Source organism: Bacillus mycoides, from assembly GCF_001757995.1.
GTDB classification, from domain to species: Bacteria; Bacillota; Bacilli; order Bacillales; family Bacillaceae_G; genus Bacillus_A; species Bacillus_A mycoides_B.
Genome location: NZ_LXLV01000057.1, coordinates 57,672 through 115,342, shown reverse-complemented (window position 1 = coordinate 115,342; position 57,671 = coordinate 57,672). Strand labels below are relative to the sequence as shown.

General features: G+C 35.2%; 58 protein-coding genes and 2 pseudogenes (2 of these 60 cut by a window edge). 44 read left to right on the top strand and 16 right to left on the bottom strand.

Features of this window, described 5'->3' with window-relative positions; genetic code table 11:
* From BWGOE10_RS17685 to BWGOE10_RS17675, 3 genes are all read left to right on the top strand, one after another.
* Positions 1–338, top strand: partial view of a peptide ABC transporter substrate-binding protein gene (locus tag BWGOE10_RS17685; RefSeq protein ID WP_070144349.1) — the final stretch only. 1,378 nt of this gene lie to the left of the window's left edge; only the last 338 of its 1,716 coding nucleotides appear in the window; its start codon lies beyond the left edge, outside the window; the stop codon is at positions 336–338.
* 416 nt (positions 339–754) lie between these two features.
* Positions 755–2,449 carry a peptide ABC transporter substrate-binding protein gene (locus BWGOE10_RS17680; protein ID WP_070144348.1) on the top strand — a complete coding sequence of 565 codons (1,695 nt, stop codon included), beginning with the start codon at positions 755–757 and terminating at the stop codon, positions 2,447–2,449.
* Between the two features lie 83 nt (positions 2,450–2,532).
* A complete protein-coding gene (locus BWGOE10_RS17675) occupies positions 2,533–3,252 on the top strand; it encodes a class I SAM-dependent methyltransferase (protein WP_070144347.1) in 720 nt (239 codons plus the stop codon).
* Between the two features lie 40 nt (positions 3,253–3,292).
* Here BWGOE10_RS17675 and BWGOE10_RS17670 read toward each other — a convergent pair whose 3' ends face one another.
* Complete coding sequence (locus BWGOE10_RS17670; RefSeq protein ID WP_070144346.1) at positions 3,293–3,673, bottom strand: hypothetical protein; 381 nt, start codon at positions 3,671–3,673, stop codon at positions 3,293–3,295.
* 137 nt (positions 3,674–3,810) lie between these two features.
* On the opposite strand from BWGOE10_RS17670, the gene BWGOE10_RS17665 reads away from it, so the two are divergent.
* The 9 genes from BWGOE10_RS17665 to BWGOE10_RS17625 all read left to right on the top strand — a co-directional run bounded on the left by BWGOE10_RS17665 (position 3,811) and on the right by BWGOE10_RS17625 (position 15,918).
* Positions 3,811–4,146, top strand: coding sequence for a hypothetical protein (locus BWGOE10_RS17665; protein WP_070144345.1), 336 nt, complete (start codon positions 3,811–3,813; stop codon positions 4,144–4,146).
* A gap of 274 nt (positions 4,147–4,420) precedes the next feature.
* The gene (locus BWGOE10_RS17660; protein WP_070144344.1) at positions 4,421–6,517 is read left to right on the top strand and encodes a vWA domain-containing protein; all 2,097 of its coding nucleotides are present in this window, start codon (positions 4,421–4,423) and stop codon (positions 6,515–6,517) included.
* Positions 6,518–6,597: 80 nt separating this feature from the next.
* On the top strand, positions 6,598–9,960 hold the full coding sequence (locus BWGOE10_RS17655; RefSeq protein WP_070144343.1) for a tubulin-like doman-containing protein: 3,363 nt from the start codon (positions 6,598–6,600) through the stop codon (positions 9,958–9,960).
* A 57-nt stretch (positions 9,961–10,017) separates the two neighbouring features.
* Positions 10,018–10,158, top strand: a complete 141-nt coding sequence (locus tag BWGOE10_RS17650; RefSeq protein WP_002111095.1) for a phosphonate ABC transporter permease — start codon at positions 10,018–10,020, stop codon at positions 10,156–10,158.
* 507 nt (positions 10,159–10,665) lie between these two features.
* A complete protein-coding gene (locus BWGOE10_RS17645) occupies positions 10,666–12,042 on the top strand; it encodes an APC family permease (protein WP_016105811.1) in 1,377 nt (458 codons plus the stop codon).
* Between the two features lie 118 nt (positions 12,043–12,160).
* The gene (locus BWGOE10_RS17640; RefSeq protein ID WP_070144342.1) at positions 12,161–12,409 is read left to right on the top strand and encodes a DUF1294 domain-containing protein; all 249 of its coding nucleotides are present in this window, start codon (positions 12,161–12,163) and stop codon (positions 12,407–12,409) included.
* 105 nt (positions 12,410–12,514) lie between these two features.
* Positions 12,515–13,456 (top strand): EamA family transporter RarD, encoded by a 942-nt coding sequence (rarD, locus tag BWGOE10_RS17635; protein ID WP_070144341.1) that lies wholly within the window; start codon positions 12,515–12,517, stop codon positions 13,454–13,456.
* Positions 13,457–13,536: 80 nt separating this feature from the next.
* Positions 13,537–13,962, top strand: coding sequence for a divergent PAP2 family protein (locus BWGOE10_RS17630; protein ID WP_070144340.1), 426 nt, complete (start codon positions 13,537–13,539; stop codon positions 13,960–13,962).
* A 102-nt stretch (positions 13,963–14,064) separates the two neighbouring features.
* Positions 14,065–15,918, top strand: coding sequence for a prenyltransferase/squalene oxidase repeat-containing protein (locus tag BWGOE10_RS17625; protein WP_070144339.1), 1,854 nt, complete (start codon positions 14,065–14,067; stop codon positions 15,916–15,918).
* A 74-nt stretch (positions 15,919–15,992) separates the two neighbouring features.
* Here the strand turns inward: BWGOE10_RS17625 and BWGOE10_RS17620 are convergent, their stop codons facing one another.
* The gene (locus tag BWGOE10_RS17620; protein WP_070144338.1) at positions 15,993–16,142 is read right to left on the bottom strand and encodes a YfhD family protein; all 150 of its coding nucleotides are present in this window, start codon (positions 16,140–16,142) and stop codon (positions 15,993–15,995) included.
* Positions 16,143–16,428: 286 nt separating this feature from the next.
* On the opposite strand from BWGOE10_RS17620, the gene fabG reads away from it, so the two are divergent.
* A complete protein-coding gene (gene fabG / locus BWGOE10_RS17615) occupies positions 16,429–17,169 on the top strand; it encodes a 3-oxoacyl-ACP reductase FabG (protein WP_070144337.1) in 741 nt (246 codons plus the stop codon).
* A gap of 50 nt (positions 17,170–17,219) precedes the next feature.
* Here fabG and dhaS read toward each other — a convergent pair whose 3' ends face one another.
* On the bottom strand, positions 17,220–18,704 hold the full coding sequence (dhaS, locus tag BWGOE10_RS17610; RefSeq protein ID WP_070144336.1) for an aldehyde dehydrogenase DhaS: 1,485 nt from the start codon (positions 18,702–18,704) through the stop codon (positions 17,220–17,222).
* A gap of 272 nt (positions 18,705–18,976) precedes the next feature.
* Here dhaS and BWGOE10_RS17605 point away from each other — a divergent pair, with 272 nt between their 5' ends.
* The 7 genes from BWGOE10_RS17605 to BWGOE10_RS17575 all read left to right on the top strand — a co-directional run bounded on the left by BWGOE10_RS17605 (position 18,977) and on the right by BWGOE10_RS17575 (position 26,508).
* Positions 18,977–19,255 carry a YhdT family protein gene (locus tag BWGOE10_RS17605; RefSeq protein WP_070144335.1) on the top strand — a complete coding sequence of 93 codons (279 nt, stop codon included), beginning with the start codon at positions 18,977–18,979 and terminating at the stop codon, positions 19,253–19,255.
* A gap of 3 nt (positions 19,256–19,258) precedes the next feature.
* On the top strand, positions 19,259–20,692 hold the full coding sequence (gene panF, locus BWGOE10_RS17600; RefSeq protein ID WP_070144334.1) for a sodium/pantothenate symporter: 1,434 nt from the start codon (positions 19,259–19,261) through the stop codon (positions 20,690–20,692).
* 122 nt (positions 20,693–20,814) lie between these two features.
* Positions 20,815–21,747, top strand: a complete 933-nt coding sequence (locus BWGOE10_RS17595; protein ID WP_070144333.1) for a nucleoside hydrolase — start codon at positions 20,815–20,817, stop codon at positions 21,745–21,747.
* Positions 21,748–21,864: 117 nt separating this feature from the next.
* Positions 21,865–22,974, top strand: a complete 1,110-nt coding sequence (locus tag BWGOE10_RS17590; RefSeq protein ID WP_070144332.1) for a serine hydrolase — start codon at positions 21,865–21,867, stop codon at positions 22,972–22,974.
* 101 nt (positions 22,975–23,075) lie between these two features.
* Entirely contained in the window at positions 23,076–24,584 is a 1,509-nt protein-coding gene (gene argH / locus BWGOE10_RS17585) for an argininosuccinate lyase (RefSeq protein WP_070144331.1), read from the top strand.
* 60 nt (positions 24,585–24,644) lie between these two features.
* On the top strand, positions 24,645–25,481 hold the full coding sequence (locus BWGOE10_RS17580; protein ID WP_070144330.1) for a GNAT family N-acetyltransferase: 837 nt from the start codon (positions 24,645–24,647) through the stop codon (positions 25,479–25,481).
* Between the two features lie 229 nt (positions 25,482–25,710).
* Positions 25,711–26,508, top strand: coding sequence for a creatininase family protein (locus tag BWGOE10_RS17575; RefSeq protein ID WP_236735990.1), 798 nt, complete (start codon positions 25,711–25,713; stop codon positions 26,506–26,508).
* Between the two features lie 113 nt (positions 26,509–26,621).
* Here the strand turns inward: BWGOE10_RS17575 and BWGOE10_RS17570 are convergent, their stop codons facing one another.
* On the bottom strand, positions 26,622–27,371 hold the full coding sequence (locus BWGOE10_RS17570) for a (S)-benzoin forming benzil reductase (protein ID WP_070144329.1): 750 nt from the start codon (positions 27,369–27,371) through the stop codon (positions 26,622–26,624).
* Positions 27,372–27,612: 241 nt separating this feature from the next.
* On the opposite strand from BWGOE10_RS17570, the gene BWGOE10_RS17565 reads away from it, so the two are divergent.
* The 9 genes from BWGOE10_RS17565 to BWGOE10_RS17530 all read left to right on the top strand — a co-directional run bounded on the left by BWGOE10_RS17565 (position 27,613) and on the right by BWGOE10_RS17530 (position 32,751).
* A complete protein-coding gene (locus BWGOE10_RS17565) occupies positions 27,613–27,954 on the top strand; it encodes an ASCH domain-containing protein (protein ID WP_070144328.1) in 342 nt (113 codons plus the stop codon).
* A complete protein-coding gene (locus tag BWGOE10_RS17560) occupies positions 27,951–28,346 on the top strand; it encodes an NUDIX hydrolase (protein ID WP_070144327.1) in 396 nt (131 codons plus the stop codon). The genes BWGOE10_RS17565 and BWGOE10_RS17560 overlap by 4 nt, the downstream gene beginning before the upstream one ends.
* An 86-nt stretch (positions 28,347–28,432) precedes the next feature.
* A complete protein-coding gene (locus BWGOE10_RS17555) occupies positions 28,433–29,053 on the top strand; it encodes an acetate uptake transporter (protein WP_000070943.1) in 621 nt (206 codons plus the stop codon).
* A gap of 144 nt (positions 29,054–29,197) precedes the next feature.
* Positions 29,198–29,641 carry a flavodoxin gene (locus tag BWGOE10_RS17550; protein ID WP_001062757.1) on the top strand — a complete coding sequence of 148 codons (444 nt, stop codon included), beginning with the start codon at positions 29,198–29,200 and terminating at the stop codon, positions 29,639–29,641.
* Positions 29,642–29,657: 16 nt separating this feature from the next.
* Entirely contained in the window at positions 29,658–30,557 is a 900-nt protein-coding gene (locus tag BWGOE10_RS17545) for a WD40/YVTN/BNR-like repeat-containing protein (protein ID WP_070144326.1), read from the top strand.
* Positions 30,558–30,775: 218 nt separating this feature from the next.
* Positions 30,776–30,976: a cold shock-like protein CspB gene (cspB, locus tag BWGOE10_RS17540; protein ID WP_001179147.1), complete on the top strand. Its 201-nt coding sequence runs from the start codon at positions 30,776–30,778 to the stop codon at positions 30,974–30,976.
* A 193-nt stretch (positions 30,977–31,169) separates the two neighbouring features.
* Entirely contained in the window at positions 31,170–32,015 is an 846-nt protein-coding gene (locus BWGOE10_RS17535; protein ID WP_070144325.1) for an exonuclease, read from the top strand.
* A gap of 195 nt (positions 32,016–32,210) precedes the next feature.
* A complete protein-coding gene (locus BWGOE10_RS32940; protein WP_098786585.1) occupies positions 32,211–32,372 on the top strand; it encodes a hypothetical protein in 162 nt (53 codons plus the stop codon).
* Positions 32,373–32,403: 31 nt separating this feature from the next.
* On the top strand, positions 32,404–32,751 hold the full coding sequence (locus BWGOE10_RS17530) for a hypothetical protein (protein WP_070144324.1): 348 nt from the start codon (positions 32,404–32,406) through the stop codon (positions 32,749–32,751).
* 464 nt (positions 32,752–33,215) lie between these two features.
* On the opposite strand, the gene BWGOE10_RS17525 is transcribed toward BWGOE10_RS17530, so the two are convergent.
* Together BWGOE10_RS17525 and BWGOE10_RS17520 are read right to left on the bottom strand one after the other, a co-directional pair.
* Positions 33,216–34,307, bottom strand: a complete 1,092-nt coding sequence (locus BWGOE10_RS17525) for a DUF3900 domain-containing protein (protein WP_070144323.1) — start codon at positions 34,305–34,307, stop codon at positions 33,216–33,218.
* 115 nt (positions 34,308–34,422) lie between these two features.
* Positions 34,423–34,752, bottom strand: coding sequence for a hypothetical protein (locus tag BWGOE10_RS17520; RefSeq protein ID WP_070144322.1), 330 nt, complete (start codon positions 34,750–34,752; stop codon positions 34,423–34,425).
* 435 nt (positions 34,753–35,187) lie between these two features.
* Between BWGOE10_RS17520 and BWGOE10_RS17515 the strand changes: the two genes are divergently transcribed.
* Entirely contained in the window at positions 35,188–36,099 is a 912-nt protein-coding gene (locus BWGOE10_RS17515) for a VanW family protein (RefSeq protein ID WP_070144321.1), read from the top strand.
* Between the two features lie 218 nt (positions 36,100–36,317).
* The gene (locus BWGOE10_RS17510; protein WP_070144320.1) at positions 36,318–37,226 is read left to right on the top strand and encodes a VOC family protein; all 909 of its coding nucleotides are present in this window, start codon (positions 36,318–36,320) and stop codon (positions 37,224–37,226) included.
* A gap of 47 nt (positions 37,227–37,273) precedes the next feature.
* Here BWGOE10_RS17510 and BWGOE10_RS17505 read toward each other — a convergent pair whose 3' ends face one another.
* Positions 37,274–37,792 (bottom strand): GNAT family N-acetyltransferase, encoded by a 519-nt coding sequence (locus tag BWGOE10_RS17505; RefSeq protein ID WP_070144319.1) that lies wholly within the window; start codon positions 37,790–37,792, stop codon positions 37,274–37,276.
* A gap of 313 nt (positions 37,793–38,105) precedes the next feature.
* Here BWGOE10_RS17505 and BWGOE10_RS17500 point away from each other — a divergent pair.
* Both BWGOE10_RS17500 and colA read left to right on the top strand, forming a co-directional pair.
* Positions 38,106–38,783 (top strand): annotated as a pseudogene (locus BWGOE10_RS17500) (MgtC/SapB family protein).
* A gap of 223 nt (positions 38,784–39,006) precedes the next feature.
* Complete coding sequence (gene colA, locus BWGOE10_RS17495; protein ID WP_070144318.1) at positions 39,007–41,901, top strand: collagenase ColA; 2,895 nt, start codon at positions 39,007–39,009, stop codon at positions 41,899–41,901.
* Between the two features lie 33 nt (positions 41,902–41,934).
* Here the strand turns inward: colA and BWGOE10_RS17490 are convergent, their stop codons facing one another.
* A complete protein-coding gene (locus tag BWGOE10_RS17490; RefSeq protein ID WP_070144317.1) occupies positions 41,935–42,438 on the bottom strand; it encodes a GNAT family N-acetyltransferase in 504 nt (167 codons plus the stop codon).
* 255 nt (positions 42,439–42,693) lie between these two features.
* Here BWGOE10_RS17490 and BWGOE10_RS17485 point away from each other — a divergent pair, with 255 nt between their 5' ends.
* The 6 genes from BWGOE10_RS17485 (at position 42,694) to BWGOE10_RS17460 (ending at position 47,281) form a co-directional block, all read left to right on the top strand.
* Complete coding sequence (locus tag BWGOE10_RS17485; RefSeq protein WP_002033617.1) at positions 42,694–43,092, top strand: DUF2871 family protein; 399 nt, start codon at positions 42,694–42,696, stop codon at positions 43,090–43,092.
* 137 nt (positions 43,093–43,229) lie between these two features.
* Positions 43,230–44,621, top strand: coding sequence for an FAD-binding oxidoreductase (locus BWGOE10_RS17480; RefSeq protein ID WP_070144316.1), 1,392 nt, complete (start codon positions 43,230–43,232; stop codon positions 44,619–44,621).
* Between the two features lie 4 nt (positions 44,622–44,625).
* Positions 44,626–45,594: a bile acid:sodium symporter family protein gene (locus BWGOE10_RS17475; RefSeq protein WP_070144315.1), complete on the top strand. Its 969-nt coding sequence runs from the start codon at positions 44,626–44,628 to the stop codon at positions 45,592–45,594.
* A gap of 38 nt (positions 45,595–45,632) precedes the next feature.
* Complete coding sequence (locus BWGOE10_RS17470) at positions 45,633–45,980, top strand: DUF4260 domain-containing protein (RefSeq protein WP_070144314.1); 348 nt, start codon at positions 45,633–45,635, stop codon at positions 45,978–45,980.
* Positions 45,981–46,013: 33 nt separating this feature from the next.
* Positions 46,014–46,541: a GrpB family protein gene (locus BWGOE10_RS17465; protein ID WP_070144313.1), complete on the top strand. Its 528-nt coding sequence runs from the start codon at positions 46,014–46,016 to the stop codon at positions 46,539–46,541.
* Positions 46,542–46,675: 134 nt separating this feature from the next.
* Positions 46,676–47,281, top strand: a complete 606-nt coding sequence (locus BWGOE10_RS17460) for an FMN-binding negative transcriptional regulator (protein WP_070144312.1) — start codon at positions 46,676–46,678, stop codon at positions 47,279–47,281.
* 215 nt (positions 47,282–47,496) lie between these two features.
* On the opposite strand, the gene BWGOE10_RS33725 is transcribed toward BWGOE10_RS17460, so the two are convergent.
* From BWGOE10_RS33725 to BWGOE10_RS17440, 5 genes are all read right to left on the bottom strand, one after another.
* The gene (locus BWGOE10_RS33725; protein ID WP_257209080.1) at positions 47,497–47,631 is read right to left on the bottom strand and encodes a hypothetical protein; all 135 of its coding nucleotides are present in this window, start codon (positions 47,629–47,631) and stop codon (positions 47,497–47,499) included.
* Positions 47,628–48,740 (bottom strand): Rap family tetratricopeptide repeat protein, encoded by a 1,113-nt coding sequence (locus BWGOE10_RS17455; protein WP_070144311.1) that lies wholly within the window; start codon positions 48,738–48,740, stop codon positions 47,628–47,630. The genes BWGOE10_RS33725 and BWGOE10_RS17455 overlap by 4 nt, the downstream gene beginning before the upstream one ends.
* Before the next feature lie 304 nt (positions 48,741–49,044).
* Positions 49,045–50,511 carry a protein adenylyltransferase SelO gene (locus BWGOE10_RS17450; protein WP_070144310.1) on the bottom strand — a complete coding sequence of 489 codons (1,467 nt, stop codon included), beginning with the start codon at positions 50,509–50,511 and terminating at the stop codon, positions 49,045–49,047.
* Positions 50,512–50,702: 191 nt separating this feature from the next.
* A complete protein-coding gene (locus tag BWGOE10_RS17445; RefSeq protein ID WP_070144309.1) occupies positions 50,703–51,701 on the bottom strand; it encodes an NADP-dependent oxidoreductase in 999 nt (332 codons plus the stop codon).
* An 18-nt stretch (positions 51,702–51,719) separates the two neighbouring features.
* A complete protein-coding gene (locus BWGOE10_RS17440; protein ID WP_000571875.1) occupies positions 51,720–52,064 on the bottom strand; it encodes an ArsR/SmtB family transcription factor in 345 nt (114 codons plus the stop codon).
* Between the two features lie 480 nt (positions 52,065–52,544).
* Here BWGOE10_RS17440 and BWGOE10_RS17435 point away from each other — a divergent pair, with 480 nt between their 5' ends.
* The 5 genes and pseudogenes from BWGOE10_RS17435 to BWGOE10_RS30335 all read left to right on the top strand — a co-directional run.
* Positions 52,545–54,164, top strand: a complete 1,620-nt coding sequence (locus BWGOE10_RS17435; RefSeq protein WP_070144308.1) for an FAD-dependent oxidoreductase — start codon at positions 52,545–52,547, stop codon at positions 54,162–54,164.
* Positions 54,165–54,577: 413 nt separating this feature from the next.
* On the top strand, positions 54,578–55,231 hold the full coding sequence (locus BWGOE10_RS17430; RefSeq protein WP_070144307.1) for a hypothetical protein: 654 nt from the start codon (positions 54,578–54,580) through the stop codon (positions 55,229–55,231).
* Complete coding sequence (locus tag BWGOE10_RS17425; RefSeq protein WP_070144356.1) at positions 55,218–55,997, top strand: hypothetical protein; 780 nt, start codon at positions 55,218–55,220, stop codon at positions 55,995–55,997. The genes BWGOE10_RS17430 and BWGOE10_RS17425 overlap by 14 nt, the downstream gene beginning before the upstream one ends.
* A 24-nt stretch (positions 55,998–56,021) precedes the next feature.
* Positions 56,022–56,111: a DUF4176 domain-containing protein gene (locus BWGOE10_RS32675; RefSeq protein ID WP_142345503.1), complete on the top strand. Its 90-nt coding sequence runs from the start codon at positions 56,022–56,024 to the stop codon at positions 56,109–56,111.
* A pseudogene (locus tag BWGOE10_RS30335) lies at positions 56,095–56,178 on the top strand (glycerophosphoryl diester phosphodiesterase); the annotation flags it as partial. The gene BWGOE10_RS32675 and the pseudogene BWGOE10_RS30335, both read left to right, overlap by 17 nt.
* 63 nt (positions 56,179–56,241) lie before the next feature.
* Here BWGOE10_RS30335 and BWGOE10_RS17420 read toward each other — a convergent pair.
* From BWGOE10_RS17420 to BWGOE10_RS17410, 3 genes are all read right to left on the bottom strand, one after another.
* Entirely contained in the window at positions 56,242–56,919 is a 678-nt protein-coding gene (locus BWGOE10_RS17420) for a YdcF family protein (protein WP_070144306.1), read from the bottom strand.
* A 93-nt stretch (positions 56,920–57,012) separates the two neighbouring features.
* Positions 57,013–57,522: a DUF3916 domain-containing protein gene (locus BWGOE10_RS17415; RefSeq protein ID WP_070144305.1), complete on the bottom strand. Its 510-nt coding sequence runs from the start codon at positions 57,520–57,522 to the stop codon at positions 57,013–57,015.
* A protein-coding gene (locus BWGOE10_RS17410; RefSeq protein WP_070144304.1) for a LysR family transcriptional regulator crosses the window boundary here: on the bottom strand, positions 57,515–57,671 show its final stretch. It continues 695 nt past the right edge of the window; only the last 157 of its 852 coding nucleotides appear in the window; its start codon lies beyond the right edge, outside the window — the gene reads right to left on this strand; its stop codon occupies positions 57,515–57,517. Before BWGOE10_RS17410 ends, BWGOE10_RS17415 begins: the two co-directional genes overlap by 8 nt.

Genomic DNA, 57,671 nt, shown 5'->3' with positions numbered 1-57,671 from the left:
TTGCAGGTTGGAGCCCAGATTATTCGGATCCAATGACATTTATTGATATGTTTGACTCGAAGAGCCCATATAACCAAATGGGTTATTCAAACCCGAAATACGATGAAATGGTTAAAAAAGCAGGTAATGAATTACTGTCTGATCCGAAGAAACGTTGGGAAACGTTAGGAAAAGCAGAGAAATTATTCCTTGAAGAAGATGCAGGATTAGTTCCTTTATATCAAACAGGAAGAGCGTACGTAATGAAGCCAAATGTAAAAGGAATCGTTAAACATAACATTAGTCCAGAATATAGCTTTAAGTGGGCGTATGTAACTGAGGATGGCGGAAAGAAATAACATGCAGCATTTCAAAAGCGGCCAATATGCTTTTGAAATGCTTTTTTTGTATGGATAGGAGAATAAGGGGCATGGGAATTTTGAGGTCACTTTTAAAATTCTACTGTAGGAATAGTAGAAGGGATTCAATAAGATAGTTAGAGATTTCATTTTTATAAGAAAAATATAGAACTTAGCAATAGAGGAGAATAAGAGGGGATATGTTTACATATAGTAGACGGGGGATAATTCATATAGTAGTTAAAACCACAAGTTACTATAATAAAAAAATAAATATTTAGAAAATTTACAAAAATACTTTACAAAACCGAAAAAAATAGTAGAATATTAATTAATAAGAATTTTCTGATAACGAAAGTTAATAGAGAATCTCTAAATGTTAATATCGTACATATAATTGGGGAGGGTACAAAAAAATGAAGAGAAAAAAGATGACAAAATTAACAGCGGTTGTAGCACCAGTTCTAGTAATGAGTATGGCATTAACAGCTTGCTCTGGATCAGGGGATAAAGATAAGGCAAGCACAACGCCGAAAAGTGGCGAAAAAGAAGGCGGAAAATTAGCTGCAAAGCAAGTACTTAATTTAACAGAGAGCCAAGAGATTCCATCTATGGATTCAGCAAAAGCGACAGACCAAGTATCGTTTCTTGCTTTAAACAACGTAATGGAAGGTTTATATCGACTTGATAAAGATAATAAAGCAACACCAGGGGTTGCTGAATCATATAAAAAGAGTGATGATGGTAAAAAGTATACATTTACATTAAATAAAAATGCAAAATGGTCAAATGGAGACCCTGTAACAGCGAAAGATTTCGTGTTTGCTTGGAAACGTGCGGTAGATAAAAATACAGCAGCGGAATATGCATACATTATGTTTGATTTAAAGAACGCAAAAGCAATTAATGATGGGAAAGCACCACTTGATACGTTAGGTGTAAAAGCTGTAGATGACTACACATTAGAGGTAGAATTAGAAAATCCAGTTCCTTACTTTGTAGAATTAACTTCATTCGGAACATTCTATCCGTTAAATGAAAAATTCGTAAAAGAAAAAGGAGAAAAATACGGTTTAGAATCAGATACAACGTTATACAACGGACCATTTACATTAACAGACTGGAAACATGAAGAAGGTTGGAAATTAAAGAAAAATGCACAATACTGGGATAATAAAACAGTTAAGTTAGATGAAATCAACTTTAACGTAGTAAAAGATAGCGGTACACGTGTCAACTTATATGAAAGTGGACAAATCGATCGAGCAGCACTTGCATCTGAAATGGTTGACAAATATAAATCAAATCCAGACTTCTTTACACAAAAAACACCGTCAACATTCTTCTTACGTTTAAACCAAAAACGTGTTGGTCAAGATACAGTGTTAAAGAGCAAAGATTTACGTTTAGCGATTGCGATGGCGTATGATAAAAAAGGCTTAACGAACGTTATTTTAAATGACGGATCTACACCTGCAGATTACTTAGTACCAAAAGAATTTGCGAAGAGTCCAGATGGAAAAGACTTCCGTAAAGATAACGGAGATATTTTAAAAACAGATGTGAAAAAAGCAAAAGAGCATTGGGAAAAAGCGAAAAAAGAGCTTGGAAAAGAACAAGTAACTGTAGAGCTATTAAACTATGATAGCGATAATGCGAAAAAAGTAGGGGAGTTCTTAAAAGGAGAACTTGAGAAAAACTTACCAGGCTTAACAGTGAATTTGAAAAACCAGCCGTTTAAACAAAAATTAAAATTAGAATCAGATCTAGATTATGATTTATCTTACGCTGGTTGGGGACCTGACTACTTAGATCCAATGACATTCATTGATATGTTCGTTACAAATGGACCTCATAATCAAACTGGATATTCAAATCCTAAGTATGATGAAATTGTAGAAAAAGGTAAAGGCGAGCTATTAACGAAAACGAAAGAGCGTTGGGATAGCTTACTGAAAGCTGAGAAAATGTTACTTGAAGATGCTGTAATTGCACCATTATATCAACGTGGTGATGCTCTTGTTCAAAGAGCGAAAGTAAAAGGTATTATTCACCATCCAGTTGGTGGGGATTACAGCTACAAGTGGGCATATATTTCTGAAGATAAGTAAGAGAGAGGGCGCGCGATGCGCCCTTTTTTTTTATGCACTTTTCTCTCTTCCTGGAATATATAAAATAAAAAAGGGAGAATTCCATGAAACGAAACACATACATCGATTTTCTAGCTTATTACGGAATAGGGAGTGCTCATCCTGGTGGTTTTACGTTAACAAAGCAATTATTATCTCAATTGCCACTTAGACATGGAGCTAGTGTCCTTGAGATAGGTTGCGGCACGGGGAAAACTGCGGCGTATATGACAAAAGAATTGGGTTATAAAGTGACAGCGGTTGAAAAGAATGAAATTATGATTCAAAAAGCGAAAGATAGATGGTTGTTTGATGGTTTAAATATACAATTGATTCAAGGAGATGTAGAAGGATTACCGTGTTTAAATGATTCATTTGAGCTTGTACTTGGAGAATCTATACTCGCTTTTACAAATAAAGAAAAGGTTATCTCGGAGTGTTATCGTGTATTACAGCGGGATGGAAAGCTTGTTGTCATTGAAATGATTACCGAAAAACATATTGAGAAGATAGAGGAAGAAAAGATTGGACAGTTATATGGCATGAAAGAATTATTAACTGAGAATGAGTGGATTCATTTATTTCAAAAAGCAAACTTTAAAAGAATTACAATTGCGGGCGGCGGTACAATTGCAGAAACAGTTGCAGGACATATGGAAGAGCCGGAGTGGAATGTATCACCGTTTGTTCCAGAAGAATTGTATGAGGCGTGGGTACAACACGAACAAGTACTGCTTATGTATCAACATATTTTAGGGCATCGGATTTTTATATGTGAAAAATAGAGAAAAAGAGTTGGCTAAAGATAGTCAACTCTTTACTATGTTAGATGAAAAATAATGCAGCCAAAGTAATTCCAAAAATAAAACCAAATCCGAGTTCAACGCCCCAGCCGCCACAACTATTGCACCCACGACCACCGCACCCACAGCCACTAAATCCACCACTGAATCCACCACCGCATCCAAATCCACAGTTATCACATCTGCTAATACCACCGCAAATATCACATCCGCCGTTTGAATATGCGTCATGGTATCCGAATCCTGTATCAAAAGATGAGCGCTGTTGCATTGGTTCAATCCAAACAGAATCGTTTGTTACATCGATTATTTTGCCTAAGTGAATGCGACCATCACGATCTTCAATTCGAACAACTTTACCGAAATAACGTTGGCATGTATCATAACATCTTTTTCTATGCATGTTCTTTCCTCCTTCCGTATTACCGTAATACGATATGTAAGCAGGACAAGTGCGGCTTGTACGAATGACCTATCTATCATAATTGTTATACGAAAGGGGAAATATATGAATAGGATACATAATGAGGAGGAAGAGAAATGAAATCTACAGACCAATTTCAGACGTACGAAGTTCCTTGGGAAGAATTTATTGAAGCATTGCGGGGGGAAATAAAGAAACAAGTAGGGGCGGATATTATTGATACGGTCGTATGTAATTTGAAAGATGGTTTTGAAGTGTATACATATGTGCAAGGAGATTTGGATTTTGAATATAAGGAGGCGCTTGAAAGAAAATATGGAAGCGATGCGAAGATACCTAACTTACTAACTGTTATGCTGTTAGCTAGTATTTACAATACAAGTGAAGAGAATATACGTTTACATGCAGATCAAAAGGAAAATCCGATTGTTGAAGTGTATGTGAAGAAATAAAGAGTGCGCTAATTATAGCGCGCTCTTTATTTTTTGTATTGAAAAGAAAATCAAACTTTAATGGTGGAATTTATAGCGGGAAAAGTATGAAAGCTATGCGTTATTTCAGATATATAATAAGGAAAAAACTCGAAATAAAATATGGGAGTAGTTCATTTTTGTTTACATAATGTAATTGTTGTGAACTGTTGTCCTAAAATACAAGTCATATATCTTGTTTCCTCTCATAAATTTAAACATAGGAATTTGTCTACAAAGGTGGCGAAGCCTCATCATGAAAATTCGAATTTGTGCCACGTTCATTTTGTTTCTATTTATATGTTTACCTTTTTCAGTTTTGGCAAAAGGAGAGGAGGCAAAGGAAAGGGTCGTTTCACTTGTATATGATGATTCGGGCAGCATGAGAAATAACGATCGCTGGAAGTATGCTAATTACGCCTTGCAAAGTTTAGTTGCGCTATTAGATGAGAAAGATAAATTTTCTTACGTTCCAATGAGTAAGCCAAATGATCCGTTAAACATTTCGTTAACAAAGGATCAAAGGCAAACAGAAATTGATGGAATCGGCGCGTGGAAAACATATTTAAATACGCCATTTAGCGCAGTAGAAACGGCGATGCAATCTATAAAAAAGGAAGCAGATATAGATGGGAAACGTGAATTTTGGCTTATTGTATTAACTGACGGGGCATTTAATGATTTGGAGAAAGATAAGGTTGGCGGAAAAGAGCAAATTACACAGAAGTTAGCACAGTTTAAGAAAGAAATGGATTCTAAAAAGATCTCGTTACACCCAGTCTTAATCACGATGGAAGAGGATTTAGGGCAGCAAGAAAAAGAGCAGTTAAATACGTTTAAAGAGATTTGGAAAAAAGAAATGAATGGAGTTGTCATGCCGTCTAGCGGTGAGGATGGTATTGTACAAAGTGTGAATCAAGTGGCAGCATTAGTTGCTAATCGTGATCCATTTTCTTCTGTTGAATCGATTGTTAAAACGAAAATAATAGGAAAAAAAGTAGAGATTACAACACCGTTTCCATTAAAGCGTATGACACTTGTACGACAATCACCTTCTTTGTCTAATTATAAAGTTATGCAACTTTCCAAACCGTTACAATTGCAGTCTTCTTTTTCCATACATGCACCAGGAGAAGCTAAATTATTCGGAAATATAGTGCATGTAAGTACAGCGAATCAGGAAGTGATTAAGCCAGGGACATATACGATAGAAGTGGATCAGGACATTGAGAAAGAGGGATTACAAGTACTTGTTGAACCAGCGCTTAATTATACTGTTTCTACGTATGACAAAGATGATAAAGACAGAAAAAATGTTGAGAAAATGTATGAAGATGTGACAGCTGTTATTGAAGCGAAACCTACTGAATTACCAATTCAAACTTCTTATTTTGAAGCAGAAGTAGAAATAGACGGAAAGCAGTATCCGATGAAGTGGGATGATAAAAGACATGTGTTTTATTACGAGACAAAAGTTGGTAAAGAGTTAGTACGCGGGAAAGTCCATATGAATATAAAGGGATTTTATAGACAGACGAAAGAATTCAAGATTGAACCAGCTGAAAAACCAAAATTATCACTTCAAGTTGTTACGAAAGATTATGAAGAAAAGGTAACAAATTTAGAAAATAGTAAACCATTTATTTTACAGCCGCAGTTAGATGGTAAACCGATGACAGAAGAGGCTGTAAAGAAACTATTAAAATCTACTGGTGTCACATCGAATCAATCGATCAACTACGAATTAAAACAGCATGGTAGTCAAGTTTATGTTTATCCTCGACCTTATTACTCCGACACATTCAATTTTACAGATACCGGCACCGTAGAGGCTACCATCACGATCAATGATTCAAAATTACAAGAAGTAAAGAAAAAGATTGTACTTCACATTGAAAATGCGCCGTTTTTTGAGAAGTATGCGCTCATTTTTAAATTTGTAATTCCTATCACTTTATTACTTTTAATAGTAGGAATTATTATTTTAGGATGGATTGTTCGTCCGAGATTTCATCGGAAAGCATTACTATATTACGAATGGGATCAAGAAGTAGCGAAAGATTGGCTTTATCAATCTGAACCAGAGTTACTTAAAAATAAATGGTGGAAGCACTATTTTGGCATTCCATTCCGAGCAGAAAGAAAGACGGTGCAATCTGTAACATTAATAGCGAAAAAAGGATCGAAATCTATATTTGTAGCGAAAGAATCGCAAGTAGTTGGGATGATTATTGATGGAATGTTTATTACAGAGGAAGAAGTGGGAATGGAGCATAAGACATTGTATCCAAATGAAATTTTATTAATTGATAGAGGATATGGTAAGGAGATTTACCGGTATGAATGTGAATAGTAGATAGGGATAAGGGAGACGGAGGCAGAGTGGCCTCTTTATCCTTTTTTCAAACAAGCACGAATAGGAAGGTGGTTCACATGACATTACAAGTTCCAACGATATTAATTGGATTAGGTGGAATCGGTAGTACTGTCACACATCAAATATATGAAAAATTACCAGAAGAGCGTCGTAAAAAGGTAGCGATGCATGTATTTGATACAGATGTGAATACATTGAGTAAATTTGATCATATTCGGAAGTTTAAGACGCAAACGAGTTCGAGTAAAACGCCGAGAGAGTATATTGCGGGAGATCCAACGATTCCGGAGTGGTTCCCAATGGATCCGACTATACTGGATAAACCGTTAACAGAAGGAGCCGGACAGTTACGCGTCATTTCACGTTTAGCGTTACGTGCTGCGATGAAAGAAGATAAACTGACATCGTTTTGGCAAGAAATCGAGAAGATTTTTCCGGTTACAAGTGATCAGACGGAATATGGTGTGCGTGTCATTATTGTAACGTCGCTAGCTGGCGGAACAGGCTCAGGGATGTTTTTACAAATCGCATTATATTTGCGTGAGATGCTTCGGAAGAAATTGCAGCATCATAACATTTTAATTCGCGGTGCGTTTTTAATGCCAGATGTTTTAGTTAAGACGAGAACGGTTAGTGCAAAAGAGTTTGAAACTGTGCAAGCGAATGGTTATGCATCGTTAAAAGAGTTGCACGCTATTACGCTCGGATCGACGGGTGAATTATCAAAACGAGGCGGCGTAACGATTGAATTAGAATATCGTCCTGATCAAGTGGATGAAGATGGAAGGACAAATCATACGATAAAGCAGCATCATTTACCGTACAATTATTGTTTCTTATATGATTATGAAAATTTACATGGGCACCATTTGCACAATTTATCGGATTATATGGAGCAAATGGCAAATACGATTTATTTACAGTTATTTAGTCCAATGTCTGCAAATCATTTTGCCCAAGAAGATAATCAAATTCAGCAATTGGCAGAATCGAGTGGGAAAGGGAGATATTGCGGAGCAGGAACGGCGAAGCTCATTTATCCGTATGAGCACGTTTTGAAATACTGTGCTTTAAAATGGGCGGTGCAAGGTTTAGATGAATCGTGGCTTCATTTAGATCAACTGTTTCAAGAGAAGAAGCAAAGATACGATCAAGATGTAAAACGCGGTATGCAGCGTGAAAAGCCCGAGCGCGGGAAAAGTTATTTAGAAGATTTAGAGCATCTTGCTACTCGTCCAGAGCAGGCCCATATTTTTTATAGACAAATGTTCAATGAGACGCGCGAAGGAGCAGAGGGCGGTAAGGTCGGTGTCGCGAAATCTAAGTTGTTTTTAGAGGCTGTCGAAAGCTATGTACACCGTACAGTGCAAAAAGATGAAGAATTAAACCGCCTGCAACATGAGTGTAAAATATCGGCTGCTAAACTGAAAATGATGGAACAAATGAAAGGTGAAGTAGCGAGAGTTGATCATGCGGTTCGTTTATATGCTTATGCGATTCCGAGCCGTGTACATGAGCATGTGACTACTCTTTTATATGACATGATCGAATCAGATCGTTTTACACCGAGTGGCTCAGAAGGACAGTCTTATCAATTAAATACATGGTTTTTAAAGAAAACGGATCCTGTCCATCCAGTCGCAGCACGCTTTATGCTGTATGAAATTCGAAAGCAGTTAGTAGAGAAGATGAATCGACTACATGAAAATAATGAACAAAAGCGTAATTTAATTCAAAACTACGATAAGAAATTTAATGTGAGTAATATTGATGGAACGGTAACGGCGGTTCGCCGCGTTGAAATTGCCCAGCAACAAGGTTGGGTCGGAAAAATGTTTTATAATCAGCAACGTTTGTTCAAAAAAGAATTTGAAGATATCGTAACGCAATATGTCCACAAATTAAGTGAGTATCGTAAAGAAATGTTGTTAGAACTCGTGTATCAATCGCTATACCAAGCAGTTGATAAAATGATTCAATATTGGGAAAGATTCTTTGATAATTTATACGAAACACGTGAAAATTTATTGTTTGAAATCCAAAAGCGAAGCAAGGAATTTGAGGGGAAAACGAACCCGACGAATGTATACGTATTAGCTGAAGAGAAATTGCAAGAAAAGATTTGGCAAGATATGCAGCAACATTTAAATTTAGGTGTATTACCGAAAGATATATCGTCCGAAATTTATATGAGCTTGTACGGGGAATATTGTCGTGATGCGAAAGCCGAAGAAATTCAGTCGAAAAAGGTGGAAGACTTCTATCGTGAACATATATTGAGTTATTGTTATGACGAACTTCAAGTACGCTATCGTGACAAACTAGAGCTTAATATCGTTGAAGCATTGCGAAAAGAAGCAGATTTCAAGAAACGTGATCGTGATGAATACGTTCGCGAAAAAATTGAAGATCTTTTCCATTTAGCAAGTCCGTTCGTTCCGAAAGTTTCTCATCATAGAGAATTACAATATTGGGGCGTACATCCATCTTTAAAACAAGAATTGCAAGAAGAGTTATTGCAAGAAATGTTTAAAGAAAAAGATACGGTAAACGAGGCGTTTTCACCATTTGAAGTGATTTGTTATCGTGCTCATTACGGATTATCGCTACAAGATTTTCCTAAGCTTTCATCTGGGCATATTGCAAATGGCTTTATGAACGATAAAGGTGACTACTTTCAATCGTATTATCGCCGCGTGAACAAATTAAATAGTAAAAAATCCAGTTTGACGCCGCATTTAGATAAATATTGGCACTTACCAGCCTTTATGCCAGACTTGAATGCAACACAAACGAAGTTAGATTACGATAAATGTAATCGTGCTCTTCTATACGCGTATATGTATCGCTGGATTAGCTTAGTTGCTGTTGATGGGCAATTCGTGTATCAATATAACGGTGTCGGCCGTAGCTTTTTAATCCAGTCGATGGGGAAAAATATTTCAAGCGAAAGTTATAAGTTGCACAGAGCATTGCTTCATAATCCGTTTATTTATGAAAATATCTTGTCCAGGTTTGAAGAAGAGCAAGAAAAGGCAATGATACAAGGTGGACATTTATATACACATGCATTTGTATTAGGTGCTCAAGATATTAGATGGCTTCGTAAAGAGCATGTCCATAATATTTTAGATATGATTTTAATGTATGATCGTGAGGCAAAATATGACCCGACGTTAGAAGAAACATCCGATGATTTGTTAAGGCTATTCCTGGATGAAATTGAGCTGTATTTCCAAAACTATTACGGAACAGGTGCAGATATGGTTGCAAAGAAAGAGAAAGAGATGTTTATGAAACAATTGTGGGATCGTTCGTATGCGAAAGGGTATGTGGATCCAAATAGTGCGCCTTATAAAAAATGGCAAAATGTATTACATGTTCCCGATGAAGAAGAAGTGCCAAAAACGAATGTATAATGAGTGAAAAGGGAATCCTTAAGAATGGCAATACAACTTTAGAAATGAGGGATTCCGATGCCGTTTTTAGGAAGTGTATATCAAATATTTGGATTATATCCAGAAATTTATCATGCGATGATTTCAGCAGAGCTGCAAGAAGAAGCTCAAAAGGAACATATCGATAATAATAGTACAGAAATTGAAGCGGAAGAATAAAGCGCAGATGAACATCTGCGCTTTTTTTATTGTCTTAGGTGAAAATACTGTTTGCAATTTGTAGGGAAGTTAATCGGTCTAAAAAGATGAGTAATTATTTCTATATAACGAATCGGCTGGTTTTATCTTGTTTGTATATGGGGATTTCATTGAGTCCGATGTATAAAAATGAATTCCGAAATAATACAAAATGTATTGAAATGGGAATTAACAGTGTTTTCAAGTGGTATCGTATATTTTGGAATACTATTTTATTTATAATTATTCGATGTGGGTGAATTAATTATATTGTTGAGAATATAATTAATCGTGTGATAAATTCAATCAATCTTCTAAAAACATGCTTGTTAACAAGCGTATTTTTAGAAGATTGATTTTTCTGATTTTTAGGCATGTAATTTGTGGAGTTTATATAGGGAGTGAAAGTAAAGTATGAATATTATTAATGTGTAATAGCAACAGTAATAAAGATTGTAAGGGATAATTTTGAAAAAGAGGTTTCTACGAATGAGTTTATTTATAAAGAAAGCAATGAATGAAGAAAAGAAAAACGTGTTACAGCAAACTTTAGGAGCAATTGATTTAACGCTTTTAGGAATTGGAGCAATTATTGGTACAGGCATTTTCGTATTAACAGGTATTGTAGCAGCGAAACATGCTGGTCCAGCAATTGTATTATCTTTCATGTTAGCTGCAATTGTATGTGCTTGTGTAGCCTTTTGTTATGCTGAATTTGCATCTACAGTCCCGGTCTCGGGAAGTGTGTATTCGTATACGTATATGACATTAGGTGAGATTTTTGCTTTTATAGTTGGCTGGTGTGTTATGTTAGAGTACTTATTAGCTACTTCTGCGGTGGCGGCGGGATGGTCAGCCTATTTTCAGTCATTGCTACTAGGGTTTAATATTCATATTCCGGCAATCGTTGCTTCTGCACCAGGGATGGGGAATGGCGGGATTATCGACTTGCCAGCTGTTATTATTATTTTAGTTGTTACATTTTTACTAAGTCGTGGTGTGAAAGAAAGTGCACGTATAAATAATATAATGGTTATTATTAAACTGGCTGTTATTTTAGTATTTATTATTGTAGGAGCAAACTATGTAAAGCCAGAGAATTGGCAGCCGTTTCTTCCTTTTGGATACCATGGTGTTATTGGAGGAGCTGCTACTGTATTTTTTGCCTTTTTAGGTTTCGATGCAGTTGCAACAGCAGCAGAGGAAGTGAAACGCCCCCAACGTAACGTTCCAATTGGATTACTTGTCTCTTTATGCATTTGTACAATTCTTTATGTTGGTGTTTCATTCGTGTTAACAGGAATGGTTCCATTTACAGATTTGAATGTAGCTGATCCAGTTGCATATGCACTGCGTATTGTAGGAGAGGATAGAATTGCTGGTCTATTATCAGTTGGAGCGATAGCTGGTTTAACAACAGTTCTGTTAGTTGCTATGTTCGCATTTGTTCGAGTATCATACTCGATGAGCCGAGATGGATTATTACCAAAAAGATTTTCGAGCGTTCATAAACGTTATCAAACACCATTTTTTAATACATGGATTACGGGTATTCTTGCGGCTGTATTAGCAGGTTTATTGGACTTGAATTTGTTGGCAAATTTAGTGAATGTGGGAACGATAACAGCTTTTATATTTGTATCTATAGCTGTCATTGTATTAAGGAAGACACATCCTAATTTGAAAAGACCGTTCCGTGCTCCGTTAGTTCCATTCTTACCTATACTTGCGATAGTAAGTTGTTTATATTTAGCATTAAATCTTTCTAAAACCACTTTAATCAGTTTTGCAATTTGGGTTATTGTAGGTATTTTTATCTATTTTATATACGCGAAAAAACATAGTAAGATTAGAAATAGAGTATAAGGTATTACAATGATGGCTGTAGGTTAAAAAGTTTTATTTTTTTCCTATAGCCATTTTTATTTGTGCGCACCTTGTTTTCGTGTTAACATAAAGCGAATTTTTTAAGGGAGAGAAAGAGATGAAATGGATTTATTTTATTATTATCAACGTTATAGCATTTAGTATGATCGGGCTTGATAAGCGAAAAGCAAAGAAAAAGCAGTGGAGAACGCCAGAAAGTACGTTGTTTTTATCAGCTGCAGCTGGAGGAGCGGTTGGAGCTTGGATTGGTATGTATATGTTTCATCATAAGACACATAAAAGTAAATTTGTCTTTGGTATTCCGGCGCTCGTTATTATAACAGTAGGAGTGTTTTTATACATATAACGGATTTGCAAGAGGAATGTCGAAAGAAATGCAGATTGAATATTGGTAAAGTAAGCATGTGAGACTTTATAATGAAGAAAAAAAGAGAAGAGGAGAAAAAGAAAGATGGGGAGTCAGGCGGCACAACAAAAGCAGGGGATTATATATGCGGCGGGTGCGTATACGATGTGGGGAGTCCTTCCGATTTATTGGAAATGGGTGGAGGAAGTACCGGCAGATGAAATATTAGCGCATCGCATCGTTTGGGCATTTGTTTTTATGTTGTTAGTTTTAGGAGTAACGAAGAGGTTTCGTCAGTTTGGTGGGGAGTTAGTGACCCTTTTTAAACGACCTAAATTATTAATGTCATTAACAATTGCTTCGGTACTTATTAGTGGAAACTGGTTTGTATACATATGGGCCGTAAATCATAACCATGTAATCGAAGCAAGTCTTGGGTATTATATTAATCCACTTATAAGTATTTTACTTGGTACAGTTGTTTTAAAAGAGAAGCTTAATTTTTGGCAATATGTTGCGGTTGGTTTAGCTGGATTAGGTGTTGTTATTTTAACGGTACGTTTCGGATCAATTCCATGGGTTTCTCTTTCACTTGCTTTTTCATTTGGATTATATGGATTAACGAAAAAATTATTAAATTACGACGCAACAATTGGGCTTACGATGGAAACGATGTTAGTGACGCCATTTGCACTTATATATTTGTTTATGACAGGAGTGCATGGTTTCGGTTCGTTCGGTTCTATTTCGGCAATATCAACGTTTCTTTTAATAGGGGCGGGTATTGTTACAGCATTACCACTCTTTTATTTTGCTAAAGGAGCACAACTTATTCCGCTCTATATGATAGGATTTTTACAATACATCGCGCCAACTATTAGTTTAATTTTAGGTGTGTTCGTTTTTGGTGAACATTTCACATCTACTCATATGATTGCGTTTTTCTGTATATGGATTGCTTTATTTGTCTTTTCAATGGCGAAAACAAAGTTTCTACTACAGAAGCAACCAAAATTTATTAAAAATAAATCAGCAAAAGTATCATAATGCGTAGTATTTTCTACGCATTTTTCTTTATACTTATATTATATAGAAATTCCATTATAGTCAGTGAGGAGCTGAAAAACATGGAAACAATTTTACATAATGATCCACTTATGGCAGCTGTAATTTCTTGGTTTTTAGCACAGTTAACGAAAGTCGTTTTTAAATTAATAAAAACAGGTGAGTTTGATTTTGCTAAGTTTTTTGCTTCAGGTGGAATGCCAAGTTCGCATGCTTCGACTGTTACTGCACTTGCTACAGGTGTCGGAGTGGTGGAAGGTGTGGAGAGTCCAATATTTGCGGTTGCCGCTATTTTTGCCATTATTGTTATGTACGATGCTTCAGGAGTAAGGCTTGCGGTAAGTAAGCAAGCGAAAATATTGAATGATTTTTTTCATGGTAGACAAACAGAATATAAAAAGTTAAATGAGCTCGTTGGACATACACCGTATCAAGTTGTTGTTGGTGCACTATTAGGGATTGTTGTCGGGGTTGGGTATTGTTTGTAAGCAGAATGTGTGTAATACACGTTCTGCTTTTCTTTGCTTTCATACATATTTAGCTAAGTTTTCGAATATCGTATACGGACTTAGAAAGGGTGGGTGAGCGGTGTGCTACTATATGACAAAGTGCGTGAGGAGATAGAGCGGAGAACGACTGCACTTCAAACGATGCAAAGGCAAGACGGAACGTGGGAATTTTGTTTTGAAGGAGCTTTGCTAACTGATTGTCATATGATTTTTTTACTCAAATTATTAGGGTGCAATGACGAAATAGAACCGTTTGTGAAGAGGTTAGCATCTCTTCAAACAAATGAAGGGACTTGGAAATTATATGAAGATGAAAGGGGAGGGAATTTATCCGCCACGATTCAAGCATATGCTGCTTTACTTGCTTCGGAAAAATATTCGAAAGAAGATATGAATATGAGGCGAGCTGAAATGTTTATTAAGGAACACGGGGGAGTTTCTCGTGCTCATTTTATGACGAAATTTTTATTAGCGATTCATGGAGAATATGAATTTCCTGCGCTTTTTCACTTTCCAACGCCAATCTTATTTTTACAAGATGACTCCCCCCTCAGTATATTTGGGCTAAGCAGCTCAGCGCGTATACATTTAATTCCGATGATGATTTGTATGAATAAGAGATTCCGTGTAGAGAAAAAGTTATTGCCAAATTTAAATCATATTGCAGGCGAAGGTGGGCAATGGTTTCGAGAGGAGCGGTCTCCGCTGTTTCAATCGTTTTTAGGTGATGTGAAAAAGGTAATATCTTATCCATTATCGTTACATCATAAAGGATACGAAGAAGTAGAGCGCTTTATGAAGGAGCGTATAGATGAAAATGGAACATTATATAGTTACGCGAGTGCTACGTTTTATATGATTTATGCTTTGCTTGCATTAGGGCACTCTATTCAGTCTTCAATTATTGAGAAAGCTGTGACAGGATTAAAATCTTATATATGGAAAATGGACAGAGGAAGTCATTTGCAAAATTCTCCTTCTACCGTATGGGATACCGCTTTACTTAGCTATTCATTGCAAGAAGCTAAAGTTACAAATGGAAATAAGGTGATTCAAAGGGCGACAGAGTATTTATTGCAAAAACAACAAACTAAAAAGGTAGATTGGAGCGTACATGCATCATCACTTGTAGCTGGCGGTTGGGGATTTTCAGATGTTAATACGACAATCCCTGATATAGACGATACTACAGCTGCCCTTAGAGCGTTAGCGCGAAGTAGAGGGAATGATAGAGTAGCTGATGCGTGGGGAAGAGGCGTGGAATGGGTAAAAGGATTGCAAAACAATGATGGAGGCTGGGGAGCTTTTGAAAGAGGGGTAACGAACCAGTTGCTAGCGAATTTGCCGATTGAAAATGCGAGTGATATGATAACCGATCCGTCCACACCAGATATTACAGGTAGGGTGTTAGAATTATTCGGAACGTATGCACCGAATGAATTGCCTGAAGAGCAAAAAAAGAAAGCTATCAAATGGTTAATGGATGTACAGGAACAGAATGGATCATGGTATGGAAAATGGGGGATATGTTATATATATGGTACATGGGCAACGATGACAGGCTTACGTGCATTAGGAGTGCCTTCTACTCATCCATCGTTAAAAAAAGCAGCTTCATGGCTCGAACATTTGCAGCATGAAGACGGAGGGTGGGGAGAATCTTGTCAAAGTAGTGTAGAGAAAAAATTTATTTCGTTACCTTTTAGTACACCGTCACAAACAGCGTGGGCACTTGATGCACTCATTTCTTACTACGATCAAGAAACACCGATTATTCGAAAAGGAATTTCATATTTGCTTGCGCAGTCTACTATGAATGAAAAATATCCTACTGGTACAGGGTTACCAGGTGGTTTTTATATTCGCTACCATAGTTATGGGCATATATATCCGTTACTTGCTTTAGGGCACTACGTAAAGAAATATAGAAAATAAACCGAGAGATACTCTCGGTTTATTTTGATGGGTAGTAGGTCCCTGTTGAAAAGAATAAGGCACGTTGTAGTGCCTTATTTTTCTGTTGATTGGCGTTTTTGACGTGCATCAGCGGCATTTGCACGTGCGTTTGCTTCTAAGTCATTGTGGTCAGCGAGTTCGCGAGCGAACTCAACATCAATGCCATCGGCAGCTTTGTTTCGATCTAGATTCTTTTTTTTCATTCGACACAATCTCCTTGTGTTTTATCCCGCATAAACGGTTAGTAAAACTCCCACCTCAAAATTCAGATGGAACAAAGAAGCTAGGTGGGAGATTAACTGCCCGTAAATGCCCGATTGGTGAGGGCTAATAATCAGTGGGGGATGAACAAAATCCCCACTGATTAAAGTTTCACTTTATGCGGCGTTGCAAAGTTAGTTTGACACAAATAGACTTTTTTATACAAAGAGGATTTGGAAAGCAAAGAGCCGAAATATACAATATAACTAATAGAAATGGGGGATAGGGATGGACTTGTTGAATGGGAAAACAGCTGTTGTAACGGGTGCTGCGCAGGGGATTGGAAAAGAAATCGCACGAGTTTTTGCAAAACTAGGGGCTAAAGTATTAATTAGTGATGTAAATGAAGAGAAGCTACAAGAAACGACACGTGAATTATCAGATGAAGGGCATGATGTGAGCTTATATCCATGTGATGTGAGTAATCAAAATGAAGCGAAGTCATTAATTGAATATGCGGTGCAAAAATTTGGTACATTACATATTTTAGTGAATAACGCTGGGATTACAAAAGATGCAATGTTACATAAGATGGAGAAGTCTGCTTGGGAACAAGTATTACATGTGAACTTAACTGGCGTTTTTTATTGTATGCAGCCAGCACTTCTTTATATGAGACAACAACAGTATGGACGGATTATTAATATTTCTTCTATTAGTAGGGAAGGAAATATTGGACAAGCAAATTATGCGGCTACAAAAGCAGGGGTTGTAGGCTTAACAAAAACAGCAGCGAAAGAGGTTGGCAGTTTTGGTATTACGTGTAATGCGATTTGTCCAGGATTTATGGATACTGATATGACAAAAACAATACCGGATAAAGTAAAAGAGAAAATGGTTGGAGCGATTCCAGTTGGAAGAATCGGAACACCGGAAGATATTGCAAACGCAGCTGCCTTTTTAGCATCAGAGTATGCGTCTTACATTACAGGAGAGGTATTAAATGTGAGTGGTGGGTTGCAAGTGTAAATGAATACATAATGAAAAGAACCTGACCGAGTAAGTCAGGTTCTTTCTCGTTAATTTAAGTTAATCCAAACGCTCTTCACTTCTGTATAGTTGTTCAGCGCGTAAGATCCCATTTCGCGGCCAAGGCCAGATTGTTTAAATCCTCCAAATGGAGATGCTGCATCAAAGACGTTATAACAGTTTACCCATACTGTACCTGCACGTACTTTGCTTGCAATATAATGTGCAGTTTTTACGTTTTCTGTCCATACACCAGCCGCTAAGCCGAATTGTGATTTATTCGCACGATCAATTACTTCATCAATATCGTTAAACGGTAATGCGGAAATAACTGGACCGAAAATTTCTTCTTTAGCGATTGTCATCTCATCATTTACATCAGCGAATATTGTAGGAGAAACGAAGTAACCTTGGTCGAATGGTTTGTTTCCTCCGCAAAGTACTTCAGCACCTTCTGCAATCCCTTTTTCAATATAACCCATTACACGTTTTTGTTGTTCTTCAGAAACGAGAGGTCCAATTGTAGTTTCTGGATTTAGACCAGCGCCTTGATTTAATTTTTTTGAATATAGAACGAGATCAGCCATGACATTATCGTACATTTTCTTCGGAATAAATAAGCGTGACCCAGCACAGCACACTTGTCCTTGGTTAAACATAACACCAGAAAGCGCAGCTGGAATCGCTCGAGATAAGTCAGCGTCTGGTAAAATAATGTTTGGTGATTTACCACCAAGTTCTAATGTAACGCGTTTTAATGATTCAGATGCTTGTCTCATAATTTGTTTGCCGACTGGAGTAGAACCTGTAAATGCAATTTTATCAACGAGTGGATGATTAACGAGAGCTTGTCCAGCTGTTTCACCGAATCCAGGAACGATATTAACAACGCCTTTCGGGAATCCAGCTTCTTCAATTAATTCAGCTAAGTATAGAGCGGATAGTGGAGTTTGTTCTGCAGGTTTTAAAACGATTGTACATCCTGTTGCAAGGGCTGCCCCCATTTTCCACATTGCCATAAGAAGTGGGAAGTTCCATGGGATAATTTGACCGACAACACCAACAGCTTCATGGCGTGTATAGTTAAAATATTCACCAGAAACAGGGATTGTTTGTCCAACGATTTTTGTAGCCCAGCCAGCATAATAGCGCATATGTTCAATTGCAAGAGGAACGTCTGCTGCTAAAGTTTCGCGGATTGGTTTTCCGTTATCTAAAGTTTCGAGCTGTGCCAGTTCTTCTTTATGCTCTTCCATTAAATCAGCAAGCTTGTACATAAGGCGGCTTCGTTCAGCAGTGCTCATGCGTGACCAAGGACCTTCATCGAAAGCCATTCGAGCAGCTACAACAGCTTTATGAATGTCTTCGCGACCAGCTTCAGCAACGATAGCGAGTGTTTCACCAGTTGCTGGGTTAGGAGTTTTAAATGTTTTTCCGGAAGCGCTTTCAATGAACGATCCATTCACATATAGTTTCTTTGTGCCTTGAAGAAATTTCTCTACCTTTTCATGAAGATTTACAGCTAGTTGACTCATTGTATAACCCCCTTGAAAATATAATTTAAACGCAGTACGAGACGGCGTTTATTCCGAAATCAAGGATGTGGGAACTAGATGAAAAGCCTCTACTTAAAATCATAAATAATAAATAGTGAAAATTCAAATTTCATTTTCATTACAATTGTAAAAAATATGTAATGAAACATTGTATTCTATATAATTACAAAAAATCCTGCGCGTTTTTGTTTTCTAGTAGGAAAAACTAGAAGAACAATGGTACAATTATACATCGTGAGAGGAGGGAGAAAATGAAGAATTATCATGATGATCCGCGCTTTCGAGTTGCCCATAGAGAAGCGTTAATTGGTATTGGATTAGCTATTATTAATTTTATAATATGGTATGGATTTGCTTATGGGCTTGGAAGTAAGGATCCGAGTGAATATACATATGTATTAGGTTTTCCAGCATGGTTTTTTTATAGCTGTATCGTTGGATTTATCCTAATGGTTATTTTGCTTATTTTAGTTGTTCGTTTTTTATTTCAAGATATTCCACTCGATGAGGAAGAAAAAAGTGAGGAATGATAGATGAATTGGTATGTAATAATCCCAATGATAATTTCTTTTATCGTTGTGTTTTTAATTGGTGTATATGCATCAAGACGTGTACAAGCAACCGCTAGTAATAAATTTTTACAAGAATATTTTCTTGGTGGGCGTGAACTTGGTGGCTTATTATTAGCTATGACGATGATTGCTACGTACGGTAGTGCAAGTAGCTTTATCGGCGGGCCTGGTATTGCTTACAATATGGGTCTTGGATGGGTGCTGTTATCAGCGATTCAAGTTGTAACAGGATATATCGTTTTAACGGTTATCGGTAAAAAGTTTGCTATTATCGCTAGGAAGATGGAAGCAATTACGCTTATTGATTATTTAAAGGGTAGATACAATAATAAAGCGGTAGTTGTTCTTTCTGCGTTATGTATTATAATCTTTTTGTTCTCAGCAACAGTAGCCCAGTGGGTTGGCGGCGGACGATTAATTGAATCGCTAACAGGACTTTCCTACACAACGGCACTATTTTTATTTACATTTTCTGTACTTGTGTATGTGTTAATTGGTGGATTTCGTGCAGTCGCTTTATCAGATACGTTATTAGGAATCATTATGTTAGTCGGAACAACAATCATTTTAATTGCTACTGTCATTGCTGGTGGCGGAGTTGAAAAGATTATGCAGGAACTTATTCAAATTAATCCGAATTTAATAACACCGTTCGGAGCGGATGGTAGTTTAACGAAATCATATGTCACATCATTTTGGATTTTAATTGGAATTGGTGTCGTTGGATTACCGCAAATTAGTGTGCGTGCTATGTCTTATAAGAATTCAAAAGCGATGCACCAAGCATTAATCATTGGAACGGTTGTCGTCGGCACAATTATGATTGGTATGCATTTGACAGGTGTGTTTGCAAGAGTAGTCCTTCCAGGCATAACGGTACCAGATAAAGTAATGCCGCTACTCGCGATGGAAGTGTTGCCACCTTGGTTAGCTGGCGTGTTCTTAGCGGCACCTATGGCAGCGATAATGTCTACTGTGAACTCATTATTATTACTTGTAAGTTCGTCAATTATTAAAGATATATATGTAAACTACATAAATAAAGATGCAGCGGCTAGTACGATAAAAAAAGGAAGTCTGTGGATTACTGGTATCGTAGGATTGCTTGTATATGCTGCAGCTATTAAGCCACCAGACTTTTTAATCTGGTTAAATTTATTTTCTTTCGGTGGTTTAGAAGCGGCGTTCATTTGGCCGATTGTGTTAGGGCTATATTGGAGAAAAGGAAATGCAACTGGAGCACTCGCTTCCATTTTAGTTGGGGTAGGCTCATATATGTGTATTCATCTTTTCTATCCAAACCCGTTCGGTATACATACAGTTGTCTTCCCGATCTGCTTTGCATTTATTGCTTACATCATTGGCAGTATGGTTACTATGAAGAAAAACGTCTAGATAAGATGGAGAACGCAGTCCGTATAGGGCTGCGTTTTTTCGTATGAATTTGTTCATTTTTATTCTGTATACCTTTGGCTATTCATAAATTAATAACAATTGAGGGGATGGAGTTGAGGTCGATGAAAAAAGTATTATTTTTGGGAGACCCAGGAATTGATGACTCTTTAGCCATTATGTATGGAATCATGCATCCTGATATTGATATTGTCGGTGTTGTAACAGGGTACGGGAATGTAACGCAAGAAAAAGCAACGAGTAATGCGGCGTATTTATTGCAAATGGCAGGACGGGAAGATATACCTGTTATTAATGGTGCGAAAATTCCTTTGTCTGGGGATTTTGTGACGTTTTATCCGGAGATTCATGGCACAGATGGCTTAGGACCTATTAAGCCTCCAAAAGCTTTTTCACCAAATATAAAACCTTTTTGTGCATTTTTCGATATTCTTGAGAAGTATAAAGGAGAATTGATTATTGTTGATGCAGGAAGGTCAACGACACTAGCGACAGCTTTTATTTTAGAAAAGCCGATGATGAAGTATGTGAAAGAATACTATATAATGGGCGGTGCTTTCTTAATGCCAGGTAATGTGACACCAGTCGCAGAGGCGAATTTTCATGGCGATCCCATTGCGTCACAATTAGTTATGCAAAATGCCAAGAATGTGACATTAGTGCCACTTAACGTTACGTCTGAGGCTATTATTACACCAGAGATGGTGAAATATATTACAAAACATTCTAAAACGAGTTTTAATAAATTAATTGAACCGATTTTTACGTATTATTATAAAGCGTATAAAAAATTAAATCCGAAAATAAAAGGGAGCCCAGTACACGATGTAGTAACGATGATGGTAGCGGCAAATCCAGGTCTTTTAGATTACGTGTATCGCCGTGTTGATGTCGATACGGTTGGAGTTGCAAAAGGAGAAAGTATCGCTGATTTTCGCCCGCAACCTGATGCGAAAGCATTGAAAAATTGGGTGAGAATTGGTTGGTCATTACATTATAAAAAGTTTCTTGAAGATTTCGTGAAAATTATGACGTAGACATAATAGGAACATACAAGTTAAAATAATGGAGATGATTATTTAAATAATCATCTCCATTATTTTGTTTTTAAGAGATAAAGAGAGAAGAGTTACACAATAGGAGAGGAATTTTACTTGAAAAAAACTATAGTATGCGCAGTGAGTGTGGGTATTTTCGTTTTGCTAATATCGGGTAATTTTTTAGTGAAAAAAGTTTGGAGTTCAAATAATGATGATGCGCAGTATATAGCATCTTTTATTGAAGAACATAAAGATGAAAAAAATAGCGCGCTTTTAGTAAAGAGAAATGATAAAGTTGTGTATTCTGTAAACCCAGATGTTGTAGTGCCAGTTGCTAGTACGATGAAGTTAATAGTGGCGCTTGAATATACGAAACAAGTTACAGAAGGAAAAATTGACCCGTCTAGTTTCGTTTCAATTAATGATGTGAATCGTTATTATGTGCCGAATACAGATGGTGGTGCACAAGACAGATGGCAAAGTTATTTGCAAAAAAAAGAAAAAATAACTGAAGGAGCAGTCTCTTTAGAGGAAGTTGCAAAAGGTATGGTTAAGTTCAGTTCAAATGCGAATACTGAGTACTTAATGGAGGTGTTAGGATTAGATAACATTAATCGTAATTTACAAAGTTTATCGCTTCCTGCACATCAACCGCTATTTCCGATCGTTTCATCTTTATACATTCCGGGATATTTGCATAAAGAACTACATGTTCCAAAATATAAAATAGAGAAAAAGTTAAAAGAAATGTCTCAAGAGCAATATCGTCAATATGCGATGATTATTCATGAACGCTTAAAAAAGAAGGGCCCATTATTACAGAAGGAAATTCCTCTTTATTTGGAGGAACGTTACGACAAAATTTGGTCGGATAGATTGCCGGCTGCTTCTGCAAACGATTATATGGTATTGCTTCAAAAGGCAAATCATAAAGGTGGCTTGACAGAAGCAGAAGAAAAAGTGTGGGCGGATATCGTTGAAACGGATATGAGTGCCAAGAAATATCGTAAAACATTCAGACACGCGGGGCAAAAGAATGGTTATACACCATGGACAGTTACAAAAGCGGTTTATGCAATGGATAAACGCGGGAACTGTACAGAAATTGTATTTTTAGCAAATAATTTAAATGAAGATGACAGTGCTGAAATACGTAAACATTTAGCAAATTTACATTTCCAAGTATTGCAAAGTGATAAGTATGATGCGACTTTTATTAAATAAACTCGGTGCTATGAGCGTCGAGTTTATTTTTACGTACAAGCACTTTTTTGCCATCCCTGGGTATGATGGGTAGTAATACTTAGGTGAGAGGGGAAAAGGTGATGAAACAGAGTAAAGAAGAGTTTATAAAGAGTGAAGGCGCTGATTTCCCTGGGAAAACATATGTGGATTGTGTATTACAGCACGTATTTAATTTTCAGCGTAATTATTTATTGAAAGATATGTTTCAAGTGCATAGGGCACATATTATTATGTTAACTGAAGAAAAGTTAATGAAAAGAGAAGAAGCGAAAGTTATATTAACAGCACTTAAAAAGATAGGGGCAATTCCAAAGGAGCAGTTGCTATATACAGAGCAACATGAAGATCTTTTTTTCTTAGTTGAACATTTACTTTCTCAAGAAGCAAAGTGTGAATTTGTAAGTAATATGCATATCGGTAGAAGTAGAAATGATATGGGTGTAACGATGTATCGCATGAGTTTACGACAATTTGTATTGCGGTTAATGGAACATCATTTATTGCTGCAAGAAAGTATGCTGGAGCTTGCCGGTGAACATATGGAAACAATTATGCCCGCGTATACACATACACAACCGGCGCAGCCGACAACATTTGGTCATTATGTTTTGGCAATTTACGATACGATGCAACGAGATTTAGAAAGAATGAAAAAAGCGTATCATCTTGTAAACCATTCTCCAATGGGGGCAGCTGCCCTTTCTACAACAAGCTTCCCGATCAAGCGAGAGCGAGTGGCACAGTTGCTTGGATTTACAAATGTAATTGAGAACTCATATGATGCTGTTGCTGGAGCGGATTATTTATTAGAAGTTAGCTCGTTACTAATGATTATTATGACGAACACGAGTAGGTGGATTCATGATTTTTTACTATTAGCGACGAAAGAATATGATGGGATTACTGTAGCGAAGCCATATGTGCAAATAAGTAGTATTATGCCACAAAAACGAAATCCTGTTTCAATAGAACATGCCCGTGCTATTACGAGTAGTGCTTTAGGGGAAGCATTTACTGTATTTCAAATGATTCATAATACACCATTTGGCGATATTGTCGATACGGAGGATGACTTGCAGCCGTATTTATATAAAGGAATTGAAAAGGCGATTCGTGTTTTTTGTATTATGAACGCAGTTATTCGAACGATGAAAGTAGAAAAGGAAACGTTAAAAAGTCGTTCTTACAAACATGCGATTACGATTACAGATTTCGCAGATATTTTAACAAAAAACTATGAAATACCATTTCGGCATGCACATCATGCAGCAAGTGCAATTGCGAATATGTCATTGGAGCAGAAAAAGGAGTTACATGAATTAAATTTTAAAGACATAAATGTATACTTACAAGAAAATTTGAAAGTAAATTTATTAGAAGAAGAGTGGAAAGAAATTATATCACCAGAAGCTTTTATTCAAAAAAGAAATGTATATGGTGGACCGAGTAAAAAAGAGATGGAGCGTATGATTAATAAACGTAAAGAATCGTTTCGAAAAGAAGAAGAGCTATTTGAGAAGGAAAAGAAGAGAGTTTTGCATGCTGAAAATGATTTGAACACATTAGTTTCAAATATTATTGAATCGTAAAAGAAGGATTTAATGAATTAATCGCCAATACTTAATTAAAATATAAATCGAGGGAAGAGATTGTCGATGATTCAATTGCATGTATATGAAGAAATTCTTCGCTTTAAAGAAGATGTTACACCATTTTTAGAAAAGAACGAGCAGGAAAATAATTTGCTATTAGGTGTATTACAAGTTGTTCAAGAACCGATATTTATGGCAGTAGCGAAACAAGGAGAAGAAGTTACGGTTGTATTTCTTCAAACTGTGGAGAAACAAATGATTGTTGCTACGTCTGAAATTGCGGAAGAGGATATAGCGGAACTTGCAAAGGAGTTAACAAAAGTATATCCAGATATTCCTGGTTTCATTGGTAATAAGAAAGTCATACAGAAGTTAGCTGAAGAAATTGCGATATTAGAACGGAAAAAAACTACACTTGGAATGGAACAAGGTGTATATGAATTAAAACGAGTAAAGAAGAAGTGGAGCGGAGATGGAATTTTTCGTGCAGTAAATAGTGATGAGCTGCCATTAATAGAACAGTGGATATATCAATTTTGTGAAGATGTGAAGCTTCCTACTACGAAAGAAGAAGCAAAACAAACTGCATATACACTAATAACTACTAACCGTCTATTTGGTCTGGAGGTGGGCGGAAAACTAGTCTCTGTAGCTGCAAAAACGAGACCGACTACAAATAATATAACAGTCAATTTCGTTTATACGCCGAAAGAAGAACGAAAAAAAGGATATGCATCTATTTGTGTAGCCGCACTTAGTCAACGTATGTTAGATGAAGGTTACAAAACAACGACATTATATACCGATCTAGCAAATCCGACATCGAATAAAATATATCAAGAAATTGGTTATGAGAAGATTATGGAGTCGGTACTTATATTTTTAGAGGAATAGAATAAAATGATTTATTTTTAATTGAATATATGAATAAAAAAGATAGTAAGGATTGATTATCCCTACTATCTTTTTTATCTAATCGAATAAGTAATAAAGAGATAATTCGTATTATTATCAGAATATTAGTTTTTTTGTCTGGTGATGGAGGTTAACATAAAAAGTGTTGCTGTTTTTCTTAATTAACTAACCTCGGTAGTTAGGTTGAATGAGGAGAGTATGTTGATTTTTGAATAATACATATGCAAATAAGGATTTATGGAGGTATGCATCTACAATTTCAAGTTATAAAAATAGTACAAGGGAATTAGTAGAGAGCGGAACGGATACAGCTATAATTTCGGTTGGTGCAACAGAACAATTTGGTCCATATTTACCGATGCACTTAGACACATTGATAGCAGAGAAGTGTGCAGAATCATTTGGAAAAGTATTAAATGCGTACGTTTTACCAACTATACCGTTTAATACATCAGAAGAACATGCGAACTGTAAAGGAACAATAACTGTAAGCCCTAATATTTTAACTGCAATGTTAGAGGAGATAGTAGTTAATCTAACAAGGCAAGGTTTTAAGAAATTTGTACTATGTAATGGTCATGGTGGTGCATATTGGGAAGCGGTATTTGTTAAATATATGAATTATAAACATCAAGATATTTTGCTAATTACTACACATCGCAATATGGCATGGGAAGAATCACTGATAGAAGCCGGATTGGAACACTTGAATGAGGTGCATGGAGGATTATTATCTGTATGTACAGCAATGTGGTTATGCCCAGATTTAGTGAAGCTTGAGTCTATGGGTTCAGCTGTTCCGAAAGAAAATAGAAAATTTGCAGACTATATTTTCTGGGATAAGCTAACAAAAGATGGGTGCTGGGGTGAGTTTGAAAATAATGTTTATACACCGAATCAACTCGCTGAAATTGGAGAAAGATTTTGGACTACTTTTATCTCAAAAAGAGCAAAAAATTTACAGTCGACACTTCAGGGAGCGTATCATTTGAAAATGGATAGATAAGAGAAGTAGCTGAACATAGTGAAATGAAGAATCCCGTATTGCTTAGTAGTTATACGGGATTTCAAAGTCAATGCTTATTTAAGAGTATATATATTTATAAAATACAGCTCCTATTATTCATCAATTCGAATGACCTCACCTTGCGGAAATTCCTCAGTTTCTAGTAAGTTACGAATAGCTTTCGCCACATATTCAGGTGACAGTAGCTTTCCTTCTTCTTTTAATGTGATGAAGCGGTCTAAGTTTGTAAAGTCTTCTTTATTTGTTTCCCGAATTTGCGCTTGCATATTTGTATCAACAACACCTGGTGCAAAAGCAACGATTTTTATAGGATATTCTTTTTCTGCTTCTTCAGTAGCTACGCACTGTGTAAACATATTTACACCGGCTTTTGTCGTACAGTAAGCTCCCCAACCAAAGTAAGGATTTTTTCCTGCGCCAGATGAAATATTTATAACGCGTTTATCTACTTTCCAGTTTTTCGTATGTTTCATGAAAGTGGAAGTAAGGATCATTGGTGCGATTAAATTAATTTGAACGTTCGTAATCAATAGTTCACTTTCTGCTTTTTCAATGGATTTCATTGGAGCAACCGTGCCCGCATTATTAATTAAATGAATAGATGAAACAGTATCTTCTTCAATAGATGAAAAAATTTCGTTAAAGTGAGTTTCTAAATTATGTACATCTTGAAGATCTACGGAATGAAAAATACAATTGCTATTTTTTTGCTCTGCGAGTTTTGTAAGTTCTGTATTCTCTCTCCTAGAAATAGAGATGATGCTCGTATTTTCTTCTAACAATTGTGCGGCGATTGCCTCACCTAAACCTTGTGAAGTTCCTGTTACGATAACGTAGCGCATAGTTTTATAAACTCCTCTCGTATGTGCGGAATTTTGTTGGATGACGTACATTGTATAGTTTGTCTATATTGTATAGTATAGAGCACTTTTTACGTAAATGAAATGAGGTGATTGTGTGCCTTTTATCGGCGGAAGGAAGATGAATATTTCTGCATGAGCTAAAAATGTACAAGTTCTTTTTGAATGAAGCGAATCTTACAATAACTGCTTCATGTTAAACTAATGGAAGGGAGTGAAAAATATGAGACATCAAATGGGACTATATAATGAACCGTTTCAATCTATTAATTCGGGCAAAAAAGTATTTGAAGTTAGATTGTATGATAAAAAGCGTCAACAAATAAAACAAGGTGATGAGATTGTATTTACTAATCTTGTTACGGAAGAAATAATTGCTGTAAAGGTAACAGAAATCAGGCGATATGAGAGCTTTAAAAAAATGTATGAACATATTGATAAGAAATTATTTGATCGTGAAGAACTTAGTATAGAAGAAATGTTAGAAAACACATACGAAATATATACGAAAGAACAAGAAAAAGAATGGGGAACAGTTGCGATTGGTGTTGAGGTAATAAAGTGAGAAGAAATCGCGGTGCAGCTATTATTGTACAGGACGGTAAAATCGCTCTTATAAAACGTATTCGAGAAGGTGAGATGTATTTTGTTTTCCCAGGCGGGGGAATTGAAGAAGGAGAAACACCTGAAGAAGCAACGAAGCGAGAGGTTTATGAAGAATTAGGGGTACATATACAAGTGGAGCATCTGATAGCAAAGGTGGAGTATAAAGGTACGGAGTATTATTATAATGCCCATATTATAGGTGGAGTTTTCGGAAGTGGTAAAGGCGAGGAGTTCGAGCTGAAAGATAGAGGGAGTTATATTCCAATATGGACGCCGATAAATGAGTTACCAAACTTAAATGTAAAACCTTATGATGTGGCCAAATGTATATTCGATTATTATGGAATATAAGGTCTGACAACATACAAAAAAAACCATTGACATAGCCTTCTGATTTAAGTATTGTATTCGAGTATGTTTATAATCAGGAGGTTTATATGAGCAATCAAACTACTACACATCATGTGAAAATGACAACAGCAGATCCATCTGGAATCGGTCTATTTGGATTAGCGATGGTAACACTTGTAGCATCGTCTCAAAAGTTAGGCTTAACAGATGGCGTTTCACTTGTATTACCATGGGCAATCTTTTTAGGAGGATTTGCACAAATCTTTGCATGCATCCACGATGCAAAGCACAACAATACGTTCGGTACAACAGCATTTGGTGCGTACGGCCTATTTTGGTTAGGTGTTGGAATGACTTGGTTAATTCAACTTGGAGTATTTGGCGAAAAATTAGCCCAAACTGCAGATTCAAAACAGCTGGGTGTAGCCTTTATCGGATACTTGATTTTCACGATCTTTATGACAATTGGTGCAATGGAAACACATAAAGTATTATTTATGATTTTTGTCCTTATTGATTTCTTATTTATCGGTCTTTCATTAAGTACTTTAGGTGTTATGCCGCACGCAATGCATAATTTAGCAGCGTATTCTGAACTATGTATTTCATTATTATCTTTCTATGGTTCAGCAGCAGCCGTGTTAAATACACACTTCGGAAAAGTTGTATTACCAGTTGGAAAACCATTTGGTATTTTTAAAAAGTAATAAAGAAGAACGGATGATTGTATAGTCATCTGTTCTTTTTTTTTTATGGAATTAAATAAAATAGCAAAAAATATAATTGAAACTGATTCTCATTATTAATATAATGAGAATGAGAATCATTTATTGTAAGAGGGGGATACCAAAGTGGCGAAAATTTTAATAGCGTATGCAAGTATGTCAGGCAATACAGAGAGTATTGCTGATTTAATTAAAGTAAGTTTAGATGCCTTTGATCATGAAGTAGTATTACAAGAGATGGAAGGTATGGATGCTGAAGAATTATTAGCTTATGATGGAATCATTTTAGGATCTTATACGTGGGGTGATGGTGAATTACCATTTGAAGCGGAAGATTTCCATGATGAGTTAGAAAATATAGATTTAACGGGTAAAAAAGTGGCTGTTTTTGGATCAGGTGATACGGCGTATGAACTGTTTTGTGAAGCAGTAACGATATTTGAAGAACGTCTTGTAAAATGCGGGGCAGAACTTGTACAAGAAGGATTGAAAATTGAATTAGCTCCAGAAGATAAAGAAGACGTTGAAAAATGCAGTGATTTTGCAATTGCTTTTGCCGAGAAGTTCTAAGAATGGGAGTGTCAACGTGGAAACAATGTTAAGTGCAACTGCTATTACAAAGTTAAGAGATGGAAAGCTTTTGTTAGCTACTACATATAATGGTTTATTCATTGAAAAAGATGGAGAATGGAAACAGATTTTAACTGGATTCCAAAAACGAATTCGAGATTTACATAGTGAAGATAACGTAGTTTACGGAGTAGGAGACGAAGGAGTTTTTATTCGTAGTATGAATGGTGGAGAAACGTGGACGATCCAGCGCTTTCCAACGAAAGCAACGAGCTGGAATGTATGTAGTAATGAAAATGGAACAGTAATTGCTCATGGAGATAAAACACTGTATCATTCTAATAATTTTGGTTCCACATGGGAGACTATTCAGCCATTTCTTAATTACGGTAGCGAGGCACCATCTATTCGATCATTATTTTTATATAAACATTACTTATTTATCGGTACGAAAATACATACTAAATATGGTGGTGTTTGGCTTTTTGATTTAGAGACACGTAAATTAAAAAGGATTAAAATAGCGATGAACCAGATGATTTCTGCGTTGACTATACATAATTCCTATTTAGTAGCGGCAAGTGGATCGTGCAGGGGAATTAGCGGGAATATTTCTTTTTGTAAAATAGATGAGAGTATTGAGAATGAAAAAATATGTTGGCATACATGTCAAAGTGAACAAAAAGCTAGTAGCTATTTAGATTTAAGTGTAGATCAACATGTGTTATATACAACGTCAACGCAAAATAAGGCGGGGATTAGCAATGTTTGCCGTGTGCTTCTTGAAGAAGGAATTGTTACAGTATGTGATTCGGTTAAAGGGCATGGTTGGCGTATTGTTAATGAAAAAGAAGGCTATGTTGTAGCTGGATCAGGTGAATTAAAAGCGATGCAGTGGAAGAAAAAAGCTGTATAGCTTAAAAAAAACTTTACTTTTATTATATTGATATGATATAGTTACTTTAAACCATTTTACTTTTAATAATATAGAGATTTAAATGAGCTGTAACTTCCGAGGAGGATAGCAATGTTAAATCTCCTCTGGGGTTGCAGTTTTTTAATATATGAAGTATTATTGTAAAGTGGTTGAAAATGAATATGTACATATAGGTACATTGTAGGAGGATTTTTTAAATGCAAAACGGTAAAGTAAAATGGTTTAACGCAGAAAAAGGTTTCGGTTTCATCGAGGTTGAAGGCGGAGAAGACGTATTCGTTCATTTCTCAGCTATCCAAGGCGACGGATTCAAATCTTTAGAAGAAGGTCAAGAAGTTACTTTCGAAGTAGAACAAGGTAACCGTGGACCTCAAGCTACAAACGTAAACAAGAAGTAATTATGAAAAAAAAGAAGGGCTTGCCCTTCTTTTTTTTTTGCGTTCTTATTGAATATCCTCCAATGTACATATGATAATAAGACTGAATTTTTGTTTTTTTTACACGAGGTATTTCATGCATAAAGTGCATTAATAAATAAATACTGAAAATAAAGTATTTGTGTGAAAAGGAATTTAGAAAGAGGTAAATAAATTGAAAAACGCTACACATTTCATTGTGTTTGATATTGAAAGGAATTTTAGACCGTATAAATCGGAAGATCCGTCAGAAATAGTTGATATTGGAGCTGTAAAAATAGATGTGAGTACAATGAAGATTATTGGAGAATTTTCAGAGTTAGTAAAACCAAGTGCCCCATTAACTCGTCATACAACAAAATTAACTGGAATTACAAAGAAAGATTTAATTGGTGTAGAGAAGTTCCCTCAAATTATAGAGAAATTTATTAAGTTTATCGGAGAAGATTCTATATTTATTTCATGGGGAAAAGAAGATTATCGTTTTCTATCTCACGATTGTACATTACATGGTGTAGAATGCCCATGCATGGAAAAAGAGAGCAGATTTGATGTGCAAAAATTTGTTTTCCAAGCGTATGAAGAATTATTTGAGCATACACCAAGTTTACAATTTGCAGTGGAGCAGCTTGATTTAACATGGGAAGGTAGGCAACATCGTGCTTTCGCAGATGCTGAGAATACAGCGAATATATTTCTTAAAGCATATAGTGAGAGAGATATTAATAAGCGATACAAGAGACATGGTGAGCTTGAACTTGTAAAGAACGGAAAACTAACAGAAAAAGCGAAAAAAAAGATGCGAAAATGGGCATTTAAAGAAATGAAGAAAAGTGCAGAGCGTCCTTTTGTATGGAGTGCATTTGAAAGTAGTGACACGTGGGAAAGTATAACGGAAAGATATTATATAAGTGAATCTGCAGTAGAACTTCTAAAAAAACACTTTCCTACTGCAGTGAGAAAGGCAGAGCGGCAGCTTAGGTATTTGGCTGAGATGGAGGAGAATACAGAGGTTAAATGACATTCTTCTCCATTTCTAACTACATAAATTTAATGTCATCGTATTGACGGGTGAATAATGTATTCATATTAAATGGGAATAAACTTGTTGTTGTAATTGAGTCATTATAATTGCTTTGAAAATTAAGGTGCAGTAAGAATTTTAAAATGTATTAATAAAATAAGAACTCATAGAAATGAAAGAAGGTACAGTTAAATGGAAGCAATCCTTAACATTTTAACCGTTTTAGTTGTTGGTATTATATTCACATCACTTTTTGCTTTAATTACACTTCCTCTTATAGCAAAGAAGAAGAATTGGAAAAAGCTTAACATATCGTTAAACCGTGGTGTATTAAAGATTAAAATTGAAGAGTAAGGTAAGCATTTTATACATGGGAGATGCGATGATGATAAACTTGGATATTAAAGATGTCAACGTAAATATGGAATTAAACGGTGTCTTTTGGAATGAGGATAGGATTGCTGAAATGATGGTGACTACAGAAGCAGAACATTCTCTTATTCTTCGTCTATTAGTTGACTTAGAAAGAAGAACTATTAATGCGATGAGTGCCGAGATAGTGGATGGATTCTGTCCTCTGTGCAAACAGAAAAGGGACGAATGTAGTGAACTTAATGACTCACAAAACAAAATGGATATTTTAGAAGAAGCCTACGATTGGGTGAGAGAGCATCCAAAATATCGTTTTCAATTATCTTTTTACGAGTACAATAAATTTGAGGTAGTAAAGTGAAATTTTCATTTTAACAAAATACATAGTGACTTAAAGGAAAACCATCAAAAGTTTATAGAAGGGCTTGGCCTACAAGTAAAAAGTAAAAGAATTTCTAATACGTGGTATACGAGAAAATATTGAAGAGGATATCTCGACTGGAAATGCGTTTGTACAACAAAGAACGAATTTATTAGATTCTGCAACAAATTTCATCTTGGATCAAAAAAATTTAAAAAATAAGCATATTTTGTTATAAAGCAGAGAAACCGATTCTTAGTAGAATCGGTTTTTAATGTAAACGTCAAGTAAGTCCAAAAAAAGAGCGCTTGTTAATAGCGCTCAGTAAAAAATAGTTATATGGAAGCACTTATTCAATGTTAGAGCCGAAAATGTTAGTAATGCATGGTCACAAACGTGGTCACGCTTGCGGACACATAATTGTTATTTTAAACACTTTATTAGTCATTTTTTATAAAAGAGTTTTATTCAATCCCACTCGGATCATACGAATACTGCTGCTTATTCTCAATTCGCTCAATCACATCTTGCAATTCATCCGGTTTTAAAAACTCAATCGGAGAGAACCCTTTCTCAAACGTAAGTGTATCAGCTTCGATCATTAATACGTATCGGTCATTTACCTTCGCAATATGTATTTGATCGCCGAAATCAGCCAGCAACGCCTTCACAGAGATATGATCTGCTTTTAGCTTTAATTCCACTTCAGGGGCGTGCTCGACGATTTGAGCGGTAGCTTCCATTACCTCTTCTGTTGAAAATTGTTCCATAATTTCGCGTTTCGGACTTGCAGCCCATACTTCCATTGCTTGGTCGAACTGTTCGCGTTCTTCTGTACCTTCTTCAAATACATCTTCAATCTGATCATATACCATGTCCATTACTTGTGTTTTCATAATTTCAGGCATAGAGCGTTCGTACTCGACGAATTTTAAGAAGTCTTCAAAGTAGCGGGCGTGTGATGCCTGGTGTATTTTTAGTTCGCCAGGCTCGACCATACCTTCTTCAGGCATGTACGGGTATTGGATAGATTTCATGTTTTTGGTTGTGATGGCCATTTCAACGTTACGAATCAGTGTTGATTCATCTGAAATAGAAGCAACTTTCGGTTCAAAGTCACATTTCATAACGAAAACGAATGGATCATCAAAGTATTTGCGTAGTTTTGCTTGAGCGATTAAAAATACACCACCACGTACAGCACTTGTATCGAGGTATGTATAAACGAGAGGTTCGCTCATATCTTTGAAGTTTTCCTTTGTTTCTGCAAAACGAATACGATTAAACAGGTTGTAATGAGGGTTTGAATCTAATTCATGTCCTTCTTCTACAATAAAGCGACCGATCTTCGTTGGAGCTTGTTCCGTTTTTGCATGACGTTCTACTTTTCGTTTTGATATCTTTAATAATTCACCATTCAAAAATTCTTTTAAAGAGCTATCTTCATACTCTTCAGCGTCTAATGTTTGAAAATGTTTATAGCGCTTATCAACTGCTTCGCCTTTTCCTTCTACTTGCACTACATAAAAGGAAAGAAAATTTATTTCAAAATCCATATTTATCACCTTGTTTCATTTCATTAACTCTTATCAGTATAGAGATGGAAAAAACTTTCGTCAATTTATATAAGGAAGGGGGAGTCCCTTCCTTATATATTTGTTATTTTCGAAATTAAAATCCGTCTTCTAATGCTGAAAATGGAATGTTTAGTCTATTTTCTACTGTACGTAAACGCTGATTTAAGCGGTTTAATCTACGTGTATGACGCTCAACTGTGTTTTCTAGTTGACGTACTCTTTGCTCAAGCTCATTTACTCGTCTTTCTAATTGACGGTTTCCAGTACCAGGAAAAGAGATTGGAAGTTGAAATTGGCGATTTTGATCATATGGATTCGCTTGCTCTGCTTGATCTATATAGGATTGGTATTGTGCTTGTAAGTCATATTGTGGTTGTTGGTACGCATATTGATTATATGGATCATATGGATTGTAGGGGTACATAAAAACATCCTCCATTTCTTTAAATTAGGTTAAATTCACCATAATGTATGTGTAAAAGCGGAGAGGTGACACGGCAAATACCCATATATGAAGAAACGAGAGGGTGTATTTACTTATGAGTAATGCAGGGATCAGTAGTATAGTTACAGACTTATGTAGGTGAATAAAGAGGTAAAACAATAGTGTTTTTAATTTGTATTTCACTTAGTGAATGGTATATACTGGATAGAGATAGGTTACATAAAAGTTACAATGTTATCAAACTCAAAAATTTATATAAATATGTATAGACATTTACAAAAGAAAAGAGTAATTTAAATAGAGTGAAAAAAACTTGTAACATTTTCTAAATATATTGTAAAATGATTGTAACAAAACATACATAAAAATGAAATAATACATAAGAAATGATGTTGGGGAAAAGGAGAGAGTATATTGCTACGTAAAGTAAAGGGTATATTAGTAGGGGTGCTATGCATAGCTGTAGTAAGTGGTTGTGGTACAAAAGTAAGTGATGTGGCATTAGTAAGTGATTTTGGTGGGAATGTTGTAGAGGCTAAGGCTGATGTACAGGATTCAATTAGCTTAGTGGATGGGCGTACTGGTACTGAAGTGAAAAAAATAGACTTGTCGAGTTTAGGTTATTTTGAAGATGAGGCGAAATTCAAAAAATCCGTAACGAAGGTTGCAGGTGAAGTTGGGAAAAGCGTTGACAAAAAGATGGTCCCTTCGCGTATAGCTCCTGATGGATCATGGCAAGAAGGAAAGCCTTCTTATGAATTAATGGAAAAAGAATTAGTAGACAAATTATTAAATGTAGGTATGTGGGATTCTTCTTATCAGTTACCAATTGTGGAGAAAAAACCTGTAGCAACACTAAGTGATGCTCAAGGGAGTGGTACTGTAGTTGGTAGATATGAAACGAATTTAGGTGGCTCAGCAGGAGGCCGAATTGAAAATATTCGTTTGTCTGCGGCGAGTATAAATGGGGTTGTTTTAGCGAAGGGAGACCGTTTCTCTTTCAATGCATTAATCGGTGATACAACGCCAGATAAAGGATATCAATTAGGCAAAGAAATTGTAGATGGTAAATTAGTAGATGGTTATGGTGGTGGCGTTTGTCAAACATCATCAACTCTATACAATGCAGCAGATCAAGCTGGTTTAAAAATGGTAGAGAGAACTACACATTCTAAAACAGTAGGTTATGTCCCGCAGGGAAGAGATGCTACAATTGCATATCCATATTTAGACTTAGTGTTTGAAAACACTAATGATGCTCCTGTTAAGCTTTATATGGGCATACAAGGCGGAAAGTTAGTTGCTGAAGTACATAAAATGAAATAAGCGTTATAGTTATAAGATAATAGATTTATAGTTTGTATAATGGAAGCCATCTCTTTCTGATTTTCGGAGGAGATGGCTTTTTTGTCATTAACGACCCTTGAAAACTATTAATTCTGATTTTTCTTATTTACATAGTTTGTTTTTAGTTGTATCCTTCATAGTAACGGCTATGTTAATTTATTATGAAAAGTATAAAGGACTAGGAGAGGAAGTTATTCATGGTACAAATTCATCCAAAAACACGTATTGGTCATGTGGAATTTAAAGTGAAAGATTTAGAGCGTCAAATTGCTTTTTATGAGAATGTAGTAGGGTTAGAGGTAAGTAAGCAAGAGGGGAATAAAGCATACTTGGCTGGAAAAGGTGGTAAGAATACGTTACTTGTACTTGAAAAGTTAGAGGATGGGGTATTGCAAGAACCACGTACGACCGGCATATACCATATTGCTTTTTTAGTTCCGACTCGTGAGGCTTTTGCTTCAGCGCTATTCGGTGTTATTCGCAATAAAAAGGTAATTGATAGTCCGGCTGAGCAAGAAGGACGTTATACATATTCAAATGAAATTTTGCCAATTTCAAGATTTAATAGTGCAAGTGATCATACGTATAGTGAGGCGTTTTATTTACAAGATTTAGAAGGAAATGGTATCGAGATTTATGCAGACCGACCGCGAGATCAGTGGGGAGAAGGGCCAGGAGGAAGTACGCCACTTGATTTAAAAGAACTAGCAGCGCTCGTTGATTATGAGTTTGATGGCCTACCAGCCGAAACGGTGGTTGGGCACGTACATTTACGAATAGCTGATGTTGAGAAGTCACATGAGTTTTATGTAGATACAGTAGGTTTTGAAGTACAACAGCGTGAAGATGATTGCTTATTTATTTCGGCAGGAGGCTATCATCACCATATCGGTGCAAATACGTGGAACGGGGTAAATAATCCGCACCCACCAACACATGCAACTGGACTAAAAGTGTATACGATTGTACTACCGCATAAAGAAGCTTTAGATGAAGTAAAAGAAAGATTAATAGAAAAACAACACGAAATAAATGAAACTCCAAATGGATTTACTGTAGTAGACCCAAGTGGTATTACAGTCCAGTTTGAAATAGAAGCAGTATAAAACAAGCCAGAAAGTGTGTAATCACTTTCTGGCTTGTTTTTGATTATTTAGAGCTCAATCCAATACCTTCTCACAACATTACCATCTTCTTCAGTGAAATCTTCATCACGGAGACCGCCGTTATGTAAAATCGTTTTTTCTGAAGCTGTATTCACTTCATCGCAAACGACAAGCGCTTTCGGAATACTTAATTCCTTCGTTTTCTCTAATGACAACTCGAGTAGCTTCGTAGCATAACCTTTTTTTCTTTCAGAAGGGCGAATGCCATAACCGATATGACCTCCAGCGTTAAATAGATGTTCAGTTAAACTATGACGTATATTAACAGCTCCTAAAATTCTATTATTATCTGTAACGAGCCAATACGTAGAATCTGGTACCCAAGTTTCAGGAATATTTATTCCGTTATGTGCATCGAGCAGTTCTTGAATCATATTTGGGAAGTTAGAAGGGTCTTTTGAAATAACCCATGGAATCATCGTTTCACCGCTATCTTTCCATTCGTTATAGAAATCTAAGTATTCTTTTTGTAAATCAGTAGTAGGTGTAAGTAAAGTGACGTTCATTGTTAGTAAGCTCCTTTTATTTGTGTATTATTTCCAAAAAATCACGGCACGAAATGAAAGCGTCTTCCTAACTTTCTCAATCTCATTTCATGCAACCTACATTCCATTTTAAATTAAAAATTAGTTACGCTTTAAAATTTAAAGTATTCATATGAAAAGTAGGTTGTTTCTATTTATGTTAATATTTTAAATATTAACATAAATAGAATGAGATATTAAGTGTATTTTAATGAAATGCTTTCATATCGATAAAAGGATGTTTGTGATAATTTTTATTTTATCTATCTATAATGAATGAAAGGGGGAAGTGTCCGTGAGCTTACATATTGATTTTATTATACGAATCGGTGTTGCCGGTTTATTAGGAGCAATAATTGGTATTGAAAGGGAAATTCGATCAAAAGAAGCTGGATTAAAGACTCATTTCCTCGTAGCGGTAGGGAGTGCTTTAATAATGGTTGTTTCGAAATATGCCTTTTCAGATATTATATTTGAAGATCATATGTCTCTTGATCCAAGTTGTATTGCAGCGCAAGTTGTTAGTGGAGTGGGGTTTTTAGGTGCAGGTACAATTATTATTCAAAAGCAGGCGGTGAAAGGATTAACGACAGCGGCTGGTTTATGGGCTACAGCAGGAATTGGATTAGCGATTGGAGCGGGTATGTATGTAGTAGGGATTGGAGCTACGATTCTCGTTTTAATTGGTTTAGAGATTGTAAGTCGTATTTTTAAGGTGCAATTTTTATTTCCGCAAAATATAACAGTGCAAATTTGTATTAATAAGCATGAAGCGGTACAACAAATATTAGAAACGCTACAAGTGAAAGGTATTCCAATACTTTCATATGAAGTTGAAACTTTACAGTGAGATACAGGTGTAGTTTATAAGGTAGGAATGAAGCTGAAAAATATATCACCTGAAGAAAAGAATGCATTTATTCAGCATATGCAAACATTACCGGAAGTCACGTTTATAAAGTTAAAATCATAGCGTTGAAAAAGAGGATAGATGTAGCAGGAATTTCGCTATTATCTATCCTTTTTTGACACGAATCGTATGGGAAGTCAAGTGTTAATTTTGCTTTGAATAGATACATGTGTGAACGTTACCTTATTTTTTCTCAATACATAATAAATAGACAGAATAGTTAAATAATGGAGTGGTACACTAAAAAATGTAAGGTAGGGGAGATTATGAAAGGCTATTCAAAAAAATGTTAGTAGGGGTAAGTTTTGCTAGTTTAATGTTAGGTAGTTTTCAAGGGAACATATCGGCAGAGGATACTAGGGGGGAACAAGTTTCTTATCGAAATGTGCTCAAAATGGAGCCAGTTGGTGTACAATTGCCGATGCAAGAGTTAGCACACTCATCCAAAGTACTAGAAAACAAATCGTTTGAGAAAAGGCTACAATTAGCCGATTTATCGCAAAGACCACCAGAAGTAAAAAAAGAAAGTCAGCAATTAGCTGTAGCGAAAACATATACAATTGCTGAGTTGAATCAATTAAGTAATCAGCAGTTAGTAGATTTGCTCGTAACTATTAATTGGGAGCAAATTACGGGGCTATTTCAGTTTAATAAGGACAGCCTTGCATTCTATCAAAATGATAGTAGGATGCAGGCGATTATTGATAAATTGAAGCAGCAAGGGCAAACTTATACGAAGGATGATTCAAAAGGGATTGAAACGTTAGTAGAGGTATTACGCTCTGGGTTTTATTTAGGGTTTTATCATACAGAACTAAGTAAACTTAATGAACGAAGCTATCATGACAAGTGTTTACCTGCATTGAAAACGATTTCTCAAAACTCAAATTTCAAACTCGGTACGTTAGAACAAAATAAAGTTGTATCATCATATGGAAAATTAATAGGAAACGCTTCTAGTGATGAGGAAACGATTTCATCAGCTGCGAACATTTTCAAGCAATATAATGATAATCTTTCTACATTTATAGATAATAGTTCAGCAGGTAATGCAGTGTACGATATTATGCAAGGTGTCGATTATGATATTCAGTCGTATTTGTACGATACGAATAAAGCACCGAAAGATACAATGTGGTATCAAAAAATAGATAGTTATATTAATGAGTTAAGTAGATTTGCGTTGATGGGAACAGTTACAGCGAAAAACGGATGGCTTATTAATAATGGGATCTATTATACAGGTAGACTCGGTATGTTCCATAGTACAGGGACGAAAGGATTGCAAGTTGTAACAGATGCGATGAAAATTTACCCATATTTAGGTGAGCAATATTTCGTAGCAGCTGAGCAAATTACGACGAATTATGGCGGGAAAGATGCAAATGGTAAAGTGGTTGATTTAGATCAAATACGAGAAGATGGTAAGAAAAAATATTTGCCAAAAACGTATACGTTTGATGATGGGGCAATTGTTTTAAAAGCCGGAGATAAAGTGACTGAAGAGAAAGTGAAACGTTTATATTGGGCAGCAAAAGAAGTGAAGGCACAATTCCATCGTACGGTTGAAAGTGATCAACCTTTAGAAAAAGGAAATCCAGATGATGTATTAACAATGGTTATTTATAATAGTCCAGCTGAATATCAATTTAACCGTCAATTGTACGGATATGAAACGAATAACGGCGGTCTTTATATAGAAGGAACAGGTACGTTTTTTACTTATGAACGTACGCCAGAAGAAAGTATTTATAGTTTAGAAGAATTGTTCCGACATGAGTTCACGCATTACTTACAAGGTAGATATGAAGTGCCAGGACTTTGGGGGCAAGGTAAGATGTATGAGAATGAGAGATTATCTTGGTTTGAAGAAGGGAATGCTGAGTTCTTTGCAGGTGCAACGAGAACGGACAACGTCGTTCCAAGAAAGAGCATTATAGGAGGACTATCTTCGAATCCAGCAGAACGTTATACGGCAGAGCGAACGTTAAATGCAAAGTATGGAACGTGGGATTTCTATAATTATTCCTTTGCTTTACAATCGTATATGTACAATAAGAGATACGATATGTTTGATAAAGTTCATGATCTTATTAGGAAAAATGATGTAACAGTATATGATGCATATCGCTCTGCTTTAAGTAAAGATGCGAATTTAAATAAAGAGTATCAAGACTACATGCAAATGTTAGTAGATAATCGGGAGAAATATAATGTTCCATTAGTATCAGACGATTATTTAGCAACTCATGCACCGAAACCAGTTTCGGATATTGCGACAGAAATTACAGCGGAAGCAAAATTAAGTAATGTATCAGTAAAGAAAAACAAATCACAGTTCTTTAATACATTTACACTAAAAGGAACATATACAGGAACTGCTGCAAAAGGAGAATATGAAGACTGGAAAACAATTACGCAAAATGTTAATGATACGTTAAAACGTTTAAGTGCAAAAGAATGGACAGGCTATAAAACAGTAACAGCTTACTTTGTAAATTATCGTGTAAATGCATCAGGGCAATTTGAATATGATGTTGTGTTCCACGGCATTAATACAGAAGAAAGTGCAGTGAATAAAGCGCCAGTTGCGGTTATTAATGGTCCGTATAGCGGAAATGTGAATGAAGCAATCTCGTTTAAAAGTGAGGGATCAAAAGATGAAGATGGGAAAATTACTTCTTATAAATGGGAGTTTGGCGATGGTACTGTAAGTAGTGAACAAAATCCAACTCACGTATATACAAAAGAAGGAACGTATACAGCGAAATTAACAGTAACAGATGATAAAGGAGCAGTTAATACGAATACAACGAGTGTAACTGTTCAAAAGAAAGAAGATAACAGTGTAGAAAAAGAACCAAACAATTCATTCCAGACAGCGAATAAATTGCATTTAAATCAAGTTTTACGTGCTAGTTTAGGAAACGGTGATACAAGTGATTACTTTGAAATAAATGTAGAAACTGCAAAAAACCTTCAAATTAACGTAACGAAGGAAAATAATATTGGGGTAAACTGGGTTCTTTATTCAGAAGCAGATTTAAATAATTATGTTACGTATGCTCAGCAACAAGGAAATAAATTAGTAGGTAATTACTATACGTATCCAGGGAAGTATTATTTACATGTATATCAGTATGGCGGGGGAACAGGGAATTATACGGTAGAAGTGAAATAGTAAAAGGGTCGCCGTGAATGGCGACCTTTTTTATTATGCGTTATACCCAAATAATTTTAGATCTTCTCCTGAGTCTGAAATTATTTTTTCGAATCGTAATCCTACTTTTTCTAAAAGCTTTCCTGAAACAGTGTTATCTATAGAAGTAATTGCTACAATACGTTTAAGCCCCAGTTCATTTTTTCCATATTCCATTACCGCAGAGGCAGATTCATAGCCATATCCTTTTGAACGGAATTTTTCTAAAAAGGCAAAGCCGATATCAACATCTTCTAATGAATCTCTTTTAATAAGGCCACACATACCAAGTGGCGTGAGATCTTCTTTTCGTTCTACTAAGTAAAGGCCAAAGCCAATTTTGTTATACATATCGATTGGCCCGTTTAAAATATAATTTGTTGCATCTTCTAAGTTTCTAACCCCTTTATCACCGATAAACTGAATCCATGCAGGATCGTTAACTAATTCAAGAATAAACGGAGCATCTTTTATATCAAACCAACGAAGATTGAGACGTTCAGTTTCTAAAACTATCAATCTATTGCACCACCTTTCAAAGTTATAACAATTAGTATGGATTGTGCAAAATAAAAGTGCAAGTTATTTTAATTGAGCTCTACTTGTTCACATAAAGTTCGATTGTTTTGTATAGAAGGATATTTTATAATTAGGATTAACTGTAAAGAGTGAGATACTTATACAATGACTCCTAGGAAACTAGGAGTTTTTACTATATAACTATCATTATTACTAAATATGACACACTACACATTCTACTCAAGGAGGTACATAATGAAGAAATTATATAATGCATCGTTTACTTATTTAATCATTGGTTTATTGTCAGGGATATTTGCTAGGGAGTATGGAAAATATAAAGGGATTTTAGGATCTACACTATTAAATCTTTTGCATACGCATACGTTAGTACTTGGCTTTTTCTTCTTTTTAATTGCTTTAGGATTAGCAAAAGTATTTGCGTTTCATGAAGTGAAAGGATTTAATAACTGGTTTATCTTACATAATATTGCGTTAACATTAATGTTAGGCTCGCTGGCAGCGAGAGGGCTTCTTCAATTAAATGGAGCGGACTTTAAAGGGTTAACTTATATTGTAGGGTTCTCTCATTCTATGATGGCATTCACTTTAGTTTGGTTTATGATTTTATTGAAGAAATCGTCTAAAATCTAGTTTTATAAAAAAGAACTTGTGGGGAATACTGCAAGTTCTTTTTTTATATGAAATTATATGAATCTTACTATTCTGATTATTTTGTATAAAAATGGTATAATTAATGTGGCGCAAATAATATAAAAGGAGAGTACGTAATGGAAATAACAATTGAACGTTTAGTAAATGAATTAAAGGATGTACTTCCTGAAGAGCAAGTAGTTGTTAATATGACAGTAAGAGAGTTACATAGTAAAGATGAATCTTACCATACTAGTAGTTTACCTGATGTAGTTGTTTTTCCGAAAACGGCCGAAGAGGTTAGAGAGATAATGAAAGTAGCGAGTCAGTACGGGAGGGCTGTCGTTCCATTTGGAGTAGGCTCCAGTTTAGAAGGGCATATAATTCCGTATGAAAAGGGGATTACGGTTGATTTTTCATTAATGAACAAAATACTTGAAATAAGAGAGAAAGATTTTCTTGTGAAAGTACAACCAGGAGTGACTCGTTCTCAGCTCAATAAAGAATTGAAAAAGTACGGTCTGTTTTTTAGTGTAGATCCAGGTGCAGATGCAACGTTAGGTGGAATGGCTGCTACGAATGCGAGCGGAACGACAGCAGTGAAATATGGTGTTATGCGTGATCAAGTTCGTGATTTAGAGGTGGTTCTTGCTGATGGGCAAGTGATACATACTGGCAATTTAGCGGCGAAGTCATCATCAGGTTATCATTTAAATGGTATCTTTGTAGGGTCAGAAGGTACGCTTGGATGCTTTACAGAGCTAACATTAAAAGTATACGGCATACCAGAACATGTTATGGCTGCGAGAGCATCGTTTCCAACTATAAATGATGCAGTAGAAGCTGTTATAAATATATTGCAGGCTGGTATTCCAATTGCGAGAATTGAGCTAGTTGACGAACTATCAATAAAACAAGTAAACCATTACAGTGAAACAAATTATAGAGAAGAGCCAACATTGTTTTTAGAGTTTCACGGAAATGAAGCAGGGCTAAAACAAGATATTGAGTTTACGAAAGAAATTGTTTTTGATCATAAATGTAAAGAAGTTGCTTTTGAAACTGAAACAGCCGCGAGAAATAAATTATGGGATGCAAGACATAACTTAGCATATTCTTACGTTCATAGTTATCCTGGTAAAAAACTAATGAGTACGGATGTTTGTTTACCAATTTCAGAATTAGCTGGCGCAATACAACATGCGAAAGAGACATTAGATAAAGTTAGTCTTGTTGGTGGTATTCTTGGGCATGTAGGAGACGGGAATTTTCACGTGCTCTTAATGGTTGATCCAAACGATAAAGATGAAGTGAAAAAGGCGGATGAAATAAACGAAAGTATCGTATTGTATGCTCTTAAACGAGGTGGAACTTGTACAGGAGAGCACGGTGTTGGAATTGGAAAAAGAAAGTATCAAGAAAAAGAACATGGGGCGGCATTATTCGTAATGGAGAAAATAAAGAAAGCTCTTGATCCGCAAAATATTTTGAATCCGAATAAGGTGTTTCAATTAAAGGATAGGGGATGATTGGGTGAAAGTACTAGAAGCGATAAGTAATATAGCTGGAAAATATTTTGCATTTTGGGTTATTTGTATTGCAGCTATTGCATATTTCATTCCCACGCCATTTCTCGGGTTAAATAGTTACATAACGATTTTACTTGGAGTGGTAATGTTTGGGATGGGATTAACATTAAAGGCTGTTGATTTCAAAATCATTGCTACAAAACCATTGCCAGTTATTATCGGTGTATGTGCGCAGTTCATCATTATGCCACTTGTCGCATACGTACTAGCCTACGTTATGAATCTGCCAGCGGAATTAGCAGCTGGATTAGTGTTACTCGGTTCAGTACCGGGTGGCACTGCATCAAATGTTATGGTTTATTTAGCGAAAGGGAACTTAGCGTTGTCTATCGCAATGACTTCATTATCAACTTTATTAGCACCAATTGCTACACCTCTCATTTTATTATTACTTGCGGGGCAATGGATGCCAGTAAATCCAATGTCTATGTTTCTTTCTATAGTACAAGTCATTATTGTGCCTATTATTTTAGGACTAGTAGTGAAGAAGTTTTTCCCTAATACCGTTAATAAAGGAATGACAGTTATTCCTTTAATATCAGTTATAGCAATTATAATTATTGTTTCTGCAGTTGTTTCAGCAAATGTAAGTAGTATTACTTCTTCAGGCCTTCTTATCTTTATTGCAGTTATGCTCCATAATGCATTCGGTCTTTTACTCGGGTATATAACAGCGTTTGTACTTGGGCTAGATGAAGGAACTAGAAGAGCCATTTCAATTGAAGTAGGAATGCAAAATTCAGGATTAGGTGTTGCACTGGCGACAGCACATTTTGGACCAGCTGCTGCACTTCCAAGTGTATTAGCAGCAGTATGGCATAACATCGCAGGACCGATATTAGCAACCATTTGGTCAAAAAATGCAAAGAAAACTTTCAGTGGTGAGGATTTATCAGTAAATATAGAGAAATAAGAAGTAAGCTTTCATTTGAAGTAGAGGAATGATAAAGAATGCAAAAACGTATTTTACATTTTGAAGGACTAGTTATTTTATTAGCCACGATTTATACGTATTCATTATATGGATTTAGTTGGATTATATTTTTTGTGTTCTTTTTAGCGCCGGACTTATCAATGTTAGCGTATGGGATTAATAATCACGTTGGTGCTAAAATATATAATTTGTTTCACACATATATTATATCCATATTATTCGTTCTAATAGGTGCCTTTTTTAAGGTAGACACAGTTATTATGATTGGCTTAATATGGACAGCACATATTGGAATGGATCGAATGGTTGGGTATGGATTGAAATATGAGACGGATTTTAAAGATACTCATATGCAAAGGTTATAAATGGTTTTTACATATGTTTGAGGAGAGAGCTAAGTGAAACAGAGAATTACTATTGAAGAATATAACGTCAAATGGGAAGGTGAATTTTATAAACTACAAACTCTCATTAATAATGTAATGAAAGAACTTATTTTATTCATTGAACATGTTGGGAGTACAGCTGTTAAAGGACTTGCATCAAAACCAATATTAGATATCGATATAGTAATAGAAGATGACGAAATTTTTCCTGAAGTAGTAAAAAATCTTGAAATGATAGGATACTATCATCAAGAAGAATGGAGTTACAAAGGGAGAGAGGCGTTTGGAAGAAAGGATGCTTTCGTTCCGTGGAGTGAGGAAAATACAGTTTGGATGGAACAGCATCTATATGTGTGTGATAAGAATAGTGAAGAGTTGAAAAGACATGTAGCGTTTCGGGATTACCTTCGTGAACATAACGATGTTGCTATTGAATATGGGCGCTTAAAGGAACGTTTAGCAAGAGAGTCGAAAAATCGAGCCAGTTATACTGAAGGTAAGACCGCATTTGTTACAAAGATATTAGAAAAAATAAACTAAGGCGGCATGGAGTACATGCTGCCTGTTTTTGTGAAATAGAAGGCTGCCATTGTAAAAGAAATACAAACTGGCCCTGTTGAATACTATGAGACTTAAATATAATGAGAAATAAAAGATCGGAAAAGAGGGCGTTTATGTACATACCAAAATATTTCACTATACAAGATGAAGAGATGAAGTACGAAATTATTGAACAAAATGGTTTTGCAACTTTATTTTCTCAACATAACGGAGCACCGTACGCAACGCATTTACCGTTATTGTTAAATAGGGAAACACTTACTTTATCCGGGCATTTTGCACGTCCAAATGAGCAGTGGAAAGATAGTGGAAATCAACAAGTGTTAGCTATTTTTCAAGGGCCACATAGTTACATCTCTCCGTCATGGTATGAAACAAATAAAGCAGTACCAACATGGAACTATGTTGTGGTGCATGTATATGGAGAGTTAGAACTTGTTGAAGATGAACAGGAATTAATAGATTCTCTTCAAGATTTAGTACATAAATATGAAAATCCAAAGAGCAACTACTCACTGAATGATGTAGATCCGAATTATATGGAGGGATTAAGTAGGGGAATAGTTGGATTCAAAATAAAGATAAATAAAATAGAAGGAAAAGCGAAGTTAAGTCAAAATCATTCTGTAGAAAGAAGGAAGTTAGTTGTGGAGGAACTTGAGAAAGTTAGTAATGAGGGGAGTAGAAGGATTGCGGAGTTGATGAGAAGTTTTTTGTAATAAGTGAGGGGGGATGAAATAATAAAAGAATTCATATAGGAAAGAATCTTTCAATTTTATAAAAAAGAAAATGGTTTTAATAATGTGGGAATTCATTTAATAGCATTTAGAGTTAAATGCTATTAAATGAATTCCCACTAAAAAAGAAAGGTGTGTTTATATAAGTTTCTTTTTTAATGGGAATTGCAAAAGTATTTTATAAAAGCTTATAAAAATCAACCACCACCGTCGCCTTCTGATAACATAACTCTTTGTATCTCAGAATTTTTAGATGAAGTGTCATTTACTACATTAGTTGTTAAAGTTAATAGAGTGATAATTCCCATCAGACTCAATAGTATTTTTTTCATTTTAATGCTCCTTTCTCAAAAGATTTTTTTCTTGCTTGTAATGCTAAATGAAAATATTCACTTGCTTTAGAGTGTTGATTTTCTTCATGAAATTTAGTTGCTAGAGTTTCATAATGCTCTTGAACATTATCATATAATTTTTCGTTATTAAAATAAGTAATTCCTGCTAGAATTACTTTTTCTAACTCTTCAGCTGGTGAATTATTGTTCATTTCTCTTAAAATGAAATTACGATGTTGATATTCTTTTTGTTCTAATTTATTACAAATATTTATTCCTTTTTCAATTAGGTCATGAGCAGTATCAGGCTGATTTATTTTGTAATGTTCTTTTGCTTTAACATAGATAGCTTTATAGTGAGTTGGAGACTGTTCAACAACTTCTGAAAGATAACGAATAGCTAAAGCGGAGAGATTTTGTGTTGCATACATCCATCCTAAGTTGTGTCGAACCATTAAAATAAATCTTTTTTCGCTGATTTTTTGGAATTGATCCATTGCAGCTGTAAAGTGTTCTTCGGCTAGTTCCCATTCTTTTAAATATGTGCAGGCTAGGCCTAAAATGTTATCACAAAAAGCCGTATTTAGTTCATATCCAGAGTGATTAGAAAACATATCTTTAGCTTTTGTTACTTCTTTAATAGCTTGAAGTGCTTGTTGATTATCGTAGTAAGAATACCCTAGTTTATAGTAGAATTCCGCCTTTTCAAGTTCATCGGGAACATATTGAAGTAAAGCTTCGGCTTTATAATAATGCTCTTTTGCTAGTACATAGTTTCCGACTGCGTCAGAATGAATTGCTTTAAAGAAATGGTAGTAATATGATAAGAAATTATTTGTTGGGATTTCAAATGATTCAACTTGATTAAAACTTGCTTTAGATACACCTAAGTTATCAATTAAATAGTTATACCGAAAGTCTAATAAAGAATAATAAAGCAAAAGATTTTGATCTTGTGCAATCTCTTGAGAAGTCGTTTTTATTTCATTGATTTTAATATCTATTTGCTCTTTAAGACGAGTTGCATTATTTATATGTCTAGATCGTATTTCTATGTACCATTTATTTAACAGCTGTGTGATTTGTTCACTTTTAGTGGATGTAAACATAAAAGTTCCTCCTTTTTTGAATATTCTTATAAAATATAATAACAGAAATGATACTACTTAAAAGTGGAAATATTATTTCTCAACATTTGTTAAGTAAATTTATTATTAGGGTAATCGGAATAATTGGTATTGTGTTTTGCTTCATAAAAAAAAAGAGAAGAGGAAATGGTTATTCTAAAATAGAAAAGGTATTTTGTTAGGGATACATATTATAGGTTGGAGTATAATCCTTTCATTAGTGAATGGTGAATAAAATAAAAATGTGCCTTCAATAATTGAAAGCACATTAAAAGATATTACACAATCAAGTCCCACAAAAAGTACGATAAGGACGATTCGTCGGGACAGGTGGAACGCAGTATTCTTCTTGATCTGTAGAATACGCATAAGGATTTGATATAGCTTCAAGAAGTTTCTCCATTACGCTATAGTTGCCATTTGTAACAGCTGCTTCTAGTGCTTCTTCTACACGGTGGTTTCTTGGGATGATTGATGGGTTATTATTTTTCATCATTTCGTAGGCGTTTTCTTTCGATTCCTCTTGTCTTTCTAATCGAGATTGCCATAGTTTGTGCCATTCTTTAAATTCAGGACTTTCAAATAGAGCTGTATTTTCGATAGTATCAAGAGTTAATGAACGGAATGTATTTGTGTAATCCGCTTTATGTTTTTCCATCATTTTTAAAAGTTGCTCAATAAGTGAATGATCTTGTTCCTCGTTGCTAAATAGTCCTAATTTCTTTTTCATTCCAAGGAACCAGTTGTTTTCATACTGTACGCTAAATTTTGAAATTTCGTCTTGAGCAATTTTTAATGCTTCTTCTTCATCTTCATGTAGGATCGGTATTAAAGATTCAGCTAGTCGAGCGAGGTCCCATGCGGCCATATATGGCTGATTTCCATATGCATAGCGACCTTGTGTATCAATAGAGCTAAATACGGTTCCTTGGTCGTAATTGTCCATAAATGCACAAGGGCCGTAATCAATTGTTTCTCCACTAATCGTTATATTGTCAGTGTTCATTACACCATGGATAAATCCAACAAGTTGCCATTTAGCGATGAGACTTGCTTGTTTCTTTATGACTTCTTGTAGTAATGCAGTATATCGGTTTTCATGAGCCTCAATTTCTGGATAATGCCTTTTTATCGTATAGTCAGCTAGTGATTGAAGATCCTCGATAGAACCACGAGCTGCAGCATATTGAAATGTGCCAACACGTATATGACTACTAGCGACTCTAGTTAAAATTGCTCCAGGTAACTTTGTTTCACGATATGTTGGTTCGCCAGTTGTAACAACTGCTAAACTGCGAGTAGTTGGAATATCAAGTGCATACATTGCTTCACTAATAATATACTCACGTAGCATCGGACCGAGTGCAGCACGACCATCTCCTCGGCGTGAATATGGAGTAGGGCCAGAACCTTTCAGTTGAATGTCAAAACGTTTTCCTGAAGGAGTAATTTGTTCACCAATTAAAAGAGCACGACCGTCGCCTAACATATTAAAATGTCCGAATTGATGTCCAGCATACGCTTGAGCTAATGGATGAGCGCCTTCTGGGATTACGTTACCAGCAAAAATAGCAATTTCAACTTCCTTTTTCAGTTCTTCCGGATTAAAGCCAAGAGATATTGCTAATGAATGGTTTAGTTTAACTAACTCCGGTGAACTTACGGGAGTAGGGGGGATTTCTGTATAAAATGATTGTGGTAATGTAGCATAACTATTTTCTAAATTCCAACCAGCTTCATTATTTTTAGTCATCTTATCTCCTCCTTTTTATGTTTTTTAATTATGTATTTGTACGTATGTATTCTTTGTTAAGTTAACTAAAAGTATAATATGATATTTCCCCTTGCAATCTATTGTAAGGACTTCAGTGCATTGTGTCTATTTTACAGCAAATACAAAACCTCCATTTTTCAAAAAGTTTGATTTAAATGGAGGTTTTATTATTATTTTATTTTTACAATTATTTTTCCTTTTGCTCTTCCTGACTCTGAATATTCCATTGCTTTTTGAGCCTCTTCAAAAGGAAAAACTCGATCGATTACAGGTTTGATTTTTCCAGCTTCAATATAGTTTGCAATAGTACGTAATTGATCCCCGCTTGGCTTCATAAATAAAAATGAATATTGAGCATTATGCTTTTTTTCAAGTGCAGTAAGTTTTTTGCTGGCCAATGAAAATAAGAGAGTTTTGAAAAATCCTGAACCAAATTCTTTACCGAATCGAGCATTTGGCATTCCTGAAACGGAAACAATGTTGCCACCGCTTTTTATAATATTGAATGATTTTTCAAGTGTTGTCCCGCCGATTGTATCAAATACCGCATCATAATTTGTTAGTATATCTTCAAATTTTTCTGTTTTGTAATTAATAATTTCATCTGCACCAAGAGACGTTACTAAATCCGCACGAGCTTCACTAGCAGTCGTTGTAACAGTGGCACCCATTATTTTTGCTAACTGAATTGCGAAAGTACCAACACCACCAGATCCAGCGTGAATTAAAATCTTTTGGTCTTTTTGTAAGTTCATAATGTCATGTAATGCTTGATATGATGTTAAGCCAACGAGAGGAATTGACGCCACTTCCTCAAAACTTAAATTTTTCGGTTTTAAGGCTATATCATCCTCATGAATGGCTATATATTCCGCAAAAGTACCAATCTTATTTTTTCTTGGACGGGCATATATTTCATCACCGACTTTAAAGTGAGTTACTTTTGATCCAACCTTCACGATGACACCGGAAAAGTCATTACCAAGGATTAGGGGCATTTCATATTTAAGCAACATCTTCACTTTTCCATCGCGTATTTTAAAGTCAATTGGGTTAATACTAGCTGCATGAATTTCTGCGAGCACTTCATACTCATTTATTTCAGGAGTAGGTACCTCTGCCATACGCATTGGAACTTTCCCGTACTTATCAATTATCATCGCTTTCATTTCTTATACCTCCAAATTTCAATAAAAGTTGTGCAATAGCTTTTCAATATCTAATACAAGATTTTTTAATAAACCTAATTTTGTACGTATATCAATATAATAAAAGTTTTTTGTACCTTCTTTTCGCATTAAAATAATACCTGCTTCTCGTAAAATCCTAAGGTGATGTGATACTGCTGGTCGAGAAAGGTGTGTTTGTTTCGTAATTTCTCCTACACGCAATCCGGTTTGACATTCCGTTTCCATTAACACGAATAAAATAGCTTGACGAGTTTCATCACCAATTGCCAATAATACTTTTTGAGAATCAATAAAATCTTTTTTTATAACATTTAATTGTTCTTGTTTATTCATTTCAATCACTTTACCTCCTGGTAATTAGTCGAAAGGTTTAAGATGATGAACCATTACATCGATACGGTAATGCTACATGATTGTTGTATGAGCTGCAATATTGAGAAAGAAAATCGAGACGAATGAAACTTTATGTGTTGAAAATGATAGGGGGGATAGAAAAGTATTTAATAATACGTTGTTTACAGATGAGAATGGTTAAGCCATTGAGCAAAAAAATTAAGCGGTCGTAACCCTTTATAATTTTTAGGGTTACGACCGCTTATAATGTTTTTATTATTTTGGTGTCTACTAAAGTGAGTACTTTAGTTTTACTTTTTCATACACGTATAATTCAAGCGGATTATAGATGTATGAAAAAGTAAAAGTAATTTGGGGCGTAATCTATCTATATGATAATTGAAAATGAAATATAAGTCTATATTTTATTGTTTTTTTTGATTATATTTATGACACTGAGCTCAGAACAATGATGTGGAGGATAAATATATGAAATCGAATTATGTACCAGTTTTAATTGTTGGAGGGGGATTATCAGGATTAGCGTCTGCGTTATTCCTTGAAAAACAGAACATTGAGTACTTACTTATTGAAAGGCATCCGTCTACTGCAGTTCATCCGAAAGCAGGCGGGCTTACTTTACGTACGATGGAGTTATTTCGAGAGTTAGGTTTAGAAAATAGCATTCAATTGGCAGGAAAAGCATTAGAAAATTGCCGAGGAAGAATAGCAGTTCATACAATAGCTGAGGCGAATAAGGAAGAATTCGCACAATTGAGGGCGACTCAGTATGAAAACGATGAAAAATTACTTCGAAAAGTAAAAGAGATTAGTCCATCAAAACAAACTGCTTGTTATCAAATTACTTTAGAAGAGATGATGTTACTAGAAGCAAAAACATTAGGCGGACAACTATCTTTTTATCATGAATTAGTTTCATTTGAACAAAAGGAAAACGGAGTAATAGCAACGATTCGGGATCGCGAAACGGAAAAAGAGAGCGTTGTTCATTGTGACTATGTAATTGCAGCAGATGGAGCGAAAAGTAAAATACGTGAGCAGCTAGGGATAAGTACCGAGGGACGAGGTACAATCGGTGGGTATTATATGAATATTTATTTTGAGGCTGATTTAAGCGAATTTATAAAAGGAGACGCATTTGGTTTTTCAATGGTACTTCATCCAGAGGTTCTTGGTGCGCTCATTCCAGTCGATAACGTAAGAAAATGGATTTATCATGTAGCTTATGATCCAATAAAAGGGGAACGAGCAGAGGATTTCTCTATAGAACGCTGTAAACAAATTATTCAAACAGCAATTGGAAGTACAAATGTTGAACCAGAAATATTAAGTGTTTTACCGTGGGAAGCGAGTGAAAGTACAGCGGTAAAATTTCAAGATAATCGCATTTTTTTAGTTGGTGATTCTGCACATATTATGCCGCCAACAGGAGGATTTGGTTCAAATACAGGAATACAAGATGCACATAATTTAGCTTGGAAATTAGCTGCTGTTATAAGAGGGAAGGCAAAACCAAAATTGTTAGAAACATATCATGAAGAGAGATACCCTGTTGCAAAATTAACGACGAATTATGCGAGTAGTTTATTATTTCGTGCTGCGAATAGAGAGGAAGGCAGTTTGAATAATATGGATGGTTTAGCTGTAACTGTTGGGTATCGGTATTGTTCAGATGCGATAATAGATGACTCAGTCACCTCGCGTAGAATGGATATCGTAAAGTTGAACGGAAGACCTGGAACGCGAGCACCACACTTTTGGGGAACATATGATGGGAAAGAAGTTTCGATACTTGATTTATTAGGTAACGATTTTGTATTACTTACTAGAGCAGAAAATCGTACTTGGGCCGAGTGTGTACAGGATGTTTCATCTAAATTAGGAATAAATATAAAAGTTTATCACGTTGGTTTAAGGGGAGACTTTATTGCTCAAGAAGATATTTTTAGTAAATTATATGGGATAGAGAATGGAGAAGCTGTATTAATTAGACCAGATGGCTTTATAGGATGGCGTTCGGAAAAAGAGGTAGTAAATCCAGATGTAGTGCTTGGAGAGGTAATGGGTAATTTATTATGTGATTTTTAAGTAATTAAGGAAGTATTGTCTTATATAGGACGATACTTCTATTTTTTTTAGCTTGCAAAATAAAAATTGTGTAGTGAAGAGACACTATTTTTATAAAAATATATGTAAATTAATTACCTTTCTTTTTATTTTTATTAGAATGTTTTTAGTTTTAAATATTGGCAATTACTAGATTGAATCATTTTCTTATTGTATTATATTTCCTAGAGATTACATATTACGCTAGGGAGTGGGACTATTTGACTATTGAACCTCTTATTTTATCAAATAAAGAAGTATATGTATTAACTGGTATATTTGACCATGAAACTATGATTGAAATCATGATGGTAAACAGCATTTGATAAAGGGTAGAGTTGAATCTGGAATCGGAATAACTTTAGATAAAATTTTTTAGTTTCTGGGAGATTAATATGGAAAAATACCACGGAAAAAGCACAGAACAAATTATTCGGAAATTGATGCCTTACAGTGTTAGATCGAGTGTCATTATGGTGTGGGTAGTTATTAATTTTATGATTTTAACCCCATTTTTATTTCCTCCAACCTTTACTATATACTTATATATAATTTTACCTTTTCTTTTGACTGCTAATATATGGGGGGGATGGGTATTTTTTTGTAAACCAAATGAGCCAAGGTTGGTACACATTTTATATAATGGATTTATGGGAATAACTTTTTCTTTTGGAAGCTTTATAGTGATTCAAAAGATTGCATATACCTTTATTAAAATTGAAACACCTCTGTTTTTTATTGTTACTTTTTTGCTTTACATTTTTACAATTTATAAATTGATTTCTAGTGGAATGAAAAGTTTTTTAAGGCGATTAAACAATGAAGAAAATGGAAATATAAAAATTTCTCCAATTATTTATTTTTCAGGATTGGGATATATTATTGGACAGATATGTGTAGGTTTATTATCACAAAATGCTTTAGCGACGCTCTTAATTTTAGTCTTTTCTTTATTGGCTGTTGTGTCTAGTATATATGGTGTATACATACGTATATATTTCGATTTGAAGAAGAAGGAAATGGATGAGATGTATAATGGACAAATATAATGGCAACAACATAGATGATTGTATGCGAATATTAATACCATTTGATGTAAGAAATATTGTAGGGGCCTTTGTGTGGGTTATCATGAATGTTCTTCTACTCATCATTTTATTCATATTTCCACCGTACAATATATACTCTTACGTAGCTTTACCATTTTATGTGATGTGTAATCTATGGGGAATTTGGGTTTCTATTTATAAGCCTCGGCAGCCTCAGTTGCAACATTTACTATATTCTGGATTTGTTGCGTTAAGTATTTCATTTTGTAGTTTTATAGCTGTGCAAAAGTTAGCTTACGAATTCGTAGAAATAGAGTCCCCTTTATTTTTTATTCTATCGCTTATTGCATATAGTTTAATTGTTTATAAATCTGAATTATTTTGGATTAAATATTTTACAGACCGCTTAAGGGGGACAACTAATCAAGGTGTGAAAATTCCTAGAATTGTATTTTTTTCAAGTTTAGGTTATATAATTGGTCAAGTTAGTATTGGAATTTTGAGCCAAAAAGCTATGGCGATTGTGCTAATCGTTATTTTTTCATTTATTTCAGTTGTTTTCCTAGGGCTAAGTACACATTTATATTTTTACTTTGATTTCAAAAAACAAGGTATTACTTCGGAACATTTAAAAAAAATATATTCTCAAAAGAAGCCTAAACTGTCAAGGAAGGAAAGGAGACAATCCACGGCTACTTCGGGACATGTAAATATACCACATTCTCAAAAGAAACCTAAACTTATAAGAAAGGAGAAAAGACAATGAATTTGCAACTTAAAATTTGACTATATGGGATGTCCTTATCCAGATTTCAATTATTTATTTAACCTTGATGATATTAAAGAAGTTATTTTAACAGGGTATGAGGTTGTTGATTAAATGGGGTGCTACAGGAATGTTTACAAATTACCCGGATCGATTACATAGTGTATTAAAAGAAAAATAATTGGGATAGGATAAAAGGTATACCAGTGTTTTAGGTATACCTTTTACTTAAGGGTTCTTTCTTCTATGCAAGAGTAAAGTAATGGGATACATATTCTTCTAGACCATGAACTTCCTTTTCAGGTGGCTCAATACCACCTTTTCTACCATAGCAAACATTTCTCAAGTATTCTCCGAAAATCATAGAGCGACTTTTCTCATTTTCTCTCCAATTATATCTATTAATTATAAAGTCACCATCAAAACTTGTATCAAATGTATATGGAATACAAGTAACAGTTTTAGGTAAATGTTTTTTTAATACTCTATACTGCCGGCCTGCTCCTAAGCTTTTACATACAAACAGTAACCGATTAATCTTTGTGAAATCAAAAATCTTTTTCGCTTCAATTACATTTGCGATAGAATGGAGGGAGTTTTTCTCGAACATGATAGCATCTTTTGGTACGCCGTGTTCGACTAATTTATTAACAATTACTTCTGCATCTGACAAATTCCCGTAATTCCAATTTGGATGTTTCATGCCATGCAAACTAGTACCGCCTGTAACGATAATTTGATTTCCTAAACCTTGTTGATAAGCCTCTAGAGGAGCTTGCCAATTTCCAGGATGAGAACCGCCGAAAACGAAAATTGCATCACATTTTTGTGGTGTTATTTCTTTTAGAAAAGTGATTTCTGTAATTTGATCGATTTGTTTTTTCGTAAGAGTAGGGACATCAGGATATTTAGGGATTACCATTTGAAAACCTCCTATATAGTAAAATGTTAAATTCATTATATAGCGATTTTGCTAAATGGAAAAAGAGAAGCTTTTTATTTGAAAGTTCCCCTTTTAAGATAACTCTCCAATAAACCAAATCTCTTTTTCATAGCATTCATCTTCATCATGAATAATCTCTTGAAACTGTAAAGTTTGAATGGTATGACAAATTGAAATTCCCCATGTCTCCCAAAAATCAATTTCATTTGAAAGAAGAATCCATTTTTGAAACTCACTATTTCTATTAAAAAAAGTATGAAAGTAGTCATCATTTTTAAATACAATAATTTGAGAACTCCATAAATTCTCTATAGAAATCAAAACAACAACTCGATATGTATGTGTATCGTTCGGTTTCATTTTCACTAATTGATGTGCTTGATTTAATAAGGTTTGTATACACAATCGCTTTACTTTCCTAGGTGTTTTATGAGAGTCAATAAAAGCTTGGGAAACTGGTAAAGGCATATACCAGTATTCATTGTTATAGAAAGTAGAAGGGAATGTATTCGTATACTCTTTAATTCGTTGTATCATTGTTTCAGTTTTTCGTTTCATACCACGTATTTTCTTTTCACGCATTGAGAGTCATCTCCATAAATTTTTGTAATGCAGCAGAGTGAAAAATATCTTTTCTAGTAATAAAGGTAGTAGGAACTTTTTGAAAGCTATTTGGTAAAGGGTTGAATGATACATCATGTTTATGACCATTTAAAATAGATTTCATCATA

What these genes read in the sequence shown, in the direction of transcription:
- BWGOE10_RS17680 (WP_070144348.1), top strand. Translation starts at nt 755, where the DNA reads ATGAAGAGAAAAAAGATGACAAAATTAACAGCGGTTGTAGCACCAGTT.
- BWGOE10_RS17675 (WP_070144347.1), top strand. Translation starts at nt 2,533, where the DNA reads ATGAAACGAAACACATACATCGATTTTCTAGCTTATTACGGAATAGGG.
- BWGOE10_RS17670 (WP_070144346.1), bottom strand. Translation starts at nt 3,673, where the DNA reads ATGCATAGAAAAAGATGTTATGATACATGCCAACGTTATTTCGGTAAA.
- BWGOE10_RS17665 (WP_070144345.1), top strand. Translation starts at nt 3,811, where the DNA reads ATGAAATCTACAGACCAATTTCAGACGTACGAAGTTCCTTGGGAAGAA.
- BWGOE10_RS17660 (WP_070144344.1), top strand. Translation starts at nt 4,421, where the DNA reads ATGAAAATTCGAATTTGTGCCACGTTCATTTTGTTTCTATTTATATGT.
- BWGOE10_RS17655 (WP_070144343.1), top strand. Translation starts at nt 6,598, where the DNA reads ATGACATTACAAGTTCCAACGATATTAATTGGATTAGGTGGAATCGGT.
- BWGOE10_RS17650 (WP_002111095.1), top strand. Translation starts at nt 10,018, where the DNA reads ATGCCGTTTTTAGGAAGTGTATATCAAATATTTGGATTATATCCAGAA.
- BWGOE10_RS17645 (WP_016105811.1), top strand. Translation starts at nt 10,666, where the DNA reads ATGAGTTTATTTATAAAGAAAGCAATGAATGAAGAAAAGAAAAACGTG.
- BWGOE10_RS17640 (WP_070144342.1), top strand. Translation starts at nt 12,161, where the DNA reads ATGAAATGGATTTATTTTATTATTATCAACGTTATAGCATTTAGTATG.
- rarD (WP_070144341.1), top strand. Translation starts at nt 12,515, where the DNA reads ATGGGGAGTCAGGCGGCACAACAAAAGCAGGGGATTATATATGCGGCG.
- BWGOE10_RS17630 (WP_070144340.1), top strand. Translation starts at nt 13,537, where the DNA reads ATGGAAACAATTTTACATAATGATCCACTTATGGCAGCTGTAATTTCT.
- BWGOE10_RS17620 (WP_070144338.1), bottom strand. Translation starts at nt 16,142, where the DNA reads ATGAAAAAAAAGAATCTAGATCGAAACAAAGCTGCCGATGGCATTGAT.
- fabG (WP_070144337.1), top strand. Translation starts at nt 16,429, where the DNA reads ATGGACTTGTTGAATGGGAAAACAGCTGTTGTAACGGGTGCTGCGCAG.
- dhaS (WP_070144336.1), bottom strand. Translation starts at nt 18,704, where the DNA reads ATGAGTCAACTAGCTGTAAATCTTCATGAAAAGGTAGAGAAATTTCTT.
- BWGOE10_RS17605 (WP_070144335.1), top strand. Translation starts at nt 18,977, where the DNA reads ATGAAGAATTATCATGATGATCCGCGCTTTCGAGTTGCCCATAGAGAA.
- panF (WP_070144334.1), top strand. Translation starts at nt 19,259, where the DNA reads ATGAATTGGTATGTAATAATCCCAATGATAATTTCTTTTATCGTTGTG.
- BWGOE10_RS17595 (WP_070144333.1), top strand. Translation starts at nt 20,815, where the DNA reads ATGAAAAAAGTATTATTTTTGGGAGACCCAGGAATTGATGACTCTTTA.
- argH (WP_070144331.1), top strand. Translation starts at nt 23,076, where the DNA reads ATGAAACAGAGTAAAGAAGAGTTTATAAAGAGTGAAGGCGCTGATTTC.
- BWGOE10_RS17570 (WP_070144329.1), bottom strand. Translation starts at nt 27,371, where the DNA reads ATGCGCTACGTTATCGTAACAGGAACTTCACAAGGTTTAGGTGAGGCA.
- BWGOE10_RS17565 (WP_070144328.1), top strand. Translation starts at nt 27,613, where the DNA reads ATGAGACATCAAATGGGACTATATAATGAACCGTTTCAATCTATTAAT.
- BWGOE10_RS17555 (WP_000070943.1), top strand. Translation starts at nt 28,433, where the DNA reads ATGAGCAATCAAACTACTACACATCATGTGAAAATGACAACAGCAGAT.
- cspB (WP_001179147.1), top strand. Translation starts at nt 30,776, where the DNA reads ATGCAAAACGGTAAAGTAAAATGGTTTAACGCAGAAAAAGGTTTCGGT.
- BWGOE10_RS32940 (WP_098786585.1), top strand. Translation starts at nt 32,211, where the DNA reads ATGGAAGCAATCCTTAACATTTTAACCGTTTTAGTTGTTGGTATTATA.
- BWGOE10_RS17530 (WP_070144324.1), top strand. Translation starts at nt 32,404, where the DNA reads ATGATAAACTTGGATATTAAAGATGTCAACGTAAATATGGAATTAAAC.
- BWGOE10_RS17525 (WP_070144323.1), bottom strand. Translation starts at nt 34,307, where the DNA reads ATGGATTTTGAAATAAATTTTCTTTCCTTTTATGTAGTGCAAGTAGAA.
- BWGOE10_RS17520 (WP_070144322.1), bottom strand. Translation starts at nt 34,752, where the DNA reads ATGTACCCCTACAATCCATATGATCCATATAATCAATATGCGTACCAA.
- BWGOE10_RS17510 (WP_070144320.1), top strand. Translation starts at nt 36,318, where the DNA reads ATGGTACAAATTCATCCAAAAACACGTATTGGTCATGTGGAATTTAAA.
- BWGOE10_RS17505 (WP_070144319.1), bottom strand. Translation starts at nt 37,792, where the DNA reads ATGAACGTCACTTTACTTACACCTACTACTGATTTACAAAAAGAATAC.
- colA (WP_070144318.1), top strand. Translation starts at nt 39,007, where the DNA reads ATGTTAGTAGGGGTAAGTTTTGCTAGTTTAATGTTAGGTAGTTTTCAA.
- BWGOE10_RS17485 (WP_002033617.1), top strand. Translation starts at nt 42,694, where the DNA reads ATGAAGAAATTATATAATGCATCGTTTACTTATTTAATCATTGGTTTA.
- BWGOE10_RS17480 (WP_070144316.1), top strand. Translation starts at nt 43,230, where the DNA reads ATGGAAATAACAATTGAACGTTTAGTAAATGAATTAAAGGATGTACTT.
- BWGOE10_RS17470 (WP_070144314.1), top strand. Translation starts at nt 45,633, where the DNA reads ATGCAAAAACGTATTTTACATTTTGAAGGACTAGTTATTTTATTAGCC.
- BWGOE10_RS17460 (WP_070144312.1), top strand. Translation starts at nt 46,676, where the DNA reads ATGTACATACCAAAATATTTCACTATACAAGATGAAGAGATGAAGTAC.
- BWGOE10_RS33725 (WP_257209080.1), bottom strand. Translation starts at nt 47,631, where the DNA reads ATGAAAAAAATACTATTGAGTCTGATGGGAATTATCACTCTATTAACT.
- BWGOE10_RS17455 (WP_070144311.1), bottom strand. Translation starts at nt 48,740, where the DNA reads ATGTTTACATCCACTAAAAGTGAACAAATCACACAGCTGTTAAATAAA.
- BWGOE10_RS17450 (WP_070144310.1), bottom strand. Translation starts at nt 50,511, where the DNA reads ATGACTAAAAATAATGAAGCTGGTTGGAATTTAGAAAATAGTTATGCT.
- BWGOE10_RS17445 (WP_070144309.1), bottom strand. Translation starts at nt 51,701, where the DNA reads ATGAAAGCGATGATAATTGATAAGTACGGGAAAGTTCCAATGCGTATG.
- BWGOE10_RS17435 (WP_070144308.1), top strand. Translation starts at nt 52,545, where the DNA reads ATGAAATCGAATTATGTACCAGTTTTAATTGTTGGAGGGGGATTATCA.
- BWGOE10_RS17430 (WP_070144307.1), top strand. Translation starts at nt 54,578, where the DNA reads ATGGAAAAATACCACGGAAAAAGCACAGAACAAATTATTCGGAAATTG.
- BWGOE10_RS17425 (WP_070144356.1), top strand. Translation starts at nt 55,218, where the DNA reads ATGGACAAATATAATGGCAACAACATAGATGATTGTATGCGAATATTA.
- BWGOE10_RS32675 (WP_142345503.1), top strand. Translation starts at nt 56,022, where the DNA reads ATGGGATGTCCTTATCCAGATTTCAATTATTTATTTAACCTTGATGAT.
- BWGOE10_RS17420 (WP_070144306.1), bottom strand. Translation starts at nt 56,919, where the DNA reads ATGGTAATCCCTAAATATCCTGATGTCCCTACTCTTACGAAAAAACAA.
- BWGOE10_RS17415 (WP_070144305.1), bottom strand. Translation starts at nt 57,522, where the DNA reads ATGCGTGAAAAGAAAATACGTGGTATGAAACGAAAAACTGAAACAATG.